Origin of the sequence: Lysinibacillus sp. RC46, from assembly GCF_041262385.1 — a bacterium.
Classification (GTDB): Bacteria; Bacillota; Bacilli; order Bacillales_A; family Planococcaceae; genus Lysinibacillus.
Window position 1 is genome coordinate 1 of sequence record NZ_JBGCCF010000038.1, and the last position, 48,501, is coordinate 48,501.

45 protein-coding genes, 2 pseudogenes and 2 riboswitches are annotated in these 48,501 nt (G+C 36.1%); of the genes and pseudogenes, 36 read left to right on the forward strand and 11 right to left on the reverse strand.

The window, feature by feature from the left end:
• Positions 1-639 precede the first annotated feature (639 nt).
• On the reverse strand, positions 640-1,950 hold the full coding sequence (locus ABH966_RS23475) for a hypothetical protein (RefSeq protein WP_370082695.1): 1,311 nt from the start codon (positions 1,948-1,950) through the stop codon (positions 640-642).
• A gap of 174 nt (positions 1,951-2,124) precedes the next feature.
• Between ABH966_RS23475 and ABH966_RS23480 the strand changes: the two genes are divergently transcribed.
• Entirely contained in the window at positions 2,125-3,342 is a 1,218-nt protein-coding gene (locus tag ABH966_RS23480; RefSeq protein ID WP_370082697.1) for an MFS transporter, read from the forward strand.
• Between the two features lie 28 nt (positions 3,343-3,370).
• Positions 3,371-4,837, forward strand: a complete 1,467-nt coding sequence (locus ABH966_RS23485; protein ID WP_370082699.1) for a M20 family metallopeptidase — start codon at positions 3,371-3,373, stop codon at positions 4,835-4,837.
• A gap of 53 nt (positions 4,838-4,890) precedes the next feature.
• Here ABH966_RS23485 and ABH966_RS23490 read toward each other — a convergent pair whose 3' ends face one another.
• Positions 4,891-6,696: a sensor domain-containing diguanylate cyclase gene (locus ABH966_RS23490; RefSeq protein ID WP_370082701.1), complete on the reverse strand. Its 1,806-nt coding sequence runs from the start codon at positions 6,694-6,696 to the stop codon at positions 4,891-4,893.
• Between the two features lie 261 nt (positions 6,697-6,957).
• On the opposite strand from ABH966_RS23490, the gene ABH966_RS23495 reads away from it, so the two are divergent.
• The 6 genes from ABH966_RS23495 to ABH966_RS23520 all read left to right on the forward strand — a co-directional run bounded on the left by ABH966_RS23495 (position 6,958) and on the right by ABH966_RS23520 (position 10,385).
• On the forward strand, positions 6,958-7,728 hold the full coding sequence (locus tag ABH966_RS23495) for an isocitrate lyase/PEP mutase family protein (protein WP_370082703.1): 771 nt from the start codon (positions 6,958-6,960) through the stop codon (positions 7,726-7,728).
• A 20-nt stretch (positions 7,729-7,748) separates the two neighbouring features.
• The gene (locus ABH966_RS23500) at positions 7,749-8,318 is read left to right on the forward strand and encodes a bifunctional transcriptional activator/DNA repair enzyme AdaA (RefSeq protein ID WP_370082705.1); all 570 of its coding nucleotides are present in this window, start codon (positions 7,749-7,751) and stop codon (positions 8,316-8,318) included.
• Complete coding sequence (locus ABH966_RS23505; RefSeq protein ID WP_370082707.1) at positions 8,315-8,836, forward strand: DNA-3-methyladenine glycosylase family protein; 522 nt, start codon at positions 8,315-8,317, stop codon at positions 8,834-8,836. Before ABH966_RS23500 ends, ABH966_RS23505 begins: the two co-directional genes overlap by 4 nt.
• Positions 8,837-8,848: 12 nt before the next feature.
• Complete coding sequence (locus ABH966_RS23510) at positions 8,849-9,199, forward strand: DNA-3-methyladenine glycosylase family protein (RefSeq protein WP_370082779.1); 351 nt, start codon at positions 8,849-8,851, stop codon at positions 9,197-9,199.
• A gap of 19 nt (positions 9,200-9,218) precedes the next feature.
• Entirely contained in the window at positions 9,219-9,707 is a 489-nt protein-coding gene (locus ABH966_RS23515; protein ID WP_370082709.1) for a methylated-DNA--[protein]-cysteine S-methyltransferase, read from the forward strand.
• A 303-nt stretch (positions 9,708-10,010) separates the two neighbouring features.
• Complete coding sequence (locus ABH966_RS23520) at positions 10,011-10,385, forward strand: DUF378 domain-containing protein (protein ID WP_370082711.1); 375 nt, start codon at positions 10,011-10,013, stop codon at positions 10,383-10,385.
• A gap of 221 nt (positions 10,386-10,606) precedes the next feature.
• Here ABH966_RS23520 and ABH966_RS23525 read toward each other — a convergent pair whose 3' ends face one another.
• Entirely contained in the window at positions 10,607-11,776 is a 1,170-nt protein-coding gene (locus ABH966_RS23525) for a PucR family transcriptional regulator (protein ID WP_370082713.1), read from the reverse strand.
• Positions 11,777-11,914: 138 nt separating this feature from the next.
• Between ABH966_RS23525 and ABH966_RS23530 the strand changes: the two genes are divergently transcribed.
• The 7 genes from ABH966_RS23530 to ABH966_RS23560 all read left to right on the forward strand — a co-directional run bounded on the left by ABH966_RS23530 (position 11,915) and on the right by ABH966_RS23560 (position 21,586).
• Positions 11,915-13,159, forward strand: a complete 1,245-nt coding sequence (locus ABH966_RS23530; protein ID WP_370082715.1) for a Zn-dependent hydrolase — start codon at positions 11,915-11,917, stop codon at positions 13,157-13,159.
• 66 nt (positions 13,160-13,225) lie between these two features.
• Positions 13,226-14,629 (forward strand): dihydropyrimidinase, encoded by a 1,404-nt coding sequence (gene hydA / locus ABH966_RS23535; RefSeq protein ID WP_370082717.1) that lies wholly within the window; start codon positions 13,226-13,228, stop codon positions 14,627-14,629.
• A 334-nt stretch (positions 14,630-14,963) separates the two neighbouring features.
• On the forward strand, positions 14,964-16,340 hold the full coding sequence (locus ABH966_RS23540) for an NAD(P)-dependent oxidoreductase (RefSeq protein WP_370082719.1): 1,377 nt from the start codon (positions 14,964-14,966) through the stop codon (positions 16,338-16,340).
• A gap of 180 nt (positions 16,341-16,520) precedes the next feature.
• Positions 16,521-17,783: an NAD-dependent dihydropyrimidine dehydrogenase subunit PreA gene (preA, locus tag ABH966_RS23545; RefSeq protein WP_370082721.1), complete on the forward strand. Its 1,263-nt coding sequence runs from the start codon at positions 16,521-16,523 to the stop codon at positions 17,781-17,783.
• A gap of 197 nt (positions 17,784-17,980) precedes the next feature.
• A complete protein-coding gene (locus ABH966_RS23550) occupies positions 17,981-19,501 on the forward strand; it encodes an NCS1 family transporter (RefSeq protein WP_370082723.1) in 1,521 nt (506 codons plus the stop codon).
• A gap of 149 nt (positions 19,502-19,650) precedes the next feature.
• Positions 19,651-19,860: a hypothetical protein gene (locus ABH966_RS23555; protein ID WP_049666712.1), complete on the forward strand. Its 210-nt coding sequence runs from the start codon at positions 19,651-19,653 to the stop codon at positions 19,858-19,860.
• Positions 19,861-20,221: 361 nt separating this feature from the next.
• Positions 20,222-21,586, forward strand: a complete 1,365-nt coding sequence (locus ABH966_RS23560; protein WP_370082725.1) for an amino acid permease — start codon at positions 20,222-20,224, stop codon at positions 21,584-21,586.
• A gap of 403 nt (positions 21,587-21,989) precedes the next feature.
• Here the strand turns inward: ABH966_RS23560 and pgeF are convergent, their stop codons facing one another.
• Positions 21,990-22,754 carry a peptidoglycan editing factor PgeF gene (gene pgeF / locus ABH966_RS23565; protein WP_370082727.1) on the reverse strand — a complete coding sequence of 255 codons (765 nt, stop codon included), beginning with the start codon at positions 22,752-22,754 and terminating at the stop codon, positions 21,990-21,992.
• Positions 22,755-22,922: 168 nt separating this feature from the next.
• Between pgeF and ABH966_RS23570 the strand changes: the two genes are divergently transcribed.
• Both ABH966_RS23570 and ABH966_RS23575 read left to right on the forward strand, forming a co-directional pair.
• Positions 22,923-23,546: a transmembrane-type terpene cyclase gene (locus ABH966_RS23570; protein ID WP_370082729.1), complete on the forward strand. Its 624-nt coding sequence runs from the start codon at positions 22,923-22,925 to the stop codon at positions 23,544-23,546.
• Positions 23,547-23,727: 181 nt separating this feature from the next.
• A complete protein-coding gene (locus ABH966_RS23575; RefSeq protein ID WP_370082731.1) occupies positions 23,728-24,720 on the forward strand; it encodes a VanW family protein in 993 nt (330 codons plus the stop codon).
• Positions 24,721-25,166: 446 nt separating this feature from the next.
• Here the strand turns inward: ABH966_RS23575 and ABH966_RS23580 are convergent, their stop codons facing one another.
• The 3 genes from ABH966_RS23580 to ABH966_RS23590 form a co-directional block, all read right to left on the reverse strand.
• A complete protein-coding gene (locus ABH966_RS23580) occupies positions 25,167-25,784 on the reverse strand; it encodes an HAD hydrolase-like protein (RefSeq protein ID WP_370082733.1) in 618 nt (205 codons plus the stop codon).
• Between the two features lie 318 nt (positions 25,785-26,102).
• Positions 26,103-26,882, reverse strand: coding sequence for a YibE/F family protein (locus tag ABH966_RS23585; protein ID WP_370082735.1), 780 nt, complete (start codon positions 26,880-26,882; stop codon positions 26,103-26,105).
• Positions 26,882-28,000 carry a YibE/F family protein gene (locus ABH966_RS23590; protein WP_370082737.1) on the reverse strand — a complete coding sequence of 373 codons (1,119 nt, stop codon included), beginning with the start codon at positions 27,998-28,000 and terminating at the stop codon, positions 26,882-26,884. The genes ABH966_RS23585 and ABH966_RS23590 overlap by 1 nt, the downstream gene beginning before the upstream one ends.
• Positions 28,001-28,386: 386 nt before the next feature.
• Between ABH966_RS23590 and ABH966_RS23595 the strand changes: the two genes are divergently transcribed.
• The 8 genes and pseudogenes from ABH966_RS23595 to ABH966_RS23630 all read left to right on the forward strand — a co-directional run bounded on the left by ABH966_RS23595 (position 28,387) and on the right by ABH966_RS23630 (position 36,307).
• A complete protein-coding gene (locus ABH966_RS23595) occupies positions 28,387-28,518 on the forward strand; it encodes an SDR family NAD(P)-dependent oxidoreductase (RefSeq protein WP_370082739.1) in 132 nt (43 codons plus the stop codon).
• Positions 28,519-28,530: 12 nt separating this feature from the next.
• A pseudogene (locus ABH966_RS23600) lies at positions 28,531-28,692 on the forward strand (short chain dehydrogenase); the annotation flags it as partial.
• 228 nt (positions 28,693-28,920) lie between these two features.
• A riboswitch (FMN riboswitch) is annotated at positions 28,921-29,046 on the forward strand.
• A gap of 125 nt (positions 29,047-29,171) precedes the next feature.
• A riboswitch (FMN riboswitch) is annotated at positions 29,172-29,297 on the forward strand.
• A gap of 141 nt (positions 29,298-29,438) precedes the next feature.
• Positions 29,439-30,074, forward strand: coding sequence for a riboflavin synthase (ribE, locus tag ABH966_RS23605; protein ID WP_370082741.1), 636 nt, complete (start codon positions 29,439-29,441; stop codon positions 30,072-30,074).
• Positions 30,075-30,286: 212 nt separating this feature from the next.
• Positions 30,287-30,877, forward strand: a pseudogene (gene ribB / locus ABH966_RS23610) (3,4-dihydroxy-2-butanone-4-phosphate synthase); the annotation flags it as partial.
• 361 nt (positions 30,878-31,238) lie between these two features.
• A complete protein-coding gene (gene ribH / locus ABH966_RS23615; RefSeq protein ID WP_370082743.1) occupies positions 31,239-31,706 on the forward strand; it encodes a 6,7-dimethyl-8-ribityllumazine synthase in 468 nt (155 codons plus the stop codon).
• Between the two features lie 170 nt (positions 31,707-31,876).
• On the forward strand, positions 31,877-33,337 hold the full coding sequence (locus tag ABH966_RS23620; RefSeq protein WP_370082745.1) for a spore germination protein: 1,461 nt from the start codon (positions 31,877-31,879) through the stop codon (positions 33,335-33,337).
• Between the two features lie 123 nt (positions 33,338-33,460).
• Complete coding sequence (locus ABH966_RS23625; protein ID WP_370082747.1) at positions 33,461-34,495, forward strand: C45 family autoproteolytic acyltransferase/hydrolase; 1,035 nt, start codon at positions 33,461-33,463, stop codon at positions 34,493-34,495.
• A gap of 507 nt (positions 34,496-35,002) precedes the next feature.
• Positions 35,003-36,307, forward strand: coding sequence for an ATP-binding protein (locus tag ABH966_RS23630; RefSeq protein ID WP_370082749.1), 1,305 nt, complete (start codon positions 35,003-35,005; stop codon positions 36,305-36,307).
• A 90-nt stretch (positions 36,308-36,397) separates the two neighbouring features.
• Here the strand turns inward: ABH966_RS23630 and ABH966_RS23635 are convergent, their stop codons facing one another.
• Both ABH966_RS23635 and ABH966_RS23640 read right to left on the reverse strand, forming a co-directional pair.
• Positions 36,398-36,817 carry a hypothetical protein gene (locus ABH966_RS23635; protein WP_370082751.1) on the reverse strand — a complete coding sequence of 140 codons (420 nt, stop codon included), beginning with the start codon at positions 36,815-36,817 and terminating at the stop codon, positions 36,398-36,400.
• Positions 36,814-37,356, reverse strand: a complete 543-nt coding sequence (locus ABH966_RS23640) for a hypothetical protein (protein ID WP_370082753.1) — start codon at positions 37,354-37,356, stop codon at positions 36,814-36,816. The genes ABH966_RS23635 and ABH966_RS23640 overlap by 4 nt, the downstream gene beginning before the upstream one ends.
• A 164-nt stretch (positions 37,357-37,520) precedes the next feature.
• On the opposite strand from ABH966_RS23640, the gene ABH966_RS23645 reads away from it, so the two are divergent.
• The 8 genes from ABH966_RS23645 to ABH966_RS23680 all read left to right on the forward strand — a co-directional run bounded on the left by ABH966_RS23645 (position 37,521) and on the right by ABH966_RS23680 (position 43,373).
• Positions 37,521-38,147: a TetR/AcrR family transcriptional regulator gene (locus ABH966_RS23645; RefSeq protein WP_370082755.1), complete on the forward strand. Its 627-nt coding sequence runs from the start codon at positions 37,521-37,523 to the stop codon at positions 38,145-38,147.
• A 137-nt stretch (positions 38,148-38,284) separates the two neighbouring features.
• Positions 38,285-38,986, forward strand: a complete 702-nt coding sequence (locus ABH966_RS23650) for a M23 family metallopeptidase (protein ID WP_370082757.1) — start codon at positions 38,285-38,287, stop codon at positions 38,984-38,986.
• A 370-nt stretch (positions 38,987-39,356) separates the two neighbouring features.
• Complete coding sequence (locus ABH966_RS23655; RefSeq protein ID WP_370082759.1) at positions 39,357-39,920, forward strand: histidine phosphatase family protein; 564 nt, start codon at positions 39,357-39,359, stop codon at positions 39,918-39,920.
• 20 nt (positions 39,921-39,940) lie between these two features.
• A complete protein-coding gene (locus ABH966_RS23660) occupies positions 39,941-40,807 on the forward strand; it encodes a GNAT family N-acetyltransferase (protein WP_370082761.1) in 867 nt (288 codons plus the stop codon).
• 187 nt (positions 40,808-40,994) lie between these two features.
• Entirely contained in the window at positions 40,995-41,216 is a 222-nt protein-coding gene (locus ABH966_RS23665) for a DUF2829 domain-containing protein (RefSeq protein ID WP_142508321.1), read from the forward strand.
• Positions 41,217-41,271: 55 nt separating this feature from the next.
• Complete coding sequence (locus ABH966_RS23670; RefSeq protein ID WP_370082763.1) at positions 41,272-42,027, forward strand: 3-oxoacyl-ACP reductase; 756 nt, start codon at positions 41,272-41,274, stop codon at positions 42,025-42,027.
• Positions 42,028-42,179: 152 nt separating this feature from the next.
• Positions 42,180-42,689 carry a QueT transporter family protein gene (locus tag ABH966_RS23675; RefSeq protein WP_370082765.1) on the forward strand — a complete coding sequence of 170 codons (510 nt, stop codon included), beginning with the start codon at positions 42,180-42,182 and terminating at the stop codon, positions 42,687-42,689.
• Between the two features lie 456 nt (positions 42,690-43,145).
• Positions 43,146-43,373 carry a transcriptional regulator SplA domain-containing protein gene (locus ABH966_RS23680; RefSeq protein ID WP_370082767.1) on the forward strand — a complete coding sequence of 76 codons (228 nt, stop codon included), beginning with the start codon at positions 43,146-43,148 and terminating at the stop codon, positions 43,371-43,373.
• Positions 43,374-43,478: 105 nt separating this feature from the next.
• Here ABH966_RS23680 and ABH966_RS23685 read toward each other — a convergent pair whose 3' ends face one another.
• The gene (locus ABH966_RS23685; protein ID WP_370082769.1) at positions 43,479-43,925 is read right to left on the reverse strand and encodes an NUDIX hydrolase; all 447 of its coding nucleotides are present in this window, start codon (positions 43,923-43,925) and stop codon (positions 43,479-43,481) included.
• Positions 43,926-44,067: 142 nt separating this feature from the next.
• On the opposite strand from ABH966_RS23685, the gene ABH966_RS23690 reads away from it, so the two are divergent.
• Positions 44,068-45,003, forward strand: coding sequence for an arginine deiminase family protein (locus ABH966_RS23690; RefSeq protein WP_370082771.1), 936 nt, complete (start codon positions 44,068-44,070; stop codon positions 45,001-45,003).
• A 25-nt stretch (positions 45,004-45,028) separates the two neighbouring features.
• Positions 45,029-46,354: an amino acid permease gene (locus ABH966_RS23695; RefSeq protein WP_370082773.1), complete on the forward strand. Its 1,326-nt coding sequence runs from the start codon at positions 45,029-45,031 to the stop codon at positions 46,352-46,354.
• Between the two features lie 197 nt (positions 46,355-46,551).
• Here ABH966_RS23695 and ABH966_RS23700 read toward each other — a convergent pair whose 3' ends face one another.
• Positions 46,552-47,316: a YqcI/YcgG family protein gene (locus ABH966_RS23700; RefSeq protein WP_370082775.1), complete on the reverse strand. Its 765-nt coding sequence runs from the start codon at positions 47,314-47,316 to the stop codon at positions 46,552-46,554.
• Positions 47,317-47,544: 228 nt separating this feature from the next.
• On the opposite strand from ABH966_RS23700, the gene ABH966_RS23705 reads away from it, so the two are divergent.
• Complete coding sequence (locus ABH966_RS23705) at positions 47,545-48,408, forward strand: GNAT family N-acetyltransferase (RefSeq protein WP_370082777.1); 864 nt, start codon at positions 47,545-47,547, stop codon at positions 48,406-48,408.
• Positions 48,409-48,501: the final 93 nt, after the last annotated feature.

Sequence of the window (48,501 nt, forward strand, 5' to 3'; positions counted from 1 at the left end):
ATTTTTTATGAAAAAAATTGAAAGCCGGTGAAATTTTACTGATCGTAAAATTTCGCCGGCTTTTTAGTTTAGAGATGGGTTTTGTCCCAGCCTCTAGAATGGTGTAATTGACTTTTTGAAAAAATAAGTAGTGAAACCATTTATAGAAATATTCATATTAATTATATTATCTATGACTATTTTTGTTAATTGTTTTTGTTTTGGAAACTAGATAAGTTAGCGTTGTACTATCTGAGATATATAGTTCATCACAATTTTGGTTGCTACCTCCGCGTCATAACTTGTCTAATTATTTGGAATATTTGTAAACATGCCTAGCCAAATTAAAATGGTTAATTCATTGATTGAATCAACATTTTTACAGGTCGCTGTTCTATTTTTTGAGGATTAGAGAAAGGGAAATTTAGCCCAAAAAGTAGTGCTTGGGCAAAGAAAGCTGGGAGTTGAGTAAAAAGTATGAGTACCTGAGCGAATAGAGTGTTGAGTGGTGCGATAAGTAGGGCAACCCGAGCGAATAGTGCAACAAGAGGAGCAAAAACAAAAAGGCTATAAATCTGAAAAAAATGGACTCACAAAGAATGCCCTCGACGCACGGACGCGACTACGAGGGCGATATGCTATTTAAGTACAACAATCTTTTTACGATTCACCTTGATGAAAGTTAATCTTATAAAATTTCTTTGGTCTGCCGCGAAGTTTTTCATGCTTTTTATAAATTAATTCAGCGACGCCTTTACTTTCAAGCTCGTTCAGTATGCGATTAGAGCTTCTGATGGTGATATCTAAATGTAAGGCAATATCAGCAGAGGATAATTCATTTGTATTTGTTTTTTCAATGACAGATAGAATCTTTTGGATTAACAGGAGGGAAATATTTAATTTTTCACTTAAGCGTTGTAGCTCAGGAGTTTCTTCTGTCATTTGTAAAACAACTTTTTCCTCTGTATTTGGATTTATTAGTTGACCACTTTCAGTAATAATAAAGGATGGCTTTTCCTGTTGATGAGCTTCGTGATTGGCGATATGTGCCTTTTTCCGAGCTTCATCAATGTTTTGACCAATTCCCCACCCAATATGAAAAGTAAAGGGTAAGCTTTCAGATAAAGCCTCTACTAATGCATCTTGTGAAAAATTATTTGTCATCATTAGTAATTCCTTTTGAGAGGTGAAAATTTCAAAATGAACACTTTGTTTTTGTATAATCATCGTTAAATGATTTTTTTTACTATATTCCAATAGTGAAGTATGCAACAAGCTTTGATTAAATTCTGCATTTGTATTTTCTATTTTAGAAGGAACCAAAGCATCACCTGTTATCTCACCAATCGCTATAATACTTTCTGATAATTGTTTATGTCGGACCTCTGAAATAACTTTTTCAAATACTTCTAAAATCGTTTCTGGAGATGCTGTGATAAGCTCTACGTTCACACCTTGCTTAGAAAGCTTGTCTAATATATTACTAAAAGCAGTAATAGATAGATCTACCTTTCCAGATCTATTTAATTCGATATGTCTTTCTAATAATTCCTCATAAAAATTATCCGTAATATCTAAATGGATAATATGTGCTTCTTCATTTTTTAAATATAACTCCTCTAATTTAATTAAATCTGTATATCCACTAAAGTCAAATGTCACCTTAGAAAAGTCCAAGTTAGAATATTTTCTACTGATATGAAATAGCTTTTTATAAAAATCTCGCTCATTTGCCATGTAGTAATAGGTGGGTATTTGATAAATAACATTTGAGCTTTGCAATACTAAATGGGCTAGACCGTTCATAACTACCGCATCAAAAAATAAATAGTTTTCTAAATATAATGGTTTAATTTCAGAAAGCTTTTTATATGTAAAAAAAGTTAATTCGCAGCGTTCTTTTAATTGTTCTTTAATTGGTAAAACATCTTGTAGTGAATTATGCGCTACAATCACACCGATTCGAATCAAATTGCATTCTCCTCCTAGATTTTTCTATTAGCTCTAGTATATTTGACATTTGCATCTTATAGCAATATTGAAGCATATTTTTTGAATTTTGTTGATTTTTTTCATAAGCATCCTCTATAATCATTTAAAGACAGTCTTTAATATGTCCAAAAATAAACGCAAGGGGGACTCTTATTGGAAAGATCTAACACAAGTAAGCAGAAGTACATAATTCTTGGGATTTTATTTTTAACTTGGATTGTGAATTATTTGGATAAGCTATCTATGAATGTAGCAATTATTCCAATTGCGGAGGAGTTTAGTTTAAATGAGACGCAAGCAGGGTTAATTATCAGTGTCTTTTTCATGAGTTATGCAGTGATGCAGTTAGTTGGGGGATATTTATCAGATAAATATGGGGCAAGACGTATGATTCTTATTTCGGTTTTATTGTGGTCTATTTTCACGATTTTGACTGGCTTTGCATGGTCATTTGTATCACTTATTGCGATTCGGCTACTCTTTGGGATTGGCGAAGGAAGTTTTCCTGCTGCTAGCTCATTAGCAATTGCTGACAATTTCCCAAAATCAGAACGAGGTCGTGCAAAGTCAACGCTTACAGCTGCTACTACTGTTGGTAGTATGATTTCGACTATTGTAGCTGCAACTTTAATAATTTCTATTGGCTGGCGAAATTTATTCTTTATTTTTGGTGTTTTAGGATTCCTATTAACGATTGTCCTTTATTTTTTATTAAAGCCAGACACTCAATACAAAGAAGAGGCAAAGTCTATTAAAGTGAAAGTGCCACTAAAAAAATTATTAAAAATGCCTATGCTCTGGCAGTTAATGTTGATGTACTTTGGCGTCAGTATTGTCAATTGGGGACTTACATCGTGGATGCCGACTTATATGGTAAAGGCAAAAAATTTAGATATGGTTTCGATGGGAGCGCTAGCAATAATTCCTGCGTTAGCAGCATTAATTGCTGTAATGCTTACAGGCTGGCTAATTGATAAATTTGCTATTGGTAAAGAGAAATATTTAATTATGTTTGGTGCTTTTATTGCAGGCATTAGTTTATTTTTCATGACGAATGCATCTTCAATTACGATGATTGTAACATTTCAAGCTTTAACATTGGCGGGCTGCTTGTTTGCTACAACAACGATACTAACTTTACCACTTAAATATTTCTCACATGATGTTATTGGAACGGCAACAGGGTTTATGTATTTTGGTGGTCAGATAGCTGGTGCAATATCTCCATCTATAATGGGGTACATCATCTCACTATTCAATGGATCTTATTCAGCAGCATTCTTGTTCTTAATGGTTATGGTTATAATTCCTATTCTAACAGCGACAACTTTAAGAACTAAAACATCAATAACTACAAATCAAACAGTTTAATAAAAATAAAAAATGGAGTGAAAGGTTTATGTCTAATTCTTATATAAATGAAATATCTAAAATAATTGAATATAAGCGAGATAAATTAATAGATATTAGCAATAAAATTTGGAATTTTGCCGAAATTCGTTTTGAGGAATTTCAATCTGCAGAATTATTATGCACGGCATTGGAAAGTGAAGATTTTCAAGTTGAAAAAGGGGTGGCTGACCTAGAAACGGCTTTTATTGGCAGCTACGGAAGTGGGAAACCTGTTATTGCTTTTTTAGGAGAATATGATGCACTTTCTGGCTTAAGTCAAGAAGGAGGGGCAGCAATAAAAGCTGCTATTCAAGAAGGGGGAAATGGTCACGGTTGTGGACATAATCTTCTGGGTACAGGATCCTTTGCAGCTGCAGTAGCTTTACGTGATTACATGGAAAAACATAATATTCCTGGTACAATCAGATTTTATGGCTGTCCAGCAGAAGAAGGTGGATCTGGTAAAACATTAATGGTCCGTGCAGGCCTTTTTAATGATGTAGATTTTGCTTTATGCTGGCATCCTGCTGACCATAATTTAATGATGTGTACGAGCTCCTTAGCAAATGTTCAAGCTTCCTTTAAGTTTACTGGACGTTCTGCCCATGCAGCTCAGGCACCTCATTTAGGTCGCAGTGCACTGGATGCCGTTGAACTTATGAATGTGGGAGTTAACTATCTTCGTGAGCATATAATTCCAGAAGCACGTGTGCACTATGCAGTGACAAATACAGGTGGATTATCACCGAATATTGTACAAGCAGATGCAAGTGTACTTTATTTAGTACGTGCACCAAAGACAAGCCAAGTCAATGAAATTTATGATCGTGTCTGTAAGATTGCTGAGGGTGCCACATTAATGACAGGTACAAATGTTGAAATCATCTTTGACAAAGCATGCTCTAATCTAGTTCCAAACCATACAATGCAGCAAATAATGTTTGAACAGTTTACACAACTTGGTACGCCACAATTTAGTGAACAAGATTATGAATTTGCTAAAGAGATTAGAAAGACTCTTTCTGAGCAGGAAAAGAATGGAGGAGGTCTGGCCGCTATTCCAGTATTTAGAGAGCTACTTGCAAAGGAAAAGGATACGGCATTATCAACAACGTTATTCCCTTACAATAAAGCATTTACATCTATCACGATGCCAGGCTCAACAGATGTGGGGGATGTAAGCTGGGTTGTCCCAACTGCACAATGTACAACGACATGTCATGCACAAGGGACACAACTGCATTCTTGGCAGGCCGTTGCTACAGGTACGACATCTATTGCTCATAAAGGAATGCTTCATGCTGGGAAAGTTATGGCTGCCACTGCTGCTGCGATGCTGGCACAACCGGAATTAATTGAACAAGCAAAGCAAGAGTTAAAAGAACGTTTAGGAAATGAGGTTTATCAAAATCCAATTCCTCAAGATGTTAAACCTTCACACATCCGCAAATACTCATCTGACGTAATCGAATAATTGAAAAAGAAGTGTCAAGACAAGAAAATTGTCATTGACGCTTCTTTTGTTTTTTATAACAAAGAGGAGACATTACCATCATCTATTAAAAATTCAACACAGTTTCTGCCTCGTTCTTTTGCTTGATATAACGCTTTATCACATCTTGATAATAATGTATTTCGAGTATCACCATCTACGTAGCTAGTTACACCGAAGCTACTAGTTTTTCGTTGAACAACAGGGAATTGATGATTTTCTAATTGTTGACGAAGCTTTTCAGAAAGCTTTACAGCATCATCTAATGTAGTTTGAGGACAAATAACTAAAAACTCCTCGCCACCCCATCTTCCAATTGTATCTTGTTCTCGAATCGTATTTTGCAAGATCTCTGCTACGCTCATTAAAACTAAGTCGCCTACTTGATGGCCAAATCCATCATTTACTTCTTTAAAATAATCAATATCTAGTAGAATAATAGAGAACGGAACCTCTTGATGTTGAGCGTGTTGAAGTGCTTCTTCTAACACATCATCTAACTTTACACGATTTGGAATTTTAGTTAGGCGATCTGTATTTGCTAACTTTTCAAGCTCAAGTTTTGCTCTTTCTAGCTCTTGTGTTCGTTCCTTTACTTTATGTTCGAGCGTTTCATTTAGCGTTTGTTGCATTTCTTGATGTTCTTTTTTAATAATATTGATTTTATCGCCTAATGCTAATGATAAAAATATAGATTCAAAAATAGCACCTGCTGCAGGAACTCTTTCAAATATAGATGGATGAAATGGAATTAAACTTAAAAAGGCCAATGCTTGTACAATAATGGAACCAAGCAGAACAGTCCAACCTACCATATAAAATCGAGCCATTTTCTGACCTTTTAACAACACAAATATTCCTGATAACCAAAGAAAAATAAAGACAAATACAGCAAAAATAATTGTAAAATTATTTGTAATCGTAACATCAGGGACAAAGAATGAAGCAATTAATGAAAGTATAGTGATCCATAATAGTAGATTTCCGATTTTGTAGAATCGAGGTAAATATTTTTTTAGTTCCAGAAACTCTTTGCAAAATAGAATCATAAATAAAAGTAATATATTGCCGCTTATTGCAGATGATTTTATAAAGTACCATTTAGGGAAAAGTTGTCCTAATAATTCAATATCTAAAGAATTCAATGTGGCTTGATAGAGGATAAAACTAAACATATACAAAACATAGTAAAAGTAAGTCTTTTCTTTTAACGAAAAAAATAAAAATAAATTGTAAATTAATAATGCTGCTAAGAACCCATAAAAAATTCCTGTTAAATATTTATAGTCAATAATCTTATTGATAAAGCTTTCCGTTGTGAAAAGATAAGAAATTGAATTTAATGGTAATTCGCCATCTAATTTTATATAAATTTCTTTGACGGATGAGTCTTGGATTTGAAATAAATTAGAGCGATAATGAATTTTTTGATCGTCAATATTTGAAATGCCTCTCTTTTGAACCCTATAGGATCCATCTTCTTTCACTATAAACATTTCAATGCTATCAAGCTTGTCTGTTACCTCTAACCAGTATGACTCCTGTTTATCCGTTAATAGTTTATCGGCATCTAATCGTAGCCAAATCGTATCATTCGTATGCCAAAAGAATAAATAATTCTCTTTACTAGTGACAAAGGAATTGTCGTATGTACCACTTAATAAATCATCGATCGTAATTTTTTTTGACGGATCACGCAAAATATCATAATGCTTTCCCAATTTTATAGGTTCTGATAGTTCTGCAGCATGACATGGTAAGCTGAATTGTGTAAAAGTAAATATGAGTACGATAAAAAAATAAAATAACAGGTTGGTTTTTATAATTTTATTTTTCATCATGTATTTTTTCTCCTATCCTAATAATTCCTATCCTTCAGTTACTAGTATGCTGATGAAAGGTAAAATAAGGTGCTCTTAAAATAGAGTATTATGTAAATATATCACACTTTATTCTATGTTTAGGATTTTTACGAATAAAAAGAGATAATTCGGTTAGGAATCCTTTAATTATTTTCAAAGACCATAAGAGCAAGAATGAGGACGAATGAATGTGTTTTTCCTGATAATATGATGGCTAATAAGTAATAAGGAGGCATCATGATGTCAAAAATTCAGGAATTTAATGAGCTACATTCAGCTAAAGAACTATTATTTATAGGAAATGCGTGGGATTTATTATCTGCGTTAACTTTAGAAAAAGTTGGTTTCAAAGCAATTGGTACAACAAGCTGGGGAATTGCCAATTCACTAGGGTATGAAGATGGTGAGTTAATTGATTTTGATCGACACTTAGCCATTATTAAAACAATTGCAAACAATGTAAAAATACCTGTTTCCGCAGATATTGAGGCGGGATATGGACAAGATCAGAAAACAATTTTAGAAAATGTTTTAAGGACGGCAGATGTTGGTGTTGCAGGTATCAATATTGAGGATTCACTCAAAAAACAAAAGGGATTACGTAATTTAAAAGAGCATTGTAACCTTCTAGCAGAAATGAGAACGATGTTAGATAATCACGGTTATAAAAATTTCTATATTAATGCTAGAACAGATACGTATTTTCTGATGCAGCATCCATTTATAGAAACTATGAATAGAGCAAAGGCTTATGCGGAGAGCGGAGCAAGTGGCATATTTATTCCAGGATTAACAGATGATGAGGAGATAAGCGAAATAACTTTGAATATAGATGCACCCATTAATCTACTTTCTTTACCTGAACTGACGGATTGTAATAAGCTTAAAGAATTAGGGGTAAAACGTTTTAGCTTCGGCAATGCACTATCAGACAAAATAATAGCTTATTTAAAAATGAAATCTAGCCAATTACTGGAAAAGCAAAATACGGCGTTTTTATATGAGAAATAGGCTGCAAAGGGGATGGAATAGTGAACAACAAAATCAATCTTTCATTTGAGGAAATGTGGGAGAAAATTATGGCCTGTAATCAAACATATGATGGGCTATTTTATACGGCTGTAAAGACTACTAAAATCTATTGCCGTCCTTCATGCAAATCGCGAAAGCCGAAAAAAATAAATGTAGAATTTTACGACGATATTCAAAAGGTTGAGAGTGCTGGATATCGTGCATGTAAAAGGTGCCAGCCTGAAGTGGTACTCTCTCCGCATACTCAACTCATCAAAAAAGTAACAACCTATTTAATAAATGAGTATAAACAACGGTTAACATTACAGGATATTGCTAATTTTGTAGGGATAAGTCCTTTTCATCTTGAACGCCTATTTAAACAAGAAACAGGTGAAACACCGCGAGCTTATTTAGAAAAAATAAGAATAGATAAAGCCGTATATTTTTTAAAAAATACAAGCTATACAAATCTTGAGGTTTGCTATGAAGCTGGATTTCAAAGCCCATCAAACTTTTATAAAGTGTTTCGGAACTTAAAATATTGTTCACCAAGTGAATATCGAAACCTTGTGAGGAGTTGGACATGAATTGGATCAATAACGAAACCTATATTGTGATTAATACACCTGCAGCATTTAATTATACTGAGTGTTTAATATTCTTAAATAGATCTAAGCAAGAGGTGCTGCATCAAATAAAAGACGGCTATTTATATAAATTGCTTCAAGTGGATGGACAAAATATTTTATGTAAAATAGGATATCAATCAAATTGTATCAAAGTTGAATTTCCAATACACGCACCATCTGAAAGAGTCTTAGAAAAAATTGTACAGTACATTTGTGAATGGTTTGATTTAGAAAGAAATTTGCACAGTTTTTATGAAATGGCTCAAAAAGATAAAATTTTGCTGCCTCTCGTTAAAAAATACTATGGATTACGAATAATAGGCATGCCAGATTTATTTGAAGCACTCGTATGGGCAATTATTGGACAACAAATTAATTTAACATTCGCATACACATTAAAAAGACGATTTGTAGAACAATTTGGAGAATGCTTAACATTTGAAGGAGAATCCTATTGGCTGTTTCCGACATCTTAAAGAATTGCTGCTATTCAAGTGGACGACTTAAGAAGCTTACAATTTACAGCTAGAAAATCTGAGTACATTATAAATATTGCAAAAATCATGACAAACGGACAATTAACAAAAGAAAAATTGCTTCAACAGGAAGATTTTTTAGAAAGCAAAAATTTCTTAATGTCAATTCGGGGTGTTGGTGCACGGACAGCTGATTATGTGCTGATGAAATGCATACAAGATCCAACCTCGTTTCCTATTGCAGATGTGGGTCTTCATAATGCCTTAAAAAATCAATTAGCATTAAATCGTAAGCCGACTGTTGAGGAAATCAAGAACATTTCAACACATTGGAAAGAATGGGAGGCTTATGCCACTTTTTAATTATGGAGGTCTCTATACGATGAAACAATATAAATTAGATTTTAACTCTCCCATCGGCATCATTGAAATAGTAGGTTCTGATACAGAGGTATATTCAATAATGTTTTCTGAACATGATCAAATAGTAAATGTTCCTCAAAAAGATACACCTCAGGTTATTATAGATTGTCAACAACAGCTACATGAATATTTCATCGGTAAGCGCCATGAGTTTACATTTTCTTATACTTTTGAGGGAACGAGTTTTCAAAAAGAAGTTTGGACTGCTTTAACAAGTGTTGCTTACGGCGAAACAGCAACATATAAAAAAACTGCGGCTTCCATTGGCAATGAACAAGCTGTGAGGGCTGTAGGAAGTGCAAATGGCAAAAATCACTTAAGCATCGTCATTCCTTGTCATCGAATTATTGGCTCAAACGGAACATTAACAGGCTATGCAGGAGGGATGTGGAGAAAGGAATGGCTACTACAACATGAAAAATGGAATAGTAAGGGAATTAAGAAATAAATTTATGATTTATCATCTCTACGTTTGGGTGATAAGCCATTTAAAAAGTGGTTTATTACCTTTGATTTTCTAACGTTCCTTTGTTTGTAACATAACTTAGCCTAGGAATACGTTTTGTATAAATAAGCGGCAATTGCTAAAAATAAGACCGTCAAAATGGGTGATTTAATTACTTGATAAGTATTTGTAATTTTCCACTTGTTATGACAGTTTTTTTTGCAATATCGACGCTTTTTATACATGTGAGGAATGAACTTCAAGTGTATTACTGGCTTCGTATTTACAAGTGAAGGAGGTGTAAACGTGAGCGTAGTTTATAGAATCGCTTTAGTGTTAGTCATCATTGGAGCAATCAACTGGGGACTTATAGGATTTTTTAGATTTGATTTAGTTGCCTATTTGTTCGGTGGACAAACAGCAGTATTGTCACGATGGATTTATGCATTCGTTGGATTAGCAGGACTAGTATCCTTACCTGTTCTTATTATGCGATTTGATGAGGACGAAGATCTTGTTCATGATCGTGACCATCATTCTCGCATAGAAAGAAATCCAAGCTATGGTATGGAGTTTGGTGATGAAGCAGATTTTACTGCATTAAAAACAACTAATGTGCTAAAAGAAGAAAAAAAGGATTCACATAGTAAAAATAAAAACAAAAATAAAAATAAAAAATAACCTCGAGTTTATTCCTCAAAAAAACTGATGACCATTTGGTTTGTCAGTTTTTTCGTTATGGCTAGGATAAAAAATCCGCAAAGATATAAGGGATTGGCACCCAGATAACGAAGCGGATTTTTACTTGAAGCCCTTCATTAGCCGCTATCACTTAGAAATGGTACATGGACACCAACAAACTAGATTTGGATTTAAGAACGGAAATCTTATGGTGATAAAATTTATTGGTGCGTCAACACATCCTCAATCAAAAATGCAATATAGAGATTTGTTTTTGTAAATGGGTTACTTAAGTCCATATCTAATAGCGTTTCTATTTTTTTTATTTTATAAAGTACTGTATTGCGATGAATAAATAGACGCTCACTAATCCTACGGGTACTTCCATTTTCATCGAGGTAAATGCGTAGAAATTGTACATAATCTGAGTTATGCAATTCATCATAGCGATAAAGCTGACCTAAGATGTCTTGGCTATATGATTTGATTAAAGTTTGATTTTGCACGGCCATAATAATTTTGTAGGCACCAATTTCTTTATATTTATATAGGAAGCGATTGTTATGAAGCTTTGCTAATTGGATTACTGTTAATGACTCATCATAGCTTTTACGAACATTTTCAAGCTCTTTATGATAATTTCCTTTTCCAATGATAATATCCAAGTAACCATTTTTTTGCGTAATTTTGTCGTAAATTTCTTCAACAACTTTTGAGAAGGGAGTATTTGGTGTATTGATTTGTGCTCTGTCGATTAAAAAGATGAGGTGATTTTTATGCTTTAGTTTTAAGAAGCGTTTATATCTATTTTGAAATGCAAATTGGATCATGACCTCGTAGCGGTCAATATTAGCTTGTGCACCATTTGTTGTACATGAAATAATGGCTAGCTCCCTACCTTGTGGAAAACCTAGTAGTGCTAATTGATCTTTAATATAGTTGGCGTTTTGTTTGTAGTGAAAAAGTAAGTTATAAAGAACCTTTTCTTCAATAGAAAGCTCTTGATGGTGATTGGCGATAAATTGAAATGTTGTTTTTAATAGATCGGCTATTCGATAATTCCATGGCATGTGAAAAATAGGGAAATCATGTTCATTGGCAAAAGAGATGACTGATTCTGGTATATTTGGAATGTATGGTCCGGTATTAATAATGAAACCTGCTACCTTTTTAGTGAAAGCTAGTTTTACGAGTTGCTCTAAGGAATCTCCATCTGAAGATAAATTAATACCTGTGGTCACGACTAATTCATTAGGTCTACAAAACATAATTAAATCGATGCTTTCTACTACATTAATCCCTGTAACTCTTCGATACGTTCCGTTATGTCCAGCTACTAATGTTAGCATTGGGAATTGGACACCCTCTACAATTTTGCGAATTGTCCCCATTTTCTCCCCCCTTATTATGAACATAACTTACCATATATTATGTGCAGATGCACATATTTTTTTAGCTTGCTATCTATATCTCATAATTTTTATCTCTTATAGAATGTGTATAACTACTGTGAAAGAGAGGACTTGCATATGTATAAGTGTAATAGTAGACGATTGCAAGAGTTAATTGAACAATTTAGTCAATTTGGAGCTACTGAAAATGGTGGCGTAACTCGTTTGTCTCTTTCGAATGAGGATGTATTAGCAAGAAACTATTTTTGTGAGTGTTGTGATGAATTAGGGATGGATATCAAAATCGATGATATGGGTAATATTTATGCCATTTTGTCTGGGAAAAAGGATGTTCCTCCAATTGTTATGGGGTCGCATTTAGATTCCGTTGAAAAGGGTGGGAAATTTGATGGTGTATTAGGCGTTTTAACGGCTATTGAGGCTATTAGAACGTTAAAAGAAAACGAGATTGAGCTAGATATCCCGATAATGATCGTGAATTTCACGAATGAAGAAGGTGCTCGTTTTGATCCAGCGATGATGAGCTCTGGGGTTATTTCAGCGAAATTTGATAAAGAAAAAATGCTGCAATCTATCGATAAAAATGGCACTAGTTTCAAAGAAGCACTGCAAGCAAGTGGCTTTGAAGGAGATCAAGAAAATCGTTTAAAGGAAGCACTTGCTTATATAGAATTGCATATCGAACAAGGACCTGTTCTAGAGGCGAAGCAGTTGGAAATTGGCGTTGTTGAAGGTGTATTAGGTATGGTGTGTTATGAAATTACGGTTGCAGGGCAGTCCAATCATGCTGGAACGACACCGATGACAATGCGTCAAGATCCGATGATCGTAACTTCAAAAATCATTACGTATTTACATGAAGAGCTCGGAAAAATTGATGAACAGTTAGTGTTTACCTTTGGTCGAATGAATGTTTCTCCAAATATTCATACTGTGATACCGAACAATGTGACATTTACGATAGATTCACGTCATCAAAAACCAGAGATCATGCAAAAAGTAGAGGACATACTGAATAATCTTCTTACAGAGGATATGGGCTGTAGCATTAAGCCAGTTAAGCTATGGGGTAGAGATACAGTCTATTTTGAACCTCATATTTGTAATGAAGTGGAAAGGGCTTGTCAGAGCTTCGGTTATACTGCTCATCGAATGTTTAGCGGGGCAGGACATGATGCGCAATATATCGCAAGCATTGTCCCATCAGCAATGATTTTCGTACCAAGTATTAATGGTAAGAGTCATTGCGAGGAAGAGGAAACAACATTTGAGGATTGTGCGAAAGGAGCAGATGTATTACTTGAAACAGTGTTGACGCTACAAACAAAGTTTAGTGTGGGGGAGACTTACACGTTACATTAAAGTTGGTTTTCCAAACATTGTCATGATTGAGCATTCTCCATTATTTTACGAAGGGTGAGGGGCAGAATGAAGAAAATTATTAAAGGTGGACGAGTGGCGACAGCTGCAGATGTTTTTGAGGCAGATATTTTAATTGAAAACGGAAAAATTGTTCAAATTGGCAAAAATCTATCCGACATTGGGGCAGAAGTTATTGATGCTACAGGTAAATATGTGATGCCAGGAGGAATTGATCCTCACACACATTTAGATATGCCATTTAACAATACTGTGACTGATGATGATTGGAAATCTGGTACCATTGCAGCAGCTTTCGGTGGAACAACTACTATTTTGGATTTCTGCTTAACGGCTGGCGAGGATAAACTTTCAGCTGCAGTTGAAAAGTGGCATGACAAGGCGAAGGGGAAATCAGCCATCGACTATGGATTCCACTTAATGATTTGTGATTTAACCCCTGAAACAGAAGTCGAATTGCCGCAGATCTTAGAGCAAGAGGGTATTACTTCTGTCAAGGTATTTATGGCCTATGCGAAAGAATTTCAAGCCTCAGATCGCACCCTTTTTAAGGCTTTTAAAATAGCGAAAGACCTCGGTGCTGTTGTTATGGTGCACTGTGAAAATGGTTCTGTTATTGATGAGCTTGTAGAAGAGGCGCGACGTGCAGGTCATAAGGAGCCGATTTATCATGCGCTTACTCGTCCAGCTGAATTAGAGGGCGAAGCGACAAAACGTGCAATTGAGTTAGCCCATATTGCTGGCGCTACCCTTTATGTTGTACATGTAACTTGTAAAGAGGCAGTAGATGAGATTATTGCTGCGCGTGAAAAAGGCTATGACGTTTATGGTGAAACATGTCCACCATATTTAACTTTGGATCAAGCTGCTTTAGCACAGCCAGGTTTTGAGGGTGCAAAATATGTTTGGTCCCCACCACTTCGACCGAAATATCATCAGGCTCATTTATGGAATGCTCTAAAAGCAAAACAACTACAAACAATTGGCTCTGACCAATGCTCGTTTAGTTTTAAGGGTAAAAAGCAGTTAGGGATAAATGATTTTTCTAAAATTCCTAACGGTGGGCCTTTTATTGAAGATCGCTTTAGTATTTTATATTCAGAAGGCGTAGCAAAAGGAAAAATTTCTATCAATGAGTTTGTCGATATGATTTCCACAAGTGCAGCAAAAGTATTTGGTTTATTCCCACAAAAAGGAACAATTGCAATCGGTTCTGATGCCGATATCGTTATTTTTGATCCAGAGGTAAAACGAGAAATCTCGGCTAAAACACATCATATGAACGTGGATTATAACCCATATGAGGGATGGGAAGTAACAGGTGAACCAGTCAGCGTACTAGTACGTGGAGAATATGTCATTAAAAATAAAGAGTTTGTCGGTGTACTAGGTAGCGGACAATATATAAAACGTGCATTAAAAACAACGGCTACAGAAGCACTAAACATTTAGCATGATCCCGCATTAACGGGCAGTAATACTCCCACCACAAAATTTTTGCAAAAGCTGAGAAGTTAGGTGGGAGATAAAAAGCCCGATTCGTTCAACTAATAATCAATGGGGGATGAAGAGACCCCCACTGATTAAAGTTTCACTTTATGACCGATTGCTTTGGATGGAGAACAGAGCAATCGGTCTCGTAATATCTTCATTTAGCTACAGAAGACTATCTACCTCTATAGGTGGTGAGATGAATGTTGAATGTGGCTTTTTTCAATGGTCCTAGCATCAATTACGCCTAGGTGTAATAAGAAGGAAAAAATGAACACATGAGGGGGATGTGGAAATGGCTCCGAATCAAGAAAATGCAATGTCCCAACAGTTAAACCGTAATTTTATGGAATTGACTAGCAGGATGACAAAGAATGAAGCAATAGAGGAATCTAATCGTTGTCTTTATTGCTATGATGCACCGTGCATTAAAGCCTGTCCAACGAGTATTCAAATCCCAAATTTCATAAAAAAAATTGCTTCTGGTAATATGAAGGGCTCTGCTACGACTATATTAGAAGCAAATCCAATTGGTGCAAGCTGTGCAAGGGTTTGTCCAACGGAGGAACTATGTGAAGGGGCGTGTGTGTTAAATTCCTCAACAAAGCCAATTAAAATCGGAGAGCTACAGCGCTTTGCAACAGATTGGGCAATGGCAACGAACGCTCAGCTATTTAAGCAAGGGCAAAACAATGGACATAAGGTAGCGATTATTGGTGCAGGTCCTGCTGGTTTATCGGCTGCTCGTGAACTAAGTCGATTTGGTTATCAGGTCACTATTTATGAAGCTGAATCGAAAGCTGGTGGCCTAGGAAGCTATGGTATTGTGTCGTTCCGTTTACCAAATGAAGTCGTTGATTGGGAAATTGAACAAATCGAAAAGCTTGGTGTGGAAATCAAAACAAACACAACTGTCGGTATAGATATTTCTGCTGAAGAAATTTTGGAGCAATATGACAGTGTAATTTTAGCAGTTGGTATGGGAGCTGTGCCGAATCTAGGCATTGAAGGAGAAGATTTAGACGGTGTACATGATGCAATAGAGTTTGTCAGAAAGACAAAAATGGGACCGCTTACAAAAGATATAGTTGGGAAGCGGGTGACTGTCATTGGTGCGGGAAATACCGCGATTGACGGTGCTACATGTGCAGTGCGTTTAGGTGCTGATAATGTTCAAATTCTTTATAGAAGAACACAAAAAGAAATGACTGCTTACAAATTTGAATATGAATTTGCCAAGCAAGATGGTGTGGAGTTTAAGTGGTTAACAGCACCGAAAAAAATTATTGGTAATGAGTCAGGTGAGGTCGTAGGTATCGAATGTACGAAAATGAAGCTCGGTGAAGCGGGTGCTGATGGTCGTCAAAGACCTGAGGAGATTAAGGGGTCCAATTTTATTATTGAAGTGGATGCTGTTATTAAGGCAATCGGGCAAACACGTTTTGTATCATTGATTGAAGCTTTTGGCTTACAGCATACAAATGGTGTTGTTGATATTGATGAAACGACAATGCAAACTTCGAATGACAAAGTATTTGCGTGTGGAGATGTCGTCTTCGGAAATGGCCAGGGCGAGGCGATGGTTGTAACCGCTGTACAGCAAGGAAAAGACGCAGCATACAAGATCCATGAACGTTTAACTTCTTTCAGCGGAAGTCTCCCTCCTCTATAGGTGATGAGATGAATGCAGATTTAAGCTACTTTTCAACAGGCTGAAAGAAGTTAAAGCCTCCGGCGGATGTCACGGAATCGGAAAGGAGTTCTTTGTGCTAGCACAAAGCCGATTCCAGACACAATTATGCCGAGGCATAATTGATAAAACCAAGTGAGATTGCATAAGGGAGGAACTACTATGGCAGACTTACGTATTGACTTAGCGGGCATCAAATCGCCTAATCCATTTTGGCTTGCGTCGGCACCGCCAACGAATTCAGGCTATCAAGTACAACGTGCATTTGAAGCGGGGTGGGGTGGTGCTGTATGGAAGACATTGGGGGATCCGATTTTAAATGTTTCTTCACGCTTTGCAGCTGTTAGCTTTAACGGACAAAGAGTAGCTGGCTTCAATAATATTGAATTGATTACGGATCGTCCGTTAGAGGTAAATTTACAAGAAATTTATGAAACGAAAAAAAGGTTTCCGCATCACGCAATTATCGCTTCCTTAATGGTGGAGCCAAAGCAAGAAAAGTGGCATGAGATTGTTAAACGAGTAGAAGATGTGGGAGTTGATGGTCTTGAGCTTAACTTTGGTTGCCCACATGGGATGGCAGAACGAGGAATGGGGTCTGCCTCTGGTCAAGTACCTGAGTTGGTGGAAAAGCAAACGTACTGGGTGAAAGAGGCTGCGAAAACTCCAGTAATTGTGAAGTTAACACCGAACATTACCGACATTACGGTAACGGCAGAAGCGGCTACAAGAGGTGGAGCGGATGCCATTAGTATGATTAATACAATTAACAGCTTGGCTGGTGTTGACTTAGATACATGGAATACAGTGCCTCATGTAGCGGGAAAGGGTGCACATGGTGGCTATTGTGGTCCTGCCGTTAAACCAATTGCGCTCAATATGGTTGCAGAGTGTGCTCGTAATCCATTAATCAATGTTCCTATTTCGGGCATTGGTGGTATTTCCAACTGGCAAGATGCTGCTGAGTTTATATTAATGGGAGCTACAGGCGTGCAAGTTTGTACAGCAGCAATGCATCATGGCTTTAGTATTGTTGAGGATATGATTGATGGACTCAATAACTATTTAGACGATAAAGGCATTGCCTCTGTCATGGATTTAGTAGGTCGCTCAGTTTCTAGATATTCCAATTGGGGTGACCTGGACTTAAATTATAAAATCGTGGCTGAAATTAATAATGATGTTTGCATTAACTGTAACAAGTGCCATATTGCATGTGAGGATACATCGCATCAATGTATCGACTTATATTCAGAAGATGGCCGCCCAATGCTGAAAGTGCGGGAAGAGGATTGTGTAGGCTGTAATTTATGCTCAATTGTTTGTCCTGTAGATGATGCTATTACAATGGTTGAACGCAAATCTACAGTTCCACCAATGACTTGGAATGAACGTCAATCTTTAATTAGCAGTCTATCTAAGTAAAAAGTCTAAAATCAATTTCACCTTGGCTTAATTGCGTTTGTATGCTTAATCTTCATTCGTCTCACTACCTTCTGAGGTGGGAGTATTTTGTCGAAGGAAGATAAACTGAAATTCCACCTTCCTTCAGCATTTTCGTTGGAGGAAGGAATAACCTCATGTAAGTTGTCACGGAAATTTGATAAAAAAGGAGAGATTATATGGAACGTGATGGGAATTATTTAAAATCCCCAGATTTACTTCCAGTGACACATCAACAAAGAAATATCGGAACATTTGGTTTTGCAGTAATTTGGATAGGGATGGCAATTGTATTAGCGGCTTTTGCAATAGGTGGCACAGCAATTATAAGCTTACCATTGCCAATGGTGATTTTAGCAACGTTGATTGGCTCTTGTCTAATTGGTGTATTTATGACGTTAATTGGAGATATAGGCATTGAACATGGCTTATCATTCCCAGTATATATGCGTGCTCCGTTCGGTACATTTGGCACACATATTCCGTCACTTGTCCGAGGTGTAACGGCTGCCTGTTGGTTCGGTCTGAATACTTATTTTGGAGCATTAGCGATAAACGGCATTTTAAATTTACTTTTTAGTTTTGATAATTGGTTTGTCTGTTTCATTGTCTTTGCAGCACTTCAGTTATTTAATACATCACTAGGTATTAAATCTATTGAACGCTTTGCAGATTTAGCAGCACCAGTTATCATTTTAATTTCCTGCTGGATGTATTATACACTGGCAGATCATGCAGTAGCTCAAGGGAAAAATATTTGGACGTGGGTGGAAGCGCCAACAACAGGATTCTCAGCCTTCACTGCATTTATGGTAGTGATTATGGCGAATATGGGATTTTGGTCGACGCTAGCAGCCGATATGCCTTCACTTTCACGCTTCTTTAAAGCACCGAAAAATGAACGTAATTGGTTCAAACGCAATAAAACACAGCTAGTTGGCTCATTAATCGTCATGCCGATTACAAATACTTTCATAGTAACAATTGGTGCCGTGTGCTATATGGCTGTTGCTTCTGCTGATCCAATCAATGCACTACAGCAAAGCGCAAGTGGCTTTATTTTAGGAATCTTACTGTTAATGATTGTATTAGCACAATGGTCGACTAACACCTCTGCAAATGTTATCCCAGCTGCAACGATCTTCTCGAATATCGGTGGGCCAAAAGTGCCGTTTTGGGTGGGGGTTGTTATTGCAGGAATCATTGGTATTCTAGCACAACCATGGAGTTTATTTGATGTGTTAGTCAATGCACTTTTAATTATCGGGGGAATTTTAACAGCCATCGTTGGTATTCTATTTGCCGATTATTATTTAATCCGTAAACGTCGCGTGCATGTAAAAGCACTTTATGACTTAGAGGGTCAGTTTAAATATTTGAAGGGCTTTAACATAGCTGGTTTAATCGCTTGGGTTATCGGTGGTGCAGTGGCAAATATATTCTCCACTTATTCTTCATTAGTAGGGTTCTTTGTAGGGGCACTTGTATATTATGTATTAGCGAAGAATTGGTGGTTCAAAAAATACCCTCAAGCTGAGCTAAAAGATCCAAGTGATGCAAAATATTTAGGGATTACAGCTGGTCACAATTTGGATGAACTATTTGGACAGCAACAAGCGCCTGCTCCAACCGTTGTTCCAAATGAGGATAGTGTCGTTGAACAACCAGATCCGGTGTTAGATATAAAAGGTGCTGAATAAAGTGAAACGTGGGGCTCCTCTTCATCACCCACTGATTTTGTACCTGACGCTTCGCTTTCGGCAAAGACAAATTACGGCCGTTAAAGCGGGATGAATTAAACACCAAACGTATTTTTAAGAGGTTGATAACGGAAAGGTGGAGTGATAGCATGTCAGAACATCAACAAAGCACAGAAGAAATAAAAAAAGTGGATCATTATTTAGATAGTGGCTTTAAAATCAAATATGTTTATGAAAATCTAAGTGGAATGTTTGTAGAATTTGCGCGTCAAGAAGAGGTTGTTCTGCTGCAAATTCTAACAGCGGATGCACGCAAATATTTCTCTGCAAAGCTCCAAGAACAGACGTTATTACAGTAATAAAGTAGACTCTATTCCATTCATTGTTACATGATGGAATAGAGTTTTTTTACGTAATAAAATAGGCTTTTACTCTAAGTTGATCCGTTTACGGCAAAAGCAAGATAAAATTGTTGCTACAACAGCTAATCCAATTGTAATAACAGCCAAAGTGATGGATAGAACATTCAAAGTCGTGGATAGAACCCCCGAAACAGTGGATAGAACATCCAAAGTGACGGATAGAACACAATGCTCAGAATCATTGTCGTATTGCCATAATCGTGTTTTTCCTAAAAATACAATTGTGTTTTTTAACGGAATTTATTATTATTATAAGATAATTCATTGTAGAAAGAACTTTAGAAAGAGGCGTAATTTAGTGGCAAATAAAGAATTAAAAAGGGGATTAGATGCTCGTCATATCCAAATGATTGCTCTTGGTGGAACTATTGGCGTGGGCCTGTTTATGGGTTCTGCTAGTGCCATTCAATGGACAGGGCCTTCCGTGCTCCTTGCATATGCTATAGCAGGTATTTTTATTTTTTTCATTATGCGAGCAATGGGAGAAATGCTTTATATGGAGCCAAGTACAGGTTCCTTTGCAACGTTTGGCTATAAATATATACACCCATTAGCCGGTTATTTAACGGCATGGAGTAACTGGTTTCAGTGGATCATTGTTGGGATGTCAGAGATTATAGCAGTAGGAACATATATGCAGTACTGGTATCCTGATTTACCAGCATGGATTCCAGGTTTAATTGCAATGGTGATTTTAGGCGTTGCCAACTTCATTTCTGTTAAAACGTTTGGAGAATTTGAGTTTTGGTTTGCCATGATTAAAATTGTGACGATTGTTTTAATGATTGTTGCGGGCTTTGGTCTTATTTTCTTTGGTATTGGTAACGAAGGTGTGGCAATCGGATTATCGAACCTTTGGAATCATGGAGGCTTCTTTACAGGTGGCTGGACAGGCTTCTTCTTTGCGTTATCATTAGTAGTTGCAGCCTATCAAGGCGTTGAGCTTATTGGGATTACGGCAGGAGAAGCGAAAAATCCTCAAAAAACGATTACGAATGCGATTCAAAGTATTATTTGGCGTATTTTAATATTTTATATCGGTGCAATCTTTGTCATCGTAACAGTTTATCCGTGGGATGAATTAGGTACGATTGGTAGCCCATTTGTTGCAACTTTTGCAAAGGTTGGAATTACCGCTGCGGCAGGAATTATTAATTTTGTTGTCATTACAGCAGCAATGTCAGGCTGTAATAGTGGCATTTATAGTGCGGGACGTATGCTGTATACGCTTGCCATGAATGGACAGGCACCTAAATTTTTTGCAAAGCTTTCTAGTAATGGTGTTCCTATTTTCGGCACAGTAGGCGTGTTAGTTGGTTTGGTCATCGGTGTTGTTCTAAGCTACATAGCGCCAAAAAATTTATTTGTATATGTATACAGTGCAAGTGTATTACCGGGGATGATTCCTTGGTTTGTTATTTTAATAAGTCAAATACGATTTAGAAAAATAAAAGGTGAACAACTGTCAAAGCACCCGTTCAAAATGCCCTTTGCACCATTTACAAACTATATAACAATTGCCTTTTTAGTAATGGTCCTAATCGGTATGTGGTTTAATGATGATACTAGAGTTTCACTTATTGTGGGAATTATTTTCTTAGCTCTTGTTATCATTAGCTATTATGTTTTTAGAATTGGAAAAGAACGACGAGTTAATAAATAATGAAATGTTGAAAGGGTGTATTTCATTTATGAGATACATCCTTTTTGCTTTTGTGATAAAGATATTGTCATTTTTGCAAAACGAGGGGTGATTTCCGTTCTGACTGAGCGTTTTGTTGCTGCCGCTTCGCTTTCGCATAGATAAAACATTTGCCGCTGACGCTTCGCTTTCGCGCAGAGCAGAGCTTCCTGGGGGCGTCTGATGAGCTGCTTTTGTTGTTGACGCTTCGCTCTCGCACAGAAAAAATCCACTGCCAGCCTTCACTCCAATCAACCACTTAGCATGTATCCTCAGGCATATCACTCTAATTTATTGTGATAAAATGAAACGACTTTTCTTAACCATTTTGGTTTTCAATACTACAAAAGGGACACTCCATTAATAATTGGATTGTCCCTTTTAACTACTGTTCTTTTCGCATAATAAAGCTTAAATGTCTGCCAGCCTGTTTATCTTGACGGTAAGAAAAACCATCTGGGCTAAGGAATGTACACGTTGAATCAATCGAAATCTGCTTAGAAGGGATACCTGCAAGCTCACATTGCTTTTTCACAGTTTGTTGATTATCGATATGATATTTATTTGTTTGTGCATTGTAATACATAAAATCCTCAGCATAGCCTAGGTTGTGAAATTTTTCATAGACATCTGTATCCACCTCAAATTTCTCCTGACTAAGTGCCATACCGATTTGTACGTGAAAATCTTGTGGATTACATTGTTCATGCTCTATCAAATGTTCGAAAAGCCTTGGTGTGACTTCCTTAACTGTGCCTTGCCAGCCTGAATGTACTACGCCAATAAGACCATTAACTTCATTATAAAAAATGACAGGTACGCAATCTGCTGTAAAACTACATAAAAGTAAATTTGGCTCTAATGTATAAAGTGCATCAGTATTACTAATGGCAGTGTCCATTTGCTCTGCGCCGCGTCCTTTATCAGAAATCGTGACTTTATGGAAATTGGCACTATGTGTTTGTTGAGTGCAAATAAAATTATTCAAGTTACAATGCAATGTAGTTGCCAATTTTTCTCGGTTTTCTAGCACATCAGCTTCATTCACACATGTATGTAGTGCCATATTGTTTTGTTCTAGTTCGATGTCATCCTTTAAGGTAGTGCCTGCGATAAATTGGTCGTTATCAAAATAAATTTTATTTTTCATATCATCACCTCGTCTTACTATATATGATTGCTTAATGAATGTATAGGCGCTTACTCTTAAGATTTTTAAGAGCCTTGAGTATTTTCTACAATTCTTTTGACATAAAGAATTGATTTCTTCACATATAGTAATCGAAGAATGATAATTAGAGGGAAGGAGTTTGTAGATTTGACTCAAGAAAAATTCATACTGATTTCCCAATTCGGCATGTGGCTATTTTGGATTATTACATATATATTAATCATCAAACAAGGAATAAAGGATAAGAGATATGGGATGCCCATGGCCGCAATTTGTGCCAATATTTCATGGGAATTTATTTTTTCATTTATGTATCCGCTAAATGACTTGCAAAGGATCCTTACTTTCCTGTGGTTTCTTTTGGATATCTTCATTTTGATGCAATTTTTACTTTATGGTTATAAGGAGTATAAAAAAATTATTCCGAGAAAGGTATTTTATACATCTTTTTTCATAACACTCGTAGTAAGCTTTCTCACGATTTTAGCGATGATGCATGAATTCAAAGATACGGCAGGCATATATGCCGCGTTTTTCCAAAATCTGATGATGTCAGGGCTTTTTATCGCCTTATTCATTCAAAGAGGGAATTTAAGTGGACAATCAATGGGCATAGCCATTTGTAAAATGATTGGAACTGTGTTAGCAGCAGTTTGCTTCTATTTGTATTTTAGAACACCATTGATTACTATCATTTCGCTTGCAATTTTTATTTATGATTGGATTTATATAGTATTGATCTTTAGGTTTAATGTGAAATATGCAAAATGAAAAAATTGATAAAGGGATGTACCGTGCCCTGCATCTATAAAATGAAAACACTCTACAATGTCACTCAACTTTGTAGAGTGTTTTCATTTTATAAACAAATAAAAATAATGAAATGAAACACACTATCAGCAATACACGAATAAGATGTCTCTGTAGTATGAAGATAGGGAAGGTGTTTTATTTGAAAAAGAAGTGGATAACCACACTATGTATTATTTGTACGATTGGGCTAATTGGCTGTCAGGGGAAATCTGCGGATGAGAAAAAACAAGAACAACAAGTTCAAGAGTCAGAGCATAAAGCTGATGATGTAAAAAAGCCTGTTACCTTTGAACAACAACAAGCAGAGCCAGTCGTTGTTGAAATTGTAGATCCTTCTACACAAGCCATCGTACAAACCATTTCACCGCAAGAAATGGACTATGAACGTGATAGACTATCGTATACAAAACAAATTGAGCAATTAGCAAAAGGTTTAGCGAGAGGGAATGAAAATACAACCGGCTATGATAAGCGTATGATACTTGATAAGCTGGACGATCAAGGAAAAGTAATTAAAGGTAGTCCTTTAACTGTTTTAAAAGAAAGTGAATTAGTAGAGAGAATATTAGAAGCATCAGCAACTGGTGGTACAGTGGAGATGCCTCTATCTGTTACAGAAAGCGGCTATAATTTTGAAGATATTCCATATTTAGAAGACGTGGTTGTGGCATCCTATACAACTTACTTCAATACGCATGATGTAGGAAGAAATAAAAATATTGAACTTTCTGCGAAGGCAATTAATAATGTTATCGTTGGAAGTGGAGATTCTTTCTCCTTTAATACAGTCGTTGGACCTAGGGACGAAGTAAATGGTTATCAGCCTGCACCAGAAATCATCAACAAAAAGGTTGTGATGGGCATTGGGGGAGGTATCTGTCAAACGTCCTCAACCTTATTTAATGCGGTTGATCAAATACCAGTAAAATTTGTTGAACGTCATCACCATTCTTTAGATGTCGGGTACGTTCCAAAAGGAAGAGACGCTACAGTTTCCTATGGTGGCTTAGATTTCAGATTTCAAAATACAACTAACGTACCTTTTTTAATTAAAGCTAGCTATAGTAAAAATTCTCTTACAGTTGAGTTAAGAACAGCGGAAAAATATGTAGAAATCTTGAAAAAGCAATAGTATTGCTCTTTACAAAACGAGGAGTTGATTTCCGTTCCGACTGGGCGCTTGGTTGCTGACGCTTCGCTTTCGCACAGAGCAAAGCTTCCTGGGGGCGACCGATGAGCCGCTTAGGGCAACAGATGTTTTTTTTGTGCGAAAGCGTAGCGGCAGCGGCAACAGCAGGATGTTAGTCACGAAGGCGTTATCACAGGATGTGATGGTTTTAGCCTTCGTTCCTCTATTGCTAATCCCCAAGGAGTCGCCCAGTCTCCACTCCAATCAACCACTTCGCTTAATATGTATCTTCAATCTGTTCCTCTAATAAAATGAAGCTGCAGCAATGTTTTTTATGTGCGAAAGCGGAGCGACAGTGGTATATCTGAACACTTTAAATCATTCCCACTATAATTTTTTCAACAACAAGAGGATCATAGCCATTTTTTAATTGCTATGATCCTCTTAGCTTATATGATATTTAAAATTTCTTGTGGTGTAGCTACTTTGTACTCGGGATCCTCTTGTTGTACAACATCAATAGCATCATATCCCCAACTAACCCAAATAATAGGCACGCCCACTTTTTTGCAGGCTACAATATCTCTTTGTTCATCACCAATGTATATAACTTCTGAAGGTGTAATGCCTGAGTCCTTTAAAAAACTTTTTATCACTTTATCCTTTCCAAAAATACGGTTTGAAGAAAGAACATTTGACACACAATGAATACCGTTCATTTTTAGAAATTCTAAAATGTTCTCCTGTGAATTGGAGGAAATAATAAGGATTTTATAGCCTCTTTGATCAATTTCCGTAAGGACTTCTTTAATACCATCATAAAGGTGAACATCATTTAATGACTGGCGGTACAGGCGATAAAACTGTGGTAAAATCATGGGCAATTTATACATAGGGAAGTCGAATAATTTACTGCGTTCCGCTATAGATAGTTTTTTTAATGATTCGATTTCCTTTAACTCTATTCCTTTAAATTTATACTTTTGCGCAATCGTATTCCAAGCTGATGTAAACACTGCTGTTGAATCAGCCAGTGTTCCATCAAAATCAAAGATAATATATTTCATGACAAACTTTCTCCTTTAATCATCTAATTGTAAAGACGTCTTTTTCTTGAAAATGTTACTGCCTATTTTAAAATAATGACATGATTATACAGAATATGTAACAGCGTATTATAAATGACCCCAGATGAATAATTTTTTTTCGAATGGGTAAATATTTTTTCAGGGTAAAGGGGCTTATGGCAACTTCTTTGGTAAAAATTGTACCGAAAAATGTGTCGAAATCAATAATGAAATTATCTATACAGTTTTTATGTAGTTGAATGGACAAAAAAAGTACCTGTCATCCGTTAGTATTGAGCTGGATGACAGGTACGACTATTATGAAGCATCTTGTGATGTTGTATCTCGTTTTTTTGTTAAATAATATGCATTTACCGAGGAAGTGATAGGAATGATAAGTGCGATTCCAATACCTGCGCAAAATATCATAATAAGTTCAGTGGCAAATACTTTAGAATTAATGATTTCACCAATTGAATAAGATAAATCTTTGAACCAAATGAGCAAGCTTAAATATCCACCAAAGAAAGCGAAAAATAATGTATTTGTATCTGTACCTAAAATGTCCCTTCCAATGCTTAAACCTGATGTAAATAATTTTTTTCTGCTAATTAACGGATTATGATGAAGAATCTCATGCATGGAAGTAGCAATAGAAATGGCAACATCCAAAATTGCTCCAATCGTACTCATAATAATAACGGAAGCTCCAATTTGCACAAAATTGACGCCAATATAAAGAGAAAATATGCTAATCTCTTCAGAGGATTCTTCCCCGAATCCTCGAATCATTGATTTCTCCGTTACAAAAACAATGAATAGTAATAAAATTACAATCGTAATCATTGTAGAAATGAATGCAGTTACTGTTTTACTACTCATTTCATTAATAAAAAATAAGCTAATCCAGCTAATGACGGTACAGGCAATGAGCGTTAATATAATTGGACTATTTTTCTGATTGGTCATTAAAAAGATGGTGATAAAGAGTACTCCAAAGTTTAAAAATAAAGATAGAAAAGATCGTACTCCTTTTTTTCCACCGATAACAATCATCAATATGAATAAAATGGCAGTTAACCATACTAATACATTCATTATTTTGCCCTCTTTCGATTAATGAAAAAAATAGAAGTGTATAAACTGATTGGAATCGTTAAGACAACACCGATTCCACCTGCTAGGGCCCTAGCTAATTCTAATGAAAGATTCATGGAAAGTGTTTGCCCTAATGGATAAGAGTTTTTTAAATATAAAATCAACATAGGGATTGAGCCACAAATATAAACAAAAAACAAAATACTTGTAATCGTTCCCATAATGTCTTTCCCGATGTCCATCCCTGAGGTTTTCAATGCTTGGTCAGATATTTCTTCGTTTTGCTCAAATAAAGCGAACATTGAAGAAGCCATTGTGATGGAGACATCCATTACAGCTCCTAGTGCTCCAATAAATAAGCCAGCCATAAAAATCACTCGATATGGTCGCGTTAAAAATTGCATTTCTTCATATCGAAGCCCATTCTCGGATGTAATCCACAAAACTAAAGCGCTAATCAATATAGAAATAAATGTTCCTATAAGTGTTGCCATTATCGCTGCATATGTTTTTTCATTCAAGCCGTTAATGAGAATTAAAGAAATGACCGTAAATAAAAGAACACATACCCCGCTAATAAATATCAAATTTATATTAGAATTTATATATAAATCCAAAGCGTATGATAATACAAGCGAATTTACAATTAAACTGATGATTGAAAATAATCCTTGTCTTTTACCGACAATTAGCAAAGCAAAAATAAAAATCCACGCCACTATCAAGACAAACTGATCACGTTTCACGTCTAAAATAGCCCCAGTTAAATCTCCATTTTTGTCTGTATTTACTTTAATGGAAACAAATAATTTATTCCCAACATGGTACTCTTGATCAAAAGCCCCAGATGCTGAATACTCATTTGTAAAATGAATAAGCTTACCTTTTTTTTCACCATTTTTTAATACAGCTGTAATTTGCTGAGTATATAAATGATCTTCATTTTCATACATATCTGTTACAGGGTTTGATTCTTTTAATTCCGTTTTTATAACTTCCGCAATTGGACGATCATAAAATGCTTCGTTGTGATAAACGAAAAAAACAGAAGCGATAAAGCAAATTGCGATAAAGGTATAAAATATAAATTTAGATTTTTTTTTCAAGATGTTTTGCAATAAAAAGCCTCCAATGTGAGAAAGGAATCTGATTGTACTTATGCGTTCATTGTTAAAATGGCACGAAAATGACTCACAATATCACTAATTTTTTAATGTCAAGCAGATTTAAAAAATGCCATTATAAAGTAACGTGCTAATTGAATAGAGGTTCCTTAATTATATAGTAGATTTTAGCTTACTTAGTTAGTTTTAGCATAATTAAATTATTGTTATTCATTATGTAAGTGTTTATTAATTTTTTGCTTATGACAAATGGGATGGTACAACATAGCATGTGAAGGAAGCGAAAAAATACAGGAGAAATCGCCATTATTCAGGACGCGATAGTTGAATTGATACTGGCCAGGTTAGGCAGTATTTAGTCAAAAGAGGAATGGTTTGGCATGAAATGTGCTATTCCAGTAATGGAAAAGCAGGGTAAAGGATCGATTTTTAATACTGCTTCATCGGCAGGTATTCGTCCAGAACACAGTATCGCTGTATATTGCGCAAGTAAACATGCGGTAATCGGTTAAACGAAAGGCGCCACGATCGAGTATGCAAATAAAGGTATTCGTATTAATGCTGTGTGTCCAGGCGGCATCGTTACACCATTATTTCAAAGTGTTGGTGAAACACTTGAAAAAACAGGGTACGTACCAGAAGAAATGTCACGTGTATGTATGGGACGCCATGGTGAACCAGAATAAGTTGCAGAAGCGGTCCTATTCTTAGCATCAGATAAAGCAAGCTTCATGGCTGGTGCTGTTGTCTCTGTTGATGGTAGTTTGACTGTATAAATTTATTGTTTTTGTAGCAATTTACAAACGCAACGATAGGCAAACTTGCGAATGTGAAATGAATTATAGAAAAAAATTATAAAGAATTATCTGGATAATAAAATAAATTAGTGTTATCGTAAGAACTAGCTAAATAAAAATATCCTTCAGGGTAGGGTGAAATTCCCAATCGGCGGTGATGAAGAAATTCAAAGTCCGTGAGCGCAAGCTGATTTGGTGCAAATCCAAAACCGACAGTTATAGTCTGGATGGGAGAAGGGTAAAAGTGTGAGCTTTTTAAATTCGCTTGAGTTTATAAGGTGTATTTGAGTATGCTTTTATGTTAACTACTTCCCATATTATAGTCGGGAAGTAGTTTTTGTTTTATTTGGTTAAAAAATTGAATAGCAGTAGTTCTTCGGGGTAGGGTGAAATTCCCAATCGGCGGTGATGAAGAAATTCAAAGTCCGTGAGCGCAAGCTGATTTGGTGCAAATCCAAAACCGACAGTGACAGTCTGGATGGGAGAAGAACGATGAGATGACAGCCTATGGAAAAATATTATATCCATAAGGTTTATTTGTTGACGTCTTATGTATATGAACTCCCAAACCCCTTTATTCTAAGGGGTTTTTTGTTTGAGCGGAAATTATTAAATGAATGAAAGCAGGTGAAAAGATGTTTACAGGAATTGTTGAGGATATTGGCACCGTAAAAACCATGCAAAGCGATCGACAAAGTATGAAAATCACCGTTATTTCAAAGAAAATGGTAGAGGATGTAAAGCTAGGGGACAGTATAGCGGTCAATGGTGTTTGTTTAACAGTGATATATTTTAATGAACAAGAGCTAACGATGGATGTAATGCCTGAAACAGTGAGCGCAACAAATTTACAGCAGCTCGCAGTTGGAGATCCGGTAAATTTAGAACGCGCTATGTCAGCTAATGGACGTTTCGGTGGTCATTTTGTATCCGGACATGTTGACGGGGTAGGGAAAATAGTGCGCAAGCGGCCATTAGCAAATGCAGTCTATATTGATATTGAACTATCGAAGGAGTTAACGAGCTACTGTATTCCAAAGGGCTCCATCACAATTGACGGAACGAGTCTAACACTCTTTCATGTCGAGAAAAACGGTGTCACAGTATCACTGATACCTCACACATACAAGGAAACAATTTTAGGTATGAAAAAAATTGGTGATCTCGTCAATGTAGAAACTGATTTAGTTGGAAAATACATTTTGCATCAACTTAAGTATGGACAGGAACCAACCATTTCAAGAGACTTCTTAGCAAAAAACGGGTTTTAACTTCTTTCAGCGAAGCCAAAACATCTGTACCTGTCGCTACGCTTTCGGTACAAAAAACATCTGCTGAAATAGAGGAACTTAGTCTAAGAACGCCACGTTCTGTGGAAACGGTTGAGTGACCAACGTCATGCTTGCAGGCCTAAGCAATCCGGACGCAATTATGCCGAGGCATAATTGATCTAATAACACTTTAAGAACTGGAGGTGGCGATATTGCTACATTCAATTGAAGAAGCAATAGAGGATTTAAAACAAGGGAAGATGATTATCGTAGTAGATGATGAGGACCGAGAAAACGAAGGGGACTTACTCGCACTTGCGGAATTTATGACCCCAGAAACGATTAACTTTATGGCGACCTATGGAAGAGGTCTTATTTGTACGCCGATTTCACAGGAGCTTGCACAAAAATTAGCATTAAAGCCAATGGTTAGTATTAATACTGATAATCATCAAACGGCATTTACCGTTAGTATAGATCATGTAGACACAACAACTGGAATTAGCGCCTTTGAACGGGCAATGACTATACAAAAAATGCTAAAACCACAGGCAAAAGCTGCGGATTTTCGTAGACCGGGCCATGTATTCCCGTTAATTGCAAAGGACAATGGTGTATTAGAGCGTAGAGGACATACGGAAGCTACAATTGATTTGGCCAAGCTGTGTCATAGTATTCCTGCGGGCATTATTTGTGAAATTATGGGGGACAATGGCAAAATGCTACGCTTTAATGACCTTGTTAAATATGCAGCGCAACATGATTTAAAAATGATTTCAATTGAAGCATTGGCCACTTATCGTCTTAAACAAATAATGGAAGAAAACACACAGACAATATAAAGGATCATCAACAAAAGTTTGGAATGACATTTGTTAAAACGTACTTTATGTATATAAGTTGATTGGAGTGGAGACTGGGCGACTCCTTGAGGATTAGCGGATAGAGGAACGAAGGCTAAAACCATCACGTCCTGTGATAACTCGTGATCAACATCGTGTTGGCCCGAGAACCTGGAGCGCAAGCGAAGGGGCTCATCGGACGCCCTCAGGAAGCTCTGCTCTGCGCGAAAGCGTAGCGACAGCAATAACAAAGCGCCCAGTCGGAACGGAAATCAACCCCACGTTATGATGATTAGACTAAATAATAAAGGAGAGATTCAAAATGGTTAAAACATTTGAAGCACAATTAATTGGTACGGATTTAAAAATAGCAGTAGTAGTTGGTCGTTTCAACGAATTTATTACAAGCAAATTATTAGACGGTGCATTAGATGGTTTAAAGCGTCATGGTGTGGATGAGAATTCTATCGATGTAGCATGGGTTCCTGGTGCATTTGAAGTGCCATTCATCGCGAAACAGTTAGCTGAAACAAAGAAATATGATGCAATTATTGGATTAGGTACAGTAATCCGTGGCTCAACAACACATTATGATTATGTATGTAATGAATCAGCAAAAGGAATTGCAAATGTGTCACTAACTACAAATGTACCTGTTATTTTTGGCATTGTAACTACAGAAAATATTGAACAAGCGATTGAGCGTGCAGGGACTAAATCAGGAAATAAAGGCTATGATGCAGCAATGTCCGCTATTGAAATGGCAAATTTAAAGAAGATGATTGGATAAATTTTTCCTAATAATAGTATGAAAATTTCGCAGATGAATTATTCTGAAAAAGTATTATAAACATTAAAGTTTTCTTGAATATTTTTTTAGACAATGGGGAAAATATCCGTAAGTGTATTTATGTTATTACTCATAAATGTACTAATTAGGGGCTGGCTCAGTAGGAGTTGATGGATATTTCTTCAATGGAACAAGAATTAAATTTGAAATCTTTGAAGTCACTATTTCAACGCTCTGCTGATGTGATATTCCAAGAGTATTCCTTTCAGCAACATAAAGTACATTTGATAAAATGTGAAGCGATGGTTGATGAGCGGTTACTGCAGACCGTTATTGTGCAACGAGTTCAATCATTATTTACTGCAACAACAGAGGAAATGTTAGAAGAACATATACAAAACAATTTACACGTTCCCCATCTTCAGAAAATAACAAGTAAAGATGAAGCTATTACAAGAGTTTATAAAGGACATGTTTTACTTTATTTTGAAGATATGAATTTGTTATATTCAAGCTATATCGCTAAAAAACCGAATCGAGAGCCTAAAGAAACAACCCTTGAATTAGTTGTCAAAGGTCCGAGAGATGATTTTATTGAGGATGTTTTTATCAATATTGCTTTATTACGAAAACGGATTCCTACTAATTCATTAAGTGTTGAGACATATGAACTTGGTAAACGATCCAAAACAACTGTAGCTGTACTTTATTTTGAAGATATCGTCAATCAAAAAATGCTTGAGCAAATAAAACTACAGCTGCAACGAATTGATACGGATGTTGTATTTAGTGGGGATTTATTGATGGAGAGAATTGAGCAAAGTGCAAAAATTCTACCTAGACACGATTATACTGGACGCCCTGATTTTGCTGTACAAGCTTTAAGTAGAGGACGCATTATCATTATAGTTGATGGAGTATCATATGCCATCATTACCCCGGCTAATTCAATGTTACTTTTTAAATCCGGTGAGGATAATGAGTATCCGATTATTGTAAGTTCTATGGAGCGTATACTACGAATAATAGCTATCTTAATAAGTATACTTTTACCAGGTTTTTGGCTTGCATTAACGACCCACCATCAAGAACAACTGCCATTCATCCTATTGGCAACTGTCGTTGAATCAAGAATGGGACTCCCATTTCCAACTACTCTTGAAATATTAATGATGCTTTTTATGTTCGAATTATTTCGAGAAGCAAATATTCATCTACCCAATGTTATCAGTGGTTCAATAAGTGTTGTCGGGGGATTAATTATTGGAGATGCAGCTATTAAATCGGGTGTTACGAGCGCTTCCATGATTGTAGTTATAGCTACTTCAAGTATTGCAGCCTATACACTTGTCAATCAGTCCATCGTAACAGCGATGAGCATTCTCAGGGTAATCATCATTTTAGCATCTGCCTTTTTAGGATTATTTGGATTCTTCATTTCGGTGTTTTTCATACTTCTTTATACCGCAAACTTACGAGTATTAGGTGTTCCGTACTTAAGTATGGGCGCAGATTTAGATTGGACGGACATTAAAAGATCTTTAGTTCGCTTATCTCCTGCAGGTTATCGTACGCGACCCAAATTCTTAAATGTACAGGATGAGACAAAGACATCGAGTAGGAAAAAATAAATATTTAGAATGTAGAGATCAGGCTTTTATAGGCCTGATCTTTTTATTTCTTGACCTTATATTTACTTGAAGCTTTAAGATGAATATAGAAAACCAATTACAGTAGGTAAGGAGAGAAAAGTGATGAGATCTTATGAAGAATTAATCGTAAAAGTTATAAATGTAAGGGGCAGTTACTATCAAATTGGGCTTCAGCAAAGTAAAGAACTACTGTCAACTTCTCATCCAATACAGAATGAATCTCTGAATTTTATAAATGTCCAAATGGCAAAACAACTACTACAATTTCATTCCCCTAGTCTTTTGCAAGAAATGGAAGGATTGGCCGTTGGATTAGCTCAAACGCTGGATTCTGTCATTGATATATATAGTGGCTATAATATTACCTTTCCTGAAATGGGCTGTACATCTTTTGTGCTAGATGGAAATTATATTAGAAACTATGATTTTAGTCCAACATTGTATGATGCAAGACTTGTATTTTCTAATCCAATGAATGGATATGCAAGTGTTGGATTTAGCCAACAAATTATCGGTAGACTTGATGGGATGAATGAATATGGGCTAGTTGTCGGTCTGCATTTTGTCAACAATGATTACCATGGTGAGGGCTTTATCGCTTCAACGATTGTCCGAATATTATTAGAGCAATGTAAAAATATTGAAGAAGCACTTAAATTAATTACAGAACTCCCACATGGTTATTGTTACAATTACTCAATGACAGATCAAAGCGGACAATCTATAGTAGTAGAAGCTTCTCCACATAAGCAGGAATTAAGATATGAAAATCCGTTAATTTGTACGAATCATTTTCAAACAACGAGTATGAAAGAGAAAAATAAGAAAAACATTCAAGGGTCCGTCAATCGAAAACATTTTATAAATAATTTAATTGAAAAAAATTTGACTACAATGGCTGCTTATCGACATTTTAATAATGGAAATTCTCCGTTATTTTTTAAGCACTATCAACAATACTTTGGCACATTACATACTGTAGTTTATTCGCCAAAGCTTCTAGAAGTTATCGTTGGAATAGGGGAGGACGCAGAACCGATAACAATTTCTTTTAAAGATTATTTGAACGAAGCTCTAACGCTTCCTAAAAGGCTAAAAGGTTGGATTGATTTAAACTACAAAGATGGAATGGAATAAGCAATATATAATAAGGAGGGGGCATGATAAAAATTCTTCTCCTTTTTAGTTTACTTTCTAGAGAAGGATTATTAAACTAATGGTTGCGACTGGAACGATGTTTCGCTCGAAAAATAAAAATTGTTTTAGCATTTTATCAGTTCCAGACAGACTTCTCCAACGTCAATAATGGGAAGGAGATAGCCCAAAAAAGTAAGTGGCGATAAATGTGGGTTGGTAATAGTCAAAACTCTCTTGGGATGATAAGATAAGAACGAATATTGTTATTTAGAGAGGCGAAGAATCCTGAATCGTATGCATTTACCCAAGCTGATTCCGGAAGTAATTATGCTGAGGCATAATTGAACAACCATAAAAAAGAAGATTACAATAATGGATTGAAATCATTTCCCCAGTGGAGAGTATGACATGATGTTAACTTCGGCAAAGATTTTCGTATTTGCGAAAGCCAAGCCCAACTAAATTAAGGCATTATTCATGTCTATAGATAAGGAAGTACCAGTTTGTATGAAAACACGAAAAATAAAACTAATTTTAATACTATCAACTCTCTTATTAGTACTGTTTACAAGTTTAAACATCTTTACATCTTATATAAAAATGAAAAAGACAGTAGAAGAATCAATAGCGAACCAAAGTCTGAAAGCGGCTATTTCTATCGCATCTACTATTGATGTAGAGGCGTACAAACAATTTTTAGATAACCCCGAGGAAAATGAGTATTATTGGCAAATAAGAAGCTACTTAAACGATGCAAGAGTAAAAATAGGTGCTTTATTTGTTTATACATTAGATATTGAAAATCCAAAGGTATCCAAAGCAATGATTATGGGTTTACCAAGTGAAGTTAAAGGCTTTTATATCGGAATGGACTGTACAGTACCCGAGACACAAGTGCAAAAAGCTTATAATGGAGAAACATTTATAACAGATGTAATACAAGATTCTATATATGGCTCCTACTTAACTGTTGGTGCACCGATTAAGGATGAAACAGGGGCGGTTATTGCATACATAGGAATTGATATTAGTGCAGACACATTAAATGACATTAAGGGAAAAGTGATCGAAGACAATCTTTTAGTCTTTATTTTTAATGGTGTACTTATTTTAATCGTGATTGGCTCAGTTTTCTTCTTACAGAGATGGTATCAAAAAGAAGTGGCGGAGGAAGTTGAAGCGACAGAAGATACATATCAAGCAGAAATTAAAACTTTAATCACTTCCGTGTCCTCTTTAAGACATGATTTCACAAATCACATACAAGTACTGCATGGATTTCTGCAATTAGACAAACCTGATCAGGCCAAACAATATTTATATTCACTATCCAAAGAGGTTCAGGCTATTAAGTCACTCAAATTAAATATTGATCATCCTGGCTTGGCGATCTTATTACAAACGAAAAAACTAACTGCACAAAATCATAATATTGATATGGATTTTTCAGTATCACAGGATGCATTTAATAAAATTAAAACAACAGATTTAATCAAAATCTTGTCGAATTTAATAGATAATGCGATTGATGCGGCAAATGAATTATCGGATGAGCAACGTAAAATAACAATTTGCTGTAAAGCTGATGACAAGCAATATGAATTTAAGGTTACAAATACTGGACCAAATATTGTAGAAGCAGGGCAAATATTCAAGCAAGGATTTTCTACTAAAAAACTAGAAACTGGTAAAATAAGAGGCCAGGGCTTGTTTATTGTGAATGAAATTGTTAATAAGTACGACGGTCAAATTTCTATCGATTCATCAAAACATTTAGAGACAACAGCAATAGTAACCATTCCAATAAAGTAAATTTCCAAACTAAAAGTCAATTGTTAAAGTAATGCAAATAAAGCCGTCGGATTGGACGGCTTTATTTGCAATTATTACACGCACGCATTTCTAAGCAACACTCTCTAAATAGTCTTTATGTTCCTCCTCAATCTTTGATAAAAATTTAGTAATTGCTCTAATTGAATCTTCTCCTTCTAGCTGTGTTCCTAATTCATCCGCCATCCGTTTTAAAACATAATCCTCAAACTCAGTATAATCTTTGAACGGCTCCAAGCCCTTAGATGGATCTTTATGTTCATTCGTCATATGCATATATTCCTTTATAGCATTATCTTCTTGATATCTTCTAGAATCACTAAAGTCGTGAATAGAACCCTCGAAATGATGGCTAGAACGCTCCAAGTCGTGGATAGAACCTTTGGAATGATGGATAGAACGTCCGAAGTCGTGAATAGAACCTTTGGAATGATGGATAGAACGCCCCAAATCGTGGATAGAACGTCCGAAATCATGGATTGAACGCCTCAAATCGTGGATAGAACCTTCGAAAAGATGGATAGAACGTCCGAAGTCATGGATAGAACCTTTGGAATGATGGATAGAACGCCCAAAATCGTGGATAGAACCTTCGAAAAGATGGATAGAACGCCCCAAATCGTGGATAGAACCTTCAAAAAGATGGATAGAACGCCCCAAATCGTGGATAGAACCTTCGAAAAGATGGATAGAACGCCCCGAGTCGTGGATAGAACCCTCAAAAAGATGGATAGAACGCCCCAAGTCGTGGATAGAACCTTCGAAAAGATGGATAGAACGTCCGAAGTCATGGATAGAACCTTTGGAATGATGGATAGAACGCCCCAAGTCGTGGATAGTTTATTCGGAATGATGGATAGAACGCCCCAAATCGTGGATAGAACCTTCGAAATGATGGATAGAACATCCGAAATCATGGATAGAACGTCCGAAATCATGGATAGAATCTCTGAATTAATGGAAAGAACCTCCGAAGTGACGGATTGCTCCTCCGAAATGATCGCTGGAATCACTAAAGTCGTGTATTTCATTTTATTGTAATAAGGCTCTTAAAAGTTGTTTGCATTCAAAATTTAATAATAAAATTGTGTAATTCTTGTTGAACTAACACATTCGTTGACCTTTTAGGTAAATAACCTTAAAACGGAATTGACCTAATAGGTTAATCATGTTTCTTATAAAGGAGTGACGAATGTTGACAAAGTTATTAGATTTAGACTCTCAAAGAAGGAACGCAATTCTAAATGCAGCGTTAAAAGAATTTTCATCACAGGGGTATGACAACGCTTCAACAAATGTAATAGCAAAAGAAGCCGGAATTTCTAAAGCCCTTATGTTCCACTATGTCAGTAGCAAGCAGGAGCTATTTCTTGTTGTGTATGATTACTTCTCTGACCTAATTAAAAAAGAATATTTTGAATTGATGAATTATGATACGAAAGATATTTTTGACAGATTGCGTCAATCATATCTTTTGCAAATTAAACTATCGGAAAAGTCCCCTTGGATTTTAGAGTTTAATAAACTTTCAGGAACTACTAATTCCAACGAGGTTAATGAGGAACTTGAAAATAGAACAAACAAAGAACATTCAAGCTGTTATCCTAAATTATTTGATGAAATAGATGAAGATAAGTTTAGAAAAGGGTTGGATATAGAAAAGTGCAAGCAGTTTATACTTTGGTCTAATATTGGATTTACTAATGAAATATTAGATGATATTAGAAATTCAGAATCGCAGTCTTTAAACTATGAACTCGTTGTTGAAAAACTTGATGGATATTTTGATGAACTTAGAAAAGTATTCTACAAAATTAAATGAATAAGGGGTTGGGAAATGTGCGTTCAACACGAAAAAAACGGTTGACTGCACGTGTCTGTATTGTACTGGGACTTCCCCTTGTAGCACTAGTCATTTTCAATAATGTAGGTAAAGAATCGACGGGGGAGGGATATGAGATGATTGATGCGCGTGAGCCGATAATTGTAGAGTTTCCTTTGAGAGGAGAATGGCACTCTCCTAACACTCCAGGTACAAAAATTCCGAGTCACGGCACAAACAAATTAGCATCAAGATATGCTTATGACTTTATACAAGTGGATTGGGAAAGAAAGGGCTGGCCCGCCTATCGCGTTAGTTTGGCGCATTATCTACTTTTTGGGGTCCCCTTAGATGAATATTATTGTTGGGGGCAAGAGGTATATGCTCCTTGCGATGGGGTTATTGTCCAAGCAGAGGATGGTTATAAAGAACGACCACGAACAAAATTGCTTTCAGATATGTCTAACGCTTATAAAAATGCTCATTATTTTGACCCGAAGAAAGACGACATACAATCAGTTGCTGGCAACTACATCATTATAGAATGTGGCGACAATGTATATGCTGCATTAGTCCATCTTCAAACAGGGGCAATTCAGGTTTCAGTTGGTCAGAGTGTAAAAAAAGGTGAAGTAATTGCTAGAGTTGGTCATTCAGGTAACTCCTTTGCTCCGCATTTGCATTTTCAACTTATGGATAGTAGTGACATCACTACTGCACACGGATTGCCTTTTGCTTTTGAACAATACGAATTATTTAAAAATGGCAAATGGGAAAAAGTAAATAATGGAATTCCAACAAATAAGGATAGAATAAGATTTCAAAAATCTGATGAATAGGATTAAATTAAAACTGCATAAGAGGTACCGTCAGGAAAATGGGCTTAGCGTTGTAAATTCGCATTTTCCTGACGGTACCCATATAACAAAGTTTCCCCCTTACGGCAAACGGCTAAATAGGGAGTTTTAGCGGCGAAGTAAAGGGGTTTAGTGGCTAAAGTGGGAGTTTTAGCGGCGAAGTAAAGGGGTTTAGCGGCTAAAATAGAAGTTCATCCGGCGAAATAAAGGAATTGCAGACTAAATTAGCTGCTCTACTGGTGAAGTAACTCATTCACTATGTGAAAAGCATTTTCAACTTTCATTTTTACATTTTTTGAGCAATTCATTTCATATATTAATAATAATCAAAATGGTACTCTATTAAGAGGAGATGAAATATTTGGATAAATCAATCCTTTCTTTATTGAAAAAGGGTGGATTTGTTTTGTATGCGAGGCATGGCCAAGCAACTGTCGGGGTAGATCAGCTAAATTTAAATTTTCAAGATTGTTATACTCAAAGAAATTTGTCTGAAGTTGGGCGAAGGGAGGCAATTTACTTTGGACAAATGCTTCGCTATTTACAAATCCCGATCAGTTCACCGATTGTCGTAAGTCCTTTTTGTCGTACAATTGAAACGGCACAGCTCGCATTTCCTTATTCCTATATCCAAATTGATCCACTTGGATATGAAATTTATAAATTGGGTGGAAACATTCCAATCGTTGAAAAAACAAATATATTATCAAATCTACAATCGATGTTAGAAAGAGAGCCACCACAGGGTACGAATCAAGTGATTGTTGCCCATAGCTTTCCCGAAGGTGTTGGATTAGGGAATATTTCTAATATGGGAATGGTTATTATTAAGCCAAAAGGTCCTGGAAATGGGTATGAAATAATAAAAAAATTAACTTTAGAAGATCTACCACTTTTAGGTAGTAGCTCTAATTAAGCTAGGGATGGGAGAAAAGTATGGACATAAAAACGGTCTCACAATGCACTTTAGAGGAAACTTTAAAAACTTGGAATAAAGGCTTTGAGGGGTATTTTGTACAAATAGAAATGAATGAAGAGATGTTTTTAAACCGACTCGTTGGAGAAGGACTATCGCCAGAGCTTTCAATTGTCGCATTTGATCATAATAATCCTGTGGGTATTGTATTAAATGGCTTCAGACAAATAAATGGTAAGAAAACCTCATGGAATGGCGGAACAGGTATCTCTCCAGACTATCGTGGTAAAGGTGTTTCTCGTGTTTTAATGGAAGAAACAACCGCCATCTATGAAAGAGAGAAGGTGGAGGTTGCAACGCTTGAAGCTATAAAAGAGAATAAAGTAGCAATTGCGTTATATGAGAAGTATGGCTATACAATTACTAATCAATTGTTATTTTTAAGTGGCGAATATGAAGCAAAAGTAGAGGGGCAAGTCGCAATTCATGTGGAAACAATTCGGCCAGAACAGCTTCCATATTTATCTTTTTATCAGGAAGATGTTCCTTGGCAATGTAGCTGGCAAAGTAATAAACAAGGTGAAGCTAAAGTTTTTTACAACGAGAATAATGAAGCGCTTGGCTATATGTTATATAAAATAGTATGGGATCAGGATGGAGCCATTAACCACATAGTACTTTATCAATTAGAGTTATTGGAGAATGGCAATGTGGAACATATTCCACACTTTATCGCAAGCATTACAAATCATAAAGTAAATTTAGCCACAGTTAACTTTTTAGCAAGCAATCCGGCGGCGAGCTATTTGATGGAAAATGGGCTTGAGGTTAAGACAGAGCAAGTGCAAATGAAAAAATATGTTTGCGAGATGAGTAGAGAAAATTAGGGATGGTTTAAAAGTCAACGTTAGGCTGGAGAAAGTGGAACAGAGATTTTTTCCAATCATTGCTGACATTAATGGGCAACAACTACTTTATACGGTTTTACTTGAGGGCTAGTTTTAACAGGTTGTCAACATTCAAGAATTCCAGTATACTAATCCGATAAAGAATGTAAATAAAGGATGAATTTTAATGACGTTTGAAGAGATATTACCACGCTTAAAAGCGGGAGAAAAAGTAATTCGTAAAGGTTGGGGCGGTGCCGAATTGTATGTGAAGCTTGTTGGACAAAGCGAACATGATGGCGAGGCTTTGAATCCTTATTTTTTAATTAATGTACGTGGTGAGGGTTATACAATGTTCACACCGACAGTTTGTGATTTATTAGCGGAAGATTGGGTAATTGTCAATTAATCGAAAGAGCCATCTCAAATGAGGTGGTTTCTTTGTTTTTTGGGGAGAGATATATATGAAGTTTGAAGAATATAACGGTAAAACGGTATTTGTAACGGGGGCTGCTTCAGGTATTGGTCAAGCCCAAGCTATTGCATTTTTAGAAAATGGGGCGAGTGTATTCGGGTTTGATTTAGATGAGCAAGGGTTAGTAAATCTACATAACCAATTTCCTGAACTATTTGCCTATACAGTAGGTAGTGTATGTAATAAGAACGATGTAGAGCACGCATTTGAAGCTGCGATTTCTATATTTAAGCAAGTAGATATTTTATTAAATACCGCAGGCGTTTTAGATGGCTTTGCTAAAACGCTTGATACAGATGAGGCGCTTTGGGATAAAATTATGAATACCAATGTAAAAGGTACTTATTTTGTGACAAATACGATATTACCCCATATGGTTAAACGAAAATCTGGAACAATCGTTAATATGGCATCTATTGCTGGACTTGTTGCCGGCGGTGGAGGTGCGGCATATACAGCGTCTAAACATGCAATTGTTGGCTATACGAAGCAGTTAGACTTAGATTATTGTCGTGCAGGAATTCGTGCCAACGCCATTGCACCGGGAGCCATTCAAACACCGATGAACAAAGCGGATTTTGAAGGTGACGGTGCAATTGCAAAATGGGTCGCCGATGAAACGCCTGCTGGACGCTGGGCTCAACCAAGTGAAGTGGCAAGTTTAACACTTTATTTAGCAAGTTCAGCAGCTGATTATATTCATGGAGCTGTTATGCCGATTGATGGCGGCTGGCTGACGAAATAGTATTGTTCTATAAGATATTCTTCTGCTATAATACGCAAGTAAGCAAAAATTTAGCTTGCACTGCGGCACTTCAGATAGGGCAAAAGCTCTCTTCCTTTGGCCGTAGTTATTACTAAAATAGCGGATGTGCTATTTTACAAAGGAGAATAAAATTGAATACATCTATTGTAAAAGATTCTAGCCGTACTTCTGTAACCGAACTTACAAAGACGGCACTTGTTGCAGCTTTATATGTGGCTGTAACTGTTTTATTGTCAGTTATTAGTTTTGGGGCAGTTCAACTACGCTTATCGGAGATGTTTAACTACCTGGCCCTATACAATAAGCGCTATATGTTAGCAGTGACTCTAGGAGTAGTACTCGCAAATTTCATGTCACCAACGTGGATATTAGATGTACCTATTGGTGGAATTGCGACATTTCTCGTTTTAATTCTTTGCCGAAAAGTAACGAAAAATATAACAAATGATATTGTGAAGATGGTTATTACTGCATTGATTTTTGCTATATCAATGTTCACCGTTGCAGGACAATTAACAATTCTCTATGATCTTCCGTTTTGGGCAACCTGGTTTACAGTAGGTGTTGGAGAATTGCTATCCATGACTGTTGGTGGTATGACTATTTATTTATTAAATAAAAAAATTGATTTGACGAAATAAATTGAAGAGAAAGCAAGTCATCATTAAAAGGTGACTTGCTTTTTTGATTTTATAAGAGAAACTGGCCTGTAATTAGTTGTGGTATGAACATTTTGGGAAGCCTCACTCGCTCAATAAATCCTTTTCTACTTTATCAGATTTAATTAATCCCCCTCACTTCCTCATTTCACTAACACGAATTATCGGCTAACCAACATTGACAGGAAGACTATCGCTAATTGATCCCACAAGCCAGCACCGTGAGCGAGATTATTACCAACACGATCAACTAGTTTGTAATGTTCTTGCCTCGTTGCCTATAAGTGTTGCACCACGAACATTTCCATTCCAAAAAGATAAGCTCCCATAACCATGAAATTTCTGTATTTAAATAAAATCTATATGAGAAATCAAAAATTGATTATATTTAACATCTTCTTACACCAAACTAATGGAAAGGCTTAGGAAGGTGATGGAATGAAGCAAAAGCAATATAGTGCAGGGGATATAGTTTTCATTTTTTATCAACATCCATCTATTCAGCAAGTAGTAAACATACAGGAAGCGGCAGTGGTGAACAATCCTGATAATCCAAATGAACTGGGGCTACTTCTCTTTGATTCGTATTATCCACTAACAAACGATATGTTAATATTTACTAGCGAAATGGATGCTGAGCAAGCTTATCACCAATATTTTCATTGATAGAGGCTTACAATAAGTAGTTCATTAGCATTGATTTTCCTACATTAAAAAGTGCATTTTCAACACTATAATGAGAGAAGACGTAATAAGTTTTCTCTCTAAATCTTATTCTATAACTAACTGCGTTATATATGGTTCAATATATCTGCTATCTAATCCATCCGGTAAATTTAATAGTGAGAAATATTGCATTGTCTCTGATTCTTTATAATCAATAACTAAATTGCCTTTAACATTTCTTGTATAATAGACTGCCGTAACTGAGTAAAATTCATCCCCATTCGGAACTTTAAGATAATACTCTGGACCAGAAAAAATATCTAATAACTTTAGGTCCGCTATAACCAATCCTGTTTCTTCTAACACTTCTCTTTTTGCGGTATCTTCTAAGCTTTCTCCTAATTCCATTAAACCACCTGGAAGACCCCAACCTCCATCGTATCTTTTTTGTAATAACACTTCATTTGCGTTATTAAGAATTAATACAACTGAACCAGGTAAAATGATGGGTTGGTGTCCTACATATTGTCTTAAAAATTTATAATATTCCATAGTTACACTCATTTCTTTAATTGTTTTTATACTTATATATATGAATTATCTAAATAACAAAAAAATCCTCCTTTAATTTGTATAATCCCAATCTTGGTGGTAACGCTAACAGTGATAGGAATGAAGAAGGGGAGAATACAATATGGACTCATTTCAACCGAATTGTTGGTCGGAGCATGAAGAACTTAAGGTTGTTATGCTTTGTGCACCTTCAAAATTAGATGTACCAGATTTAACAATAGCTGAAAATGTAGGATGGGATGCTACTGTTAATCATGTTAAAGCAATGGAGAATTTTATGGAATTTAAGACAACACTAGAAAATGCGGGTGTCCATGTTATTGATTATTCGAAAGAGCTAACAACTGATCAGAAAACAGTAAGTGAGCAGCTTATTAATAGATACTTTGTACGCGATCTTGCCTGTGTTATAGGAAATAGTATTTTCCTTGGAGAGGCAGGTAGTTCGCTAAGGCGTCCAGAGTATCCACATGCACACTCATTATTAGAAAAGTGGTTTCCAGAAAAAAATTTAAAAGTTAAACAACCTTCGACTGCTTTAGAATGTGGAGACGTGCTGATTTTAAATAAAGATGCCGTACTTATTAATATTGGGATGAGAACAACATTAGAGGCTGTGGAAAGTATCAAGGATCGTATCTTCCAAGAAGGATTTTCGGAAATTGCGATCATTGATTTGCCAAGACGCTCCGATACACTTCATTTAGATATGAATTGTAATGTGACGAACGCTAATCTGCTAATAGCTAAAAACTTTATGCGTTATTTTCCTGTTCATGTATTCACAGCTGAAACAAATCGTTTTGAAATGACTGAGCAATTTTTAAATCACCATGGCTTTGACGTTTACTGGCTTGAAAAATATAACACAATCCCTGATATTAATTTTATCAATCTTAATCCCGAAACACTGTTAATTAGTAAGCAAGCAACGAAGCAGCAATGGACGAAGCATCCACTATTGCAAAAGAAGAATTTGATAGAAATTGATGTCACAGAGCTTGAAAAAGGCGGTGGTGGCATTCGTTGCATGACATTGCCATTGTTAAGAAAGTAGCAAAAAGGCAGGAGGGTTGATCAAAATGACATCTAAAACAAGAAAAGGGAGGTTGTCTTGGTGGCAGCTTTCTCTTCTCGGTATAGGTTGTACACTAGGAACAGGATTTTTTCTTGGGACAAGTATGGCCATTCATAAAAGTGGTCCTGCTGTTGTGATTCCTTTTTTGTTAGCGGCAATTGCTACGTATATTGTCTATGATGCTCTTGTTAAGATGTCAGTTGATAATCCAGATAAAGGTTCATTCCGTACTTATGCAAAGCAAGCTTTTGGCAATTGGGCAGGATTTAGTAATGGCTGGATTTACTTGATTTCTGAGATGCTCATTATGGGTAGCCAATTGACGGCGCTTGGTATTTTCACAAAACTGTGGTTTCCAACGCTTCCATTATGGGTTGCTGCGTCTATTTATGCTGCACTTGGATTAGCTGTTATTCTTACGGGTATGAAGGGCTTTGAAAAATTTCAAAATATTTTTGGTGCGTTAAAGGCAGCAGCGGTTGTGATGTTTATTATAGTAGCGGTTGTCTTACTAATAAAAGGATTTAATTCGGAATCAACGACACTCGATTCACTGCATGCAAATTATGAAGAATTTTTCTCACAAGGTGTGAAAGGACTATGGCTTGGGCTGCTATATGCCTTTTATGCATTTGGTGGGATTGAAGTTATGGGATTAATGGTCATTGATTTAAAAAATCCTAAAGAAGCACCGAAAGCTGGAAAAGTCATGATTATTACTATAACTGTCATTTTTATAATGGCTATTATGCTTGCTTTGACGCTTGTTTCTTGGAAGGACTTTAATATTGAGGAAAGCCCATTTATTACAGCGCTTAATGGCTATCACATTCCTTTTTTTGCAGACATTTTTAATGGCGTGTTAATTATTGCAGGTTTTTCAACAATGGTCGCCTCTTTATATGCGGTTATAACGATTCTCATTACATTGGCAGAGGATCATGATGCTCCAACGGCTTTGGCGAAAAAAGGGAAGATGAAGATTCCATTTCCTGCATTTCTTTTTTTAGCTAGTGGTTTAATCATCACTATTGTTATAGGCTTTCTTATGCCAGAAAAGATTTTTGAATATTTGGTTACAGCGGCAGGCTTAATGCTAATTTATAACTGGCTCTTTATATTAGTGACATATAGAAAGCTAATGGAGCTGTCAAAGTGGGAGCATGTGAAGAATAGTATCGGGATGTTGCTCATTGTAGTGACGGTGTCTGGGACGTTAGGGGAAAAAACAAGCAGACTCGGTTTTTTCGTGAGCCTGCTTTTTATCATCATCATAGGAATTGCGACTTGGATTGTCATGAAAAGGCAAAAACACGGTAAGCATGTTTAACTTCTTTCAGCGGGTGTCCAAACATCTGTACCTGTCGCTACGCTTTCGCGCAAAAAACATCATGCTGCTGACGCTTCGCTTTCGCGCAAAAAACATCTGTTGGCCCAAAGCCTCCGGCGGATGGCACGGAATCGGAAAGGAGTGCTTTGTGCTAGCACAAAGCCAATTCAGACACAATAATACCGAGGCATAATTGATTATTGTTCTTTGTTCTGCAGAGAATGTTGCATTCGTAAAAAAGGACATTTCGATGCACTACTATTATCATCACTTAAAAAATACTGCTTCCATTCATAACTACCTTCTTGCCCATACCATTTTAAATCACTATGAGCTGGAATAGCATCGTATTCGTTAATACGTTGACGAATAAGCTTCTTTAACTTTCGACCAAAGACAGTAGAGTCGTTCATTTCTTCAAATATCCAGCGTGGCTGAAAGGCCATTAATAAAGTAGAAAAATTACGACTCTTGCGCAATTTATGTGCGGGCGTTGCACAAGACACAAAATAAGGCTCACCGTTAAAACAAAATTCCCATTCATGCTGCGCTGGATCGGTTGGAATTTCCTTTGGCCAATCGATATCATCGAATTTAGTCAAATTGTTTAAAACAGACCAAAATAAATTTCTGTAATCTTCAACATCGAAATTTTTATGCATATCATTAGGGGTTTTGAAGAAAATGGTATGTGTTGTATATTTACCAAACGTTTTAGCGCACTTATCATATTCCTTTAAGCATCGTGCTAACGTCTTTATCGATTGCTCCTCTCGTGGATCTCCGATAAAACTATAGCGAAGCTCGTTCGATAAAAAACCTTTTCTAGCTGGAATACAGGGAAACGTATTTACTTCATCTGCAACCATGGCAGCGAAGTCGGTATATGCTGACTGTTGCCATAATGGAAGTGTTACAAAATGTTCTTCTATCCACTTCCTGTCTAACACCGCTACTTCCACTTATGTCTCCTCCTTCTATACATCCTTATACTATTAAAGAAAAAGCAAATGGGTGACGATGTATAGGCATTAATGATCTATAAATGGAAAAAGCAAAGGGGATCCCCACGAAGTAGTTCAAATTTTATTTATAGAAAAAATGATTAATGATAAGATAAAGTTCTGACAATTAAAAATTACATATAGCTCGATCATTAAGGTCAGATAAAACGAAGGGATGAGGGGCAAATGAATTCATCTAATATAAAATTAACAAATCGTATGCTAAGAATCTTCAAGAATGCAGAAAAAGAAGCTACCTCTTCACAACATAAAGTGTTACAGCCTATTCATTTTTTACTTGCTTCTTTAAAAGAAAAAGAGGGGGTCCTTGGCGAAATTGTATTAAAATGTACTATAGATGAAGCTTCTATAAGAAATTTGGTTAATGAACTTAATCCAAAATCAGACAAGAAGGTTACGAGCCATACTTTATTTAATGTTCCAATAACAAATGATGTTTTAACAGTATTGGAACAAGCCACTTGTTATATGCAAAACTATAACCAGGTTTATATAAATGAAGGACACTTACTTAAAGCAATAATAAAGGCGAATATGCTTGAGGAATTCGTTTCAGAAAAAGACAAGAAAATGATTTTAAAACTTGGTACGACTTCGCGGGATATGGTTGCTCATCTTCACAATTACAATTTCCCAGATTTGATTTATAGTAATATTCGTAGAGTCAATCGCGATGATAAAAACAAGCTAATTCATTTTGTAGAAAGTCATTTTTCGCAAGAGTGGTCAGAAACAATTAAAAGTGCATTTTTAAGTACTGCGCCTTCCATCTATGTAGCTTTTGATAGTAAGGGAGATCTTATTGGATTTGCTGGATTTGACGTTTATCAAAATAAAAAATGTTATTTTGGCCCAATGGGTGTAGCGAAATCTAATCGAGTAAAGGGGATAGGATATTCCCTCCTCCATCATTGTTTAAAAGATATGCACGAAATTGGATATGAATATGCAATTATAGGAGGAGCAGGTCCAATTGAATTTTATGAAAAAGCTTGTCATGCTGTTGTCATTCCTGCTTCCAACATTTAAGCCCAGTGGTGATATGTCAACCATAAAAAACATCGGAATTGGAAATTCTTAAGCTACCAAGCATCTAAAAAACTGTTTTTAAGCGTACTCAAA

Excerpts from the sequence above, each read along its gene's own strand:
- ABH966_RS23485 (WP_370082699.1), top strand. The coding sequence starts at position 3,371 with ATGTCTAATTCTTATATAAATGAAATATCTAAAATAATTGAATATAAG.
- ABH966_RS23490 (WP_370082701.1), bottom strand. The coding sequence starts at position 6,696 with ATGATGAAAAATAAAATTATAAAAACCAACCTGTTATTTTATTTTTTT.
- ABH966_RS23495 (WP_370082703.1), top strand. The coding sequence starts at position 6,958 with ATGTCAAAAATTCAGGAATTTAATGAGCTACATTCAGCTAAAGAACTA.
- ABH966_RS23505 (WP_370082707.1), top strand. The coding sequence starts at position 8,315 with ATGAATTGGATCAATAACGAAACCTATATTGTGATTAATACACCTGCA.
- ABH966_RS23515 (WP_370082709.1), top strand. The coding sequence starts at position 9,219 with ATGAAACAATATAAATTAGATTTTAACTCTCCCATCGGCATCATTGAA.
- ABH966_RS23525 (WP_370082713.1), bottom strand. The coding sequence starts at position 11,776 with ATGGGGACAATTCGCAAAATTGTAGAGGGTGTCCAATTCCCAATGCTA.
- ABH966_RS23530 (WP_370082715.1), top strand. The coding sequence starts at position 11,915 with ATGTATAAGTGTAATAGTAGACGATTGCAAGAGTTAATTGAACAATTT.
- hydA (WP_370082717.1), top strand. The coding sequence starts at position 13,226 with ATGAAGAAAATTATTAAAGGTGGACGAGTGGCGACAGCTGCAGATGTT.
- ABH966_RS23540 (WP_370082719.1), top strand. The coding sequence starts at position 14,964 with ATGGCTCCGAATCAAGAAAATGCAATGTCCCAACAGTTAAACCGTAAT.
- preA (WP_370082721.1), top strand. The coding sequence starts at position 16,521 with ATGGCAGACTTACGTATTGACTTAGCGGGCATCAAATCGCCTAATCCA.
- ABH966_RS23550 (WP_370082723.1), top strand. The coding sequence starts at position 17,981 with ATGGAACGTGATGGGAATTATTTAAAATCCCCAGATTTACTTCCAGTG.
- ABH966_RS23555 (WP_049666712.1), top strand. The coding sequence starts at position 19,651 with ATGTCAGAACATCAACAAAGCACAGAAGAAATAAAAAAAGTGGATCAT.
- pgeF (WP_370082727.1), bottom strand. The coding sequence starts at position 22,754 with ATGAAAAATAAAATTTATTTTGATAACGACCAATTTATCGCAGGCACT.
- ABH966_RS23580 (WP_370082733.1), bottom strand. The coding sequence starts at position 25,784 with ATGAAATATATTATCTTTGATTTTGATGGAACACTGGCTGATTCAACA.
- ABH966_RS23585 (WP_370082735.1), bottom strand. The coding sequence starts at position 26,882 with ATGAATGTATTAGTATGGTTAACTGCCATTTTATTCATATTGATGATT.
- ABH966_RS23595 (WP_370082739.1), top strand. The coding sequence starts at position 28,387 with ATGAAATGTGCTATTCCAGTAATGGAAAAGCAGGGTAAAGGATCGATT.
- ribE (WP_370082741.1), top strand. The coding sequence starts at position 29,439 with ATGTTTACAGGAATTGTTGAGGATATTGGCACCGTAAAAACCATGCAA.
- ribH (WP_370082743.1), top strand. The coding sequence starts at position 31,239 with ATGGTTAAAACATTTGAAGCACAATTAATTGGTACGGATTTAAAAATA.
- ABH966_RS23620 (WP_370082745.1), top strand. The coding sequence starts at position 31,877 with ATGGATATTTCTTCAATGGAACAAGAATTAAATTTGAAATCTTTGAAG.
- ABH966_RS23625 (WP_370082747.1), top strand. The coding sequence starts at position 33,461 with ATGAGATCTTATGAAGAATTAATCGTAAAAGTTATAAATGTAAGGGGC.
- ABH966_RS23630 (WP_370082749.1), top strand. The coding sequence starts at position 35,003 with ATGAAAACACGAAAAATAAAACTAATTTTAATACTATCAACTCTCTTA.
- ABH966_RS23640 (WP_370082753.1), bottom strand. The coding sequence starts at position 37,356 with ATGAAATACACGACTTTAGTGATTCCAGCGATCATTTCGGAGGAGCAA.
- ABH966_RS23650 (WP_370082757.1), top strand. The coding sequence starts at position 38,285 with ATGATTGATGCGCGTGAGCCGATAATTGTAGAGTTTCCTTTGAGAGGA.
- ABH966_RS23655 (WP_370082759.1), top strand. The coding sequence starts at position 39,357 with ATGAAATATTTGGATAAATCAATCCTTTCTTTATTGAAAAAGGGTGGA.
- ABH966_RS23660 (WP_370082761.1), top strand. The coding sequence starts at position 39,941 with ATGGACATAAAAACGGTCTCACAATGCACTTTAGAGGAAACTTTAAAA.
- ABH966_RS23665 (WP_142508321.1), top strand. The coding sequence starts at position 40,995 with ATGACGTTTGAAGAGATATTACCACGCTTAAAAGCGGGAGAAAAAGTA.
- ABH966_RS23670 (WP_370082763.1), top strand. The coding sequence starts at position 41,272 with ATGAAGTTTGAAGAATATAACGGTAAAACGGTATTTGTAACGGGGGCT.
- ABH966_RS23680 (WP_370082767.1), top strand. The coding sequence starts at position 43,146 with ATGAAGCAAAAGCAATATAGTGCAGGGGATATAGTTTTCATTTTTTAT.
- ABH966_RS23685 (WP_370082769.1), bottom strand. The coding sequence starts at position 43,925 with ATGGAATATTATAAATTTTTAAGACAATATGTAGGACACCAACCCATC.
- ABH966_RS23690 (WP_370082771.1), top strand. The coding sequence starts at position 44,068 with ATGGACTCATTTCAACCGAATTGTTGGTCGGAGCATGAAGAACTTAAG.
- ABH966_RS23695 (WP_370082773.1), top strand. The coding sequence starts at position 45,029 with ATGACATCTAAAACAAGAAAAGGGAGGTTGTCTTGGTGGCAGCTTTCT.
- ABH966_RS23705 (WP_370082777.1), top strand. The coding sequence starts at position 47,545 with ATGAATTCATCTAATATAAAATTAACAAATCGTATGCTAAGAATCTTC.